Source organism: Affinirhizobium straminoryzae (assembly GCF_007004135.1).
Lineage (GTDB): Bacteria > Pseudomonadota > Alphaproteobacteria > Rhizobiales > Rhizobiaceae > Neorhizobium > Neorhizobium straminoryzae.
Window position 1 is genome coordinate 1 of the sequence record NZ_VJMG01000025.1, and the last position, 41,948, is coordinate 41,948.

39 protein-coding genes are annotated in these 41,948 nt (G+C 63.4%); 26 read left to right on the forward strand and 13 right to left on the reverse strand.

The annotated features are described in order from the left end of the window. Window positions 1–40: 40 nt before the first annotated feature. From gltX to FNA46_RS10680, 4 genes are all read right to left on the reverse strand, one after another. Window positions 41–1,498 carry a glutamate--tRNA ligase gene (gene gltX / locus FNA46_RS10665; protein ID WP_143125183.1) on the reverse strand — a complete coding sequence of 486 codons (1,458 nt, stop codon included), beginning with the start codon at window positions 1,496–1,498 and terminating at the stop codon, window positions 41–43. A gap of 129 nt (window positions 1,499–1,627) precedes the next feature. Then, complete coding sequence (locus tag FNA46_RS10670) at window positions 1,628–3,400, reverse strand: SLC13 family permease (protein WP_143125184.1); 1,773 nt, start codon at window positions 3,398–3,400, stop codon at window positions 1,628–1,630. A 115-nt stretch (window positions 3,401–3,515) separates the two neighbouring features. Beyond that, window positions 3,516–4,283 carry a TerC family protein gene (locus FNA46_RS10675; RefSeq protein ID WP_143125185.1) on the reverse strand — a complete coding sequence of 256 codons (768 nt, stop codon included), beginning with the start codon at window positions 4,281–4,283 and terminating at the stop codon, window positions 3,516–3,518. A gap of 144 nt (window positions 4,284–4,427) precedes the next feature. Continuing rightward, on the reverse strand, window positions 4,428–5,096 hold the full coding sequence (locus FNA46_RS10680) for a TetR/AcrR family transcriptional regulator (RefSeq protein WP_143125186.1): 669 nt from the start codon (window positions 5,094–5,096) through the stop codon (window positions 4,428–4,430). 140 nt (window positions 5,097–5,236) lie between these two features. Between FNA46_RS10680 and FNA46_RS10685 the strand changes: the two genes are divergently transcribed. The 5 genes from FNA46_RS10685 (at window position 5,237) to xylA (ending at window position 12,208) form a co-directional block, all read left to right on the forward strand. Further along, complete coding sequence (locus tag FNA46_RS10685) at window positions 5,237–6,454, forward strand: HlyD family secretion protein (RefSeq protein WP_143125187.1); 1,218 nt, start codon at window positions 5,237–5,239, stop codon at window positions 6,452–6,454. Window positions 6,455–6,514: 60 nt separating this feature from the next. After that, the gene (locus FNA46_RS10690) at window positions 6,515–8,092 is read left to right on the forward strand and encodes a DHA2 family efflux MFS transporter permease subunit (RefSeq protein WP_143125188.1); all 1,578 of its coding nucleotides are present in this window, start codon (window positions 6,515–6,517) and stop codon (window positions 8,090–8,092) included. Window positions 8,093–8,236: 144 nt separating this feature from the next. After that, on the forward strand, window positions 8,237–9,262 hold the full coding sequence (locus FNA46_RS10695; RefSeq protein WP_143125189.1) for a LacI family DNA-binding transcriptional regulator: 1,026 nt from the start codon (window positions 8,237–8,239) through the stop codon (window positions 9,260–9,262). Between the two features lie 28 nt (window positions 9,263–9,290). Beyond that, entirely contained in the window at window positions 9,291–10,739 is a 1,449-nt protein-coding gene (gene xylB / locus FNA46_RS10700; RefSeq protein ID WP_143125190.1) for a xylulokinase, read from the forward strand. A 158-nt stretch (window positions 10,740–10,897) separates the two neighbouring features. After that, a complete protein-coding gene (gene xylA, locus FNA46_RS10705; protein ID WP_143125191.1) occupies window positions 10,898–12,208 on the forward strand; it encodes a xylose isomerase in 1,311 nt (436 codons plus the stop codon). 27 nt (window positions 12,209–12,235) lie between these two features. Here xylA and FNA46_RS10710 read toward each other — a convergent pair whose 3' ends face one another. Beyond that, complete coding sequence (locus tag FNA46_RS10710; RefSeq protein ID WP_143125192.1) at window positions 12,236–13,258, reverse strand: LacI family DNA-binding transcriptional regulator; 1,023 nt, start codon at window positions 13,256–13,258, stop codon at window positions 12,236–12,238. A 182-nt stretch (window positions 13,259–13,440) separates the two neighbouring features. Here FNA46_RS10710 and FNA46_RS10715 point away from each other — a divergent pair, with 182 nt between their 5' ends. The 10 genes from FNA46_RS10715 to FNA46_RS10760 all read left to right on the forward strand — a co-directional run bounded on the left by FNA46_RS10715 (window position 13,441) and on the right by FNA46_RS10760 (window position 25,517). Continuing rightward, the gene (locus FNA46_RS10715; protein WP_143125193.1) at window positions 13,441–14,967 is read left to right on the forward strand and encodes a sugar ABC transporter ATP-binding protein; all 1,527 of its coding nucleotides are present in this window, start codon (window positions 13,441–13,443) and stop codon (window positions 14,965–14,967) included. Between the two features lie 54 nt (window positions 14,968–15,021). Further along, the gene (locus tag FNA46_RS10720) at window positions 15,022–16,032 is read left to right on the forward strand and encodes an ABC transporter permease (RefSeq protein WP_143125194.1); all 1,011 of its coding nucleotides are present in this window, start codon (window positions 15,022–15,024) and stop codon (window positions 16,030–16,032) included. A 72-nt stretch (window positions 16,033–16,104) separates the two neighbouring features. Next, entirely contained in the window at window positions 16,105–17,049 is a 945-nt protein-coding gene (locus tag FNA46_RS10725; RefSeq protein WP_143125195.1) for a substrate-binding domain-containing protein, read from the forward strand. A gap of 185 nt (window positions 17,050–17,234) precedes the next feature. Continuing rightward, on the forward strand, window positions 17,235–18,287 hold the full coding sequence (locus FNA46_RS10730; RefSeq protein WP_143125196.1) for a sugar phosphate isomerase/epimerase family protein: 1,053 nt from the start codon (window positions 17,235–17,237) through the stop codon (window positions 18,285–18,287). A gap of 171 nt (window positions 18,288–18,458) precedes the next feature. Then, window positions 18,459–19,631 (forward strand): Gfo/Idh/MocA family protein, encoded by a 1,173-nt coding sequence (locus FNA46_RS10735; protein WP_143125197.1) that lies wholly within the window; start codon window positions 18,459–18,461, stop codon window positions 19,629–19,631. 282 nt (window positions 19,632–19,913) lie between these two features. Next, on the forward strand, window positions 19,914–21,287 hold the full coding sequence (locus tag FNA46_RS10740) for a GH1 family beta-glucosidase (protein WP_143125198.1): 1,374 nt from the start codon (window positions 19,914–19,916) through the stop codon (window positions 21,285–21,287). Window positions 21,288–21,411: 124 nt separating this feature from the next. Continuing rightward, a complete protein-coding gene (locus FNA46_RS10745) occupies window positions 21,412–22,104 on the forward strand; it encodes an EAL domain-containing protein (protein ID WP_246103008.1) in 693 nt (230 codons plus the stop codon). A 157-nt stretch (window positions 22,105–22,261) separates the two neighbouring features. After that, entirely contained in the window at window positions 22,262–22,894 is a 633-nt protein-coding gene (locus FNA46_RS10750) for an NAD(P)H-dependent oxidoreductase (RefSeq protein WP_143125200.1), read from the forward strand. A 50-nt stretch (window positions 22,895–22,944) separates the two neighbouring features. Beyond that, complete coding sequence (locus FNA46_RS10755) at window positions 22,945–23,193, forward strand: MetQ/NlpA family ABC transporter substrate-binding protein (protein ID WP_342782389.1); 249 nt, start codon at window positions 22,945–22,947, stop codon at window positions 23,191–23,193. 122 nt (window positions 23,194–23,315) lie between these two features. Further along, the gene (locus tag FNA46_RS10760; protein ID WP_143125201.1) at window positions 23,316–25,517 is read left to right on the forward strand and encodes a bifunctional diguanylate cyclase/phosphodiesterase; all 2,202 of its coding nucleotides are present in this window, start codon (window positions 23,316–23,318) and stop codon (window positions 25,515–25,517) included. Window positions 25,518–25,556: 39 nt separating this feature from the next. Here FNA46_RS10760 and trhO read toward each other — a convergent pair whose 3' ends face one another. From trhO to FNA46_RS10785, 5 genes are all read right to left on the reverse strand, one after another. Beyond that, a complete protein-coding gene (trhO, locus tag FNA46_RS10765; protein ID WP_143125202.1) occupies window positions 25,557–26,501 on the reverse strand; it encodes an oxygen-dependent tRNA uridine(34) hydroxylase TrhO in 945 nt (314 codons plus the stop codon). A gap of 171 nt (window positions 26,502–26,672) precedes the next feature. After that, window positions 26,673–28,412, reverse strand: coding sequence for a methyl-accepting chemotaxis protein (locus FNA46_RS10770; RefSeq protein WP_143125203.1), 1,740 nt, complete (start codon window positions 28,410–28,412; stop codon window positions 26,673–26,675). A gap of 58 nt (window positions 28,413–28,470) precedes the next feature. Next, entirely contained in the window at window positions 28,471–29,340 is an 870-nt protein-coding gene (locus FNA46_RS10775) for a hypothetical protein (protein ID WP_143125204.1), read from the reverse strand. Between the two features lie 91 nt (window positions 29,341–29,431). Next, a complete protein-coding gene (locus tag FNA46_RS10780; protein ID WP_143125205.1) occupies window positions 29,432–30,352 on the reverse strand; it encodes a CHAD domain-containing protein in 921 nt (306 codons plus the stop codon). Beyond that, window positions 30,327–30,833, reverse strand: coding sequence for a CYTH domain-containing protein (locus FNA46_RS10785; RefSeq protein ID WP_143125206.1), 507 nt, complete (start codon window positions 30,831–30,833; stop codon window positions 30,327–30,329). The genes FNA46_RS10780 and FNA46_RS10785 overlap by 26 nt, the downstream gene beginning before the upstream one ends. A gap of 169 nt (window positions 30,834–31,002) precedes the next feature. On the opposite strand from FNA46_RS10785, the gene FNA46_RS10790 reads away from it, so the two are divergent. The 4 genes from FNA46_RS10790 to FNA46_RS10805 all read left to right on the forward strand — a co-directional run bounded on the left by FNA46_RS10790 (window position 31,003) and on the right by FNA46_RS10805 (window position 33,387). After that, on the forward strand, window positions 31,003–31,641 hold the full coding sequence (locus FNA46_RS10790) for a 2-dehydro-3-deoxy-phosphogluconate aldolase (protein WP_143125207.1): 639 nt from the start codon (window positions 31,003–31,005) through the stop codon (window positions 31,639–31,641). A 63-nt stretch (window positions 31,642–31,704) separates the two neighbouring features. Beyond that, complete coding sequence (locus FNA46_RS10795) at window positions 31,705–32,406, forward strand: tellurite resistance TerB family protein (RefSeq protein WP_143125208.1); 702 nt, start codon at window positions 31,705–31,707, stop codon at window positions 32,404–32,406. An 82-nt stretch (window positions 32,407–32,488) separates the two neighbouring features. Beyond that, entirely contained in the window at window positions 32,489–33,184 is a 696-nt protein-coding gene (locus tag FNA46_RS10800) for a GNAT family N-acetyltransferase (RefSeq protein WP_143125209.1), read from the forward strand. Continuing rightward, the gene (locus FNA46_RS10805; RefSeq protein ID WP_143125210.1) at window positions 33,181–33,387 is read left to right on the forward strand and encodes an intracellular growth attenuator family protein; all 207 of its coding nucleotides are present in this window, start codon (window positions 33,181–33,183) and stop codon (window positions 33,385–33,387) included. The genes FNA46_RS10800 and FNA46_RS10805 overlap by 4 nt, the downstream gene beginning before the upstream one ends. A gap of 6 nt (window positions 33,388–33,393) precedes the next feature. Here FNA46_RS10805 and FNA46_RS10810 read toward each other — a convergent pair whose 3' ends face one another. From FNA46_RS10810 to FNA46_RS10820, 3 genes are all read right to left on the reverse strand, one after another. Beyond that, a complete protein-coding gene (locus tag FNA46_RS10810) occupies window positions 33,394–34,443 on the reverse strand; it encodes a nickel/cobalt transporter (RefSeq protein WP_143125211.1) in 1,050 nt (349 codons plus the stop codon). Further along, a complete protein-coding gene (locus tag FNA46_RS10815; RefSeq protein ID WP_143125212.1) occupies window positions 34,437–35,078 on the reverse strand; it encodes a DUF1007 family protein in 642 nt (213 codons plus the stop codon). The genes FNA46_RS10810 and FNA46_RS10815 overlap by 7 nt, the downstream gene beginning before the upstream one ends. Window positions 35,079–35,142: 64 nt before the next feature. After that, entirely contained in the window at window positions 35,143–36,048 is a 906-nt protein-coding gene (locus tag FNA46_RS10820) for a LysR family transcriptional regulator (RefSeq protein WP_143125213.1), read from the reverse strand. Between the two features lie 527 nt (window positions 36,049–36,575). Between FNA46_RS10820 and odc2 the strand changes: the two genes are divergently transcribed. The 7 genes from odc2 (at window position 36,576) to FNA46_RS10855 (ending at window position 41,903) form a co-directional block, all read left to right on the forward strand. After that, a complete protein-coding gene (gene odc2 / locus FNA46_RS10825) occupies window positions 36,576–37,709 on the forward strand; it encodes an ornithine/lysine decarboxylase (protein ID WP_143125214.1) in 1,134 nt (377 codons plus the stop codon). A gap of 89 nt (window positions 37,710–37,798) precedes the next feature. Then, window positions 37,799–38,389 (forward strand): GNAT family N-acetyltransferase, encoded by a 591-nt coding sequence (locus tag FNA46_RS10830; RefSeq protein ID WP_143125215.1) that lies wholly within the window; start codon window positions 37,799–37,801, stop codon window positions 38,387–38,389. Between the two features lie 235 nt (window positions 38,390–38,624). Beyond that, window positions 38,625–39,314, forward strand: a complete 690-nt coding sequence (locus FNA46_RS10835; protein ID WP_143125216.1) for an OmpW/AlkL family protein — start codon at window positions 38,625–38,627, stop codon at window positions 39,312–39,314. 203 nt (window positions 39,315–39,517) lie between these two features. After that, a complete protein-coding gene (locus tag FNA46_RS10840) occupies window positions 39,518–40,549 on the forward strand; it encodes a serine hydrolase domain-containing protein (protein WP_143125219.1) in 1,032 nt (343 codons plus the stop codon). Window positions 40,550–40,606: 57 nt separating this feature from the next. Further along, entirely contained in the window at window positions 40,607–40,843 is a 237-nt protein-coding gene (locus FNA46_RS10845) for a ribbon-helix-helix protein, CopG family (RefSeq protein WP_143125217.1), read from the forward strand. A gap of 14 nt (window positions 40,844–40,857) precedes the next feature. Then, window positions 40,858–41,043, forward strand: a complete 186-nt coding sequence (locus FNA46_RS10850) for a type II toxin-antitoxin system RelE/ParE family toxin (protein ID WP_246103016.1) — start codon at window positions 40,858–40,860, stop codon at window positions 41,041–41,043. A gap of 167 nt (window positions 41,044–41,210) precedes the next feature. After that, complete coding sequence (locus tag FNA46_RS10855; protein WP_143125218.1) at window positions 41,211–41,903, forward strand: SDR family oxidoreductase; 693 nt, start codon at window positions 41,211–41,213, stop codon at window positions 41,901–41,903. The last annotated feature ends 45 nt before the right edge of the window (window positions 41,904–41,948 follow it).

Genomic DNA, 41,948 nt, shown 5'->3' on the forward strand with positions numbered 1-41,948 from the left:
AAGTAAAGGCGGATGCTGCCACGCAAGGCAGCATCCGCCTTTACTTCTCTGCACCCACCAGGGATGCCATCACGGTTGCGGCGATCTTCAGGCGCTGGCGCACCACGGAGCGGCCGAGCAGCGCCATCGAGTCAAACAGAGGCAGCGAGCGCTGGCTGCCGGACATGGCGATGAACAGCGGCGGGGTGACGACGCGCAGCTTCTTGCCGAGCTTGTCGGCCACGGCGCGCAGCTCCTGGTCGATGCTTTCCACCGTCCATTCCGGCATTTTTTCGAAATCGGCCTGAACGGTGTTGATGATCTCCAGCGTCTCGGCGGGGGAAGTCTTGAGGCCGCCGAAGGAGGCGGGCGTCAGGCCGACATCGTTGGCAAGCAGGAAGCCTGCGAGGTTCGGCAGTTCGCCGAGCTTGGAGATGCGGCTCTGGGCAAGCTTCAGCCCTTCCGTCAGGCGCTGGTTTTCAGAGGCCCATTCGAAGGTGCGGGCCAGAAAATCGTCCGGCGAGAGTTTTTCGCGCAGCCAGCGGCCGTTCAGCCAGTCGAGCTTCTGGATGTCGAAGATGGCGCCGGCCTTGGACAGGGCCTCGGGGTCGAACTTTTCCGCCAGTTCGTCCATCGACAGCAATTCCTCGCCTTCGGCGATCTGGATGAAGAACAGGCCGAGGAAGTTCATCAGCGCTTCCGGCAGATAGCCGAGCGCCGAGTAATAGGAGATCGAGGTCGGGTTCTTGCGCTTCGACAGCTTCGACTTGTCGGCATTGCGCATCAGCGACAGGTGCATGAACTTCGGTTCCTGCCAGCCGAAATAGCGGTAAAGCAGGATGTGCTTCGGCACCGAGGCCAGCCATTCCTCGCCGCGCGCCACATGGGTGATCTTCATCAGATGGTCGTCGATGACGTTGGCCATGTGATAGGTCGGCATGCCATCGGCCTTGATCAGCACCTGCATGTCGACGGAGGACCACGGAATCGACACGTCGCCATAGACGCCGTCGTTGAACTCGCAGGCGCCCTCGGTCGGGATCTTCATGCGGATGACGGAGGTTTCGCCCGCCTCCATCTTTGCCGTCACTTCCTCGGCGGAGTAACGCAGGCACAGCCCGTCATAGCCGGGGGCCTTGCCGGCCGCGCGCTGCTCCTCGCGCATCTTGTCCAGGCGCTCCGGCGTGCAGAAACAGCGGAAGGCATGGCCCTTGTCCAGCAGGTCCTGCGCGTAGGGCTGGTACATGTCCTTGCGGTCGGACTGGCGGTAGGGGCCGTAGGGGCCGCCGACATCGGGGCCTTCCTTCCATTCGAGACCGCACCAGCGCAGCGCTTCCAGCACCTTGTCCTCGAACTCGCGGGTGGAGCGGGTGGCATCGGTATCCTCGATGCGCAGAATGAACTCGCCGCCGTGTTTCTTCGCGAAGAGATAGTTGAAAAGCGCGATATAGGCGGTGCCGACATGCGGCTCGCCGGTGGGGGAGGGTGCGATACGGACGCGGACGCCGGAAGTGGTCATGAGTGCCTGCTCGAACTTGGAAAAACGCGCCGCAAAACGGGCGCAGACTGCCGTGCTTGGATTGCAGGCCTTAGCGCATATTCTGCGGGAAGCGTCAAGATTTATGCGGCCAAGGCCCCCGCTTGCCGGTCAGTTCACGGGCCAGAACACCATCAGCGTCGGCACGCTCACCACCAGGATGAGGATGGAGAGCGGCAGGCCGAGCCGGGGATAATCGGAGAAGCGATAGCCCCCCGGGCCCATGACCAGCGTGTTGCACTGATGGCCGACGGGCGTCAGGAAATCGGAACCGGCACCGATCGCCACCGCCATCAGGAACGCTTCCGGTCGGAAGTTGAGGGTGGCGGCAAAGCTCGCAGCGATCGGCCCCATCACCAGCACGGTGGCGGCATTGTTGAGGAAGGGCGTCACGGCCATCGCCGCCAGCATGATGAGGCCGAGTGCGCCATAGGGCGGCAGGTTGTGGGCGATCTCGCCGAGCCAGTGGGCGATCAACTCGCTGCCGCCGCTGGTGCGCAGTGAATCCGAAACCGGGATCAGTGCGCCGAGCATGACCAGGATCGGTCCGTCGACGGCCTTGTAGAGATCGTTGAGCGGCACGGCGCCGAAGATCGCCATGCCGAGGGCTGCCGCGAAGAAGGCAACGGCCACCGGCGCATAGCCGAGCGCCGTCGCCAGCATCGCCAGTGCCAGGATGCCGATCGGGATCAGCGCCTGCCGTTGTGTGCCGAGCAGCACTTCCTGCTGGGCAAGAGGCAGGAGCGCCAGATCCTGCAGCACGATCGGCAGCGTCTTGCGCCCGCCCTGCAGCACGATCACGTCGCCCTCCTGCAGCACGAGGTCGCGCAACCGTTCCCGCAGGCGCTCGCCGCGGCGGCTGACCGCCAGGAGGTTGACGCCGCGGGTATAGGAGAGCGCCAGTTCGCCGGCTGAGAGCCCTGCGAGCACCGAATGCCGGGAAATGACCGCTTCGATGGAAATCAGGTCCTGCTGGGCGCGGCTGCCATCCTTCAGCGCCTTGCCGGACAGTTTCAGCTTGCCGCCGGAAATCACCCGGTCAAGAACTGCGGAGCGGCCCTCCAGCACGACGGAATCATCCTCGCGCAGGATAAGATCAGGGAAGGGCGACATCCGTGTCGGCCCGCGCAGCACGGCGGTTGCGACCACCTCGCCATCACCGAGCTTCAGCAGTTCGCCGAGCGGCTTGCCCATCACCGCGGACTGGCCGGTGACGGTGGCTTCCGAGGCGTAGTTGGAGATTTCCACGGCCTCCTCGATGCTGCCCGTCTGCTTGCGCCGTTCGGGCACCAGCCAGTAGAAGAACAGCAGGAAGGTGAGGCCCACCAGTGCCAGCACGCCGCCGACGGGGGTGAAATCGAACATGGAAAACGGCGTACCGGTCATCTCTGCCCTGAGCCTTGAGACGACGATGTTCGGCGAGGTGCCGATCTGCGTCATCAGTCCGCCGAGAAGGGCGGAAAAGGCCATGGGCATCAGGTAGCGCGAGGGCGAGACCCCGGCGCGTCGCGCGAACTGGAAGGCGACCGGCATCATGATCGCCAGCGCCCCGATATTCTTGATGAAGGCCGAGAGAAGCGCCACCGAGATCATCAGCAGCGCAAGCTGCGCCCGCATGGAGGTGAGATGCGGGAACATCCGTTTGATCACGGTATCGACGATGCCGGAGCGGGCGACGCCGGCACTCACCACCAGTGCGCTGCCGACGATGATGACGATGTCGTCGGAAAATCCGGAAAAGGCATGGTCCACGGGAACCACGCCGAGCGCCACGGCCACGACCAGCGCACAGCAGGCAACGACATCATAGCGGAAGCGATCCCATATGAAGACGGCCATCATGCCGGCGATCACGCAGAAGGCGAGGATTTGCTGGGTGGTCATGAGGCTCCGGCAGGGAAGGGTGGCCGGCGTGGCCACCCGAGTACGGATGTTGCGATGCTCCTAATGATCATCGGATCCACCAGGTTCCAGTGGCTGCCGACAAAGGGGCTCGCGCTCAGTGCAGTGTCCTGTCCGTCTGGCCCGCCTGCCGTTTGCGCTGGCGGGCATTGCGCGCCAGCATGTTGAGCAGTTCCACCAGCGCCGAAAAGGCCATGGCGGCATAGACGTAACCCTTGGGCACATGGAAACCCATGCCTTCGGCAATCAGCGTGGTGCCGATCATCAGCAGGAAGGCCAGCGCCAGCATGACGATGGTCGGGTTCTTCTCGATGAAGTTGGCAAGCGGATTGGCGGCCACCAGCATCACGGTCACGGCAGCCAGAACGGCGATCACCATGATCGGCAGATGCGGGGTCATGCCAACCGCGGTGATGATGCTGTCGACGGAGAAGACGAGATCGAGCAGCAGGATCTGGCCGATCGCCGCGGCAAAGGTGGTGGTGGCGGCATGGCCCACCATGTCTTCCTTGTGGTCTTCCGGGTCGACGGTGTGATGAATTTCCTTGGTCGCCTTCCAGACGAGGAAGAGGCCACCGGCGATCAGGATCAGGTCCTTCCAGGAGAAGCCGTGACCAAAGGCCTCGAAGACCGGTTCCGTCAGTTGCACGATCCAGGCCACGGTGCCGAGCAGGCCGAGGCGCATGACCAGCGCCAGGCCGATGCCGATTTTGCGGGCCTTTTCGCGGTTTTCAGGCGGAAGCTTGTTGGTGAGGATGGAAATGAAGATCAGGTTGTCGATGCCGAGCACGACTTCCATGACGACGAGCGTGACGAGTGCCACCCAGGCCGCCGGGTCCTGCACGAGCTGAAGGATATCCTGCATGTTGTCTTGGTCCCCACACGCCGGACGATTTCCGGCATCCGAAAACTAGAACATTGGTCGCAGGAATCAAGCTTGCCCCGTCAAACCCGCAGGCCGCGCCGGGGCCTGGCCGTCCCCTGCCAGCGAGGTCGGCCGGCTTCCGCTTCACGCGCCGTGATTGCCGTATCCCGCTATGAAAATGCGTACGGCGCTTGCGATCTGCTTCTCGATCTCGTCAATCGGCGGCGGTCCTTCCATGTGGCCGAACAGGCGCATCTTCAGGAAGGTGCCGGTGGAAAGCTCGATGAAGTGGCGGGCGGCAAGGCTGACATCGTCCACCACAAGTGCGCCCTTGGCCACCTGGCGGATCAGGAACCGCTCCAGGAAGAAGCGGATGTTCATCGAATCGTCCTGGAAGAAACGCTGGGAGAGCATGCGCATGCGCGGCGCCACGCTGATCATCGTGCGCATTGCCGAAATCGTGCTTTCGCTGGTGATCTTCACGGCAAAAGCCACACCGAAGCGATAGAGGCCTTCCTCCACCGCCTCGCTGCCATCCAGGATGTCGCGCATGGATTCGGCAAGGCGCGTCCGCTCCTGCTCCATGATGGCGGCGAACAGGTCGTCCTTGCTGTCGAAATAGACGTAGATGGTGCCCTTGGAGACGCCCGCCTCGCGCGTGATGTCGTTCATGCTGGCAGCGTCAAAGCCCAGACGCATGAAGACCGCCTTGGCGCCTTCAAGGATCTGCTCCCGCTTGGCCGGGTCGGCGCCGGCGGCAAAACGCCCGGGCGTACAGCCTGCCTCGGCAGGGGGGCAATTCTTCTCCTGCATTCGTGAACCTGTTTGTTAATCTTTTCGAACCGGTCGGTTCGATCACCTCTTGATATGTGGGAAGGATGGGATTATGTCAATCGTCAACTGAACCGATCGGTTCGATCGGACCTGCTTTCCTTACCAGACCGGTGATTGCCATGACATCTCCTTCAAACACAGGCTCCCTGCGCCTCGTTCAGGCCGAAGATGCATCTTCGGACCAGGCAGCGAATGCGGAGCGGGTGGAAGCCCGCACCGAGACGCCAGTGGCGGAGAAGCCGTCGTCTCCGCAGGCGGCCGGCATCGATGCCAAGGGCGGTGGCTCGCAGCCGACGAAGAAAAAGCGCAACCCGGTGCTGCCGGTCATCCTGATCGGTGTGATCGCGGCCGGCGGCTGGTATGGCTACAACTGGTGGACGGACGGTCGCTTTCTCGTGTCGACGGACGATGCCTATGTGACCGGCGACATTTCCGTCATCTCGCCGAAGGTTTCCGGCTATGTGGAAAAGGTGAATGTCGTCGAGAACCAGGCGGTCAAGGCCGGCGATCCGCTGGTGACGCTCGACCAGGGCGATTACCAGATCGCGCTCGATCAGGCGAAGGCCAATCTGGAAAGCGCCCGGCTTGCGGTCACCCGTATCGGTACGCAGATCGCTGGCGGCGAGGCGAGCCTTGCCCAGTCGCAGGCCCAGCTTGGCGCGCTGCAGGCCACGGTTCGGGGGGCGGAGATCACCCAGCGTCGCCAGACTGAGCTGGCTGCCAAGAATGTCGGCACGACCGCCGAACTCGACAATGCCCAGATCGCGCTCGAACAGGCGCAGGCCAACCTGAAAGCAGGCCAGGCGGCGGTTGTCTCGGCCCAGGCCAACATCGATCTCCTCAAGGCCCAGCGCAACGAGGCGATCAACACGGTGCGGCTGCAGGAACTCGCCGTCCAGCAGGCCCAGCGCGATCTGGACTTCACGATCCTGAAGGCGCCCTATGACGGCACCATCGGCAACCTCTCGGTTCACACCGGTGATCTGGTCTCGAACGGCAAGCGGCTGGCCTCTCTCGTGCCTGTCAGCCAGCTGTACATCGAGGCGAATTTCAAGGAAACGCAGATCGGCCATATCGCGCCGGGTTCCAAGGTGCGCATCCATGTGGATGCCTTCGACGACCAGACCGTGATCGGCACGGTCCAGTCGATTGCCCCGGCGTCCGGTGCCGTCTTCTCGCTGCTGCCGCCGGAAAATGCCACAGGCAACTTCACCAAGGTTGTGCAGCGCGTGCCGGTTCGCATCGCGATCCCGAAGGAAGAACTGGAAAAGGGCCATCTGCGTGCCGGTCTCAGCGTGGTGGCCGACGTCGACACCCGCACGGCGCCGAGCAACTAAGGTCCGCGACGGCTGCCGCCCGCGACGGGCGGCGCCCCAGCCTCGCGAAGGAGAAAGACCATGGCTGCCACGACTGCTTCGGCGGGCGCCATACCCGCAGATCCCCCGATGGACAAGCGCAAGCTGATCGCCTTCTTTGCGATGGTGCTCGGCATGTTCATGTCCATCCTCGATATCCAGATCGTCTCGGCTTCGCTGTCGGAAATCCAGGCCGGTCTTTCTGCCGGTTCCGATGAGGTGGCCTGGGTGCAGACCTCCTACCTGATCGCGGAGGTCATCATGATCCCGCTGTCGGGCACCCTGGCCCGCATCCTGTCGACGCGTGTGCTGTTCACCATCTGTGCGGCGGGTTTCACCCTGTCGTCGGCGCTCTGCGCGACCGCGACGAACATCGAGCAGATGATCATCTACCGCGCGCTGCAGGGTTTTATCGGCGGCGGCATGATCCCCTCGGTGTTTGCCGCGGCCTTCACGATTTTCCCGCCGTCCAAGCGATCGGTCGTCTCGCCGATCATCGGCCTGATCGCGACGCTGGCGCCAACCATCGGCCCGACGGTCGGCGGCTATCTCAGCAATGCCTTCTCCTGGCACTGGCTGTTCCTGGTCAACATCGGGCCCGGCATTTTCGTGACCCTGATGGTCTGGACCTTCGTCGATTTCGACAAGCCGCAGCATGCACTGATGAAGCGTTTCGACTGGGCGGGACTTGCCTCCATGGCTGTTTTCCTCGGTTCTCTCGAATACGTGCTGGAAGAGGGCAACAGCAAGGACTGGTTCAGCGACGAGCGCATCGTCATCGGTGCCGTCGCCATGACGATCGGTGCCCTGGTGTTTTTCTGGCGCGCCTTCCGGGTCGATTTCCCCGTGGTCGATCTCAAGGCCTTCACCAATCGCAATTTCGCCTTCGGCTCGCTGTTCTCCTTCATCATGGGCGTCGGCCTCTACGGCCTCACCTATATCTATCCGCTCTATCTGGCCCGCATTCGCGGCTATGATGCGCTGATGATCGGCGAGACGATGTTCGTGTCCGGTCTGGCGATGTTCTTCACAGCGCCTGTGGCGGGCTTCCTGTCGAACAAGCTCGATCCCCGTGTGATGATGGCCATCGGTTTCTTCGGCTTCGCACTCGGCACCTATCTGGTGACGGGCATGACCGCGGACTGGGATTTCTACGAACTCTTCGTGCCGCAGATCCTGCGTGGCTGCTCGCTGATGCTGTGCATGGTGCCGATCAATAATGTGGCGCTCGGCACCCTGCCGCCGCAGCGAATCCAGAACGCGTCCGGCCTTTACAACCTGACCCGTAACCTCGGCGGCGCCGTTGGCCTTGCAATCATCAACACCATGCTGACGCAGCGTGCCGACGAGCATTATGCGCGGCTGTCGGAACATGTGAACTACGGCAATCCGGCAGCGCTCGACTGGCTGAACAACGTCGCGGCGAACTACAATTCCTATGGTATCGACGGGACAAGTGCCGCGCTGAGCAAGCTCTCCGGCATGGTCAACCAGCAGGCGACGATCATGTCCTTCATCGATGTCTTCATGGCGCTGACCGTGCTGTTCTCCTCGCTGATTCTGCTCGTCATGCTGATTTCCAAGCCACGCGCCGCAGCTCCGGCCGGAGGTGGCCACTAACCCCTTCTCGCATCCCCCGCCAATCCACCGCCGAGAAGGGTTTGGGCCGTCGCGCAAGCGGCGGCCCATTTTTATTTCCGGCGTGTCGCGAATTTCTGATTTACGTACCTCAGAACTCGCGCTATGTCTCCCGGCGGAGGAGACATGAAGCCCACGGTCCATGATATTGCCGCGCATGCAGGCGTCAGCCTTGCAACCGTCGACCGGGTGTTGAACGGGCGCGCCGGCGTGCGCCCCGCGACCCGTGAGAAGGTGGAGGCGGCGATCGAAGCGCTTGGTTTCGTCCGCGACGTGGCGGCCGCCAATCTCGCCAAGGGGCGTGTCTACAGTTTCGTCTTCATCCTGCCGGCCAACGATAATTCCTTCATGCAGGCGCTGCGGGCCGAGGTTCAGGCGGCAGCGGAGCGGGGGCGTCGCGAGCGAATGTCGCTTGTCATGCGCGACGTTCCGGCCTTCGATATCGCCGCCCTTGTCGCGGCCCTCGATGATGCAGGCCGCGACCGGCCGGACGGTGTCGCCTTTGTGGCCATCGACGCACCGGAGGTGCGAGCGGCGGCAGATCGCCTGGTCGAGCAGGGGATTGCGGTGGTGACGCTTGTCTCCGATCTCAGCGGCTCGCGGCGGGTCCATTTTGCCGGCATTGACAACATCGCTGCCGGCCGCACGGCGGGCACGCTGCTCGGTCGCTTTCTCGGTGGTCGCCCGGGGCCGGTGCTGCCGCTGGCCGGATCGCTGATGGTCCGTGACCACCGGGAGCGTCTGGAGGGCTTTGGTTCGGTGATGGCGGAGCGTTTTGCAGCACGTGCCATCCTGCCCGTGCTGGAAGGGCGTGATGATCCTGTAGAGACGGGACGGCTGGTGCAGGAGGCGCTGCTCGCGCATCCGGATCTCGCTGGCATCTACAGCGCCGGCGCCGGCAATCGTGGCCTCATTCGCGCCCTTCAGGCCGGTGGCAGCGGTGTGCGTCCCGTTGTCATTGTGCACGAACTGACCGGCGCGACGCGGGATGCGCTCGCGCAGGATCTGATCGACGGGGTTCTGAACCAGGATGCGGGCCATGAGGTGCGTAGCGCCATCCGCGTCTTGAAGGCCGAGACGGACCGCTCCGCCGTGGTGGCGGCGCAGGAACGCATTCGGATCGACATCTTCTTGAAGGACAATCTGCCCTGAACCACAGGGTCGTAAAGGAGGAAACCTGATGTATCTCGGTCTCGATCTCGGCACGTCCGGCGTCAAAGCCATGCTGATCGACGGCGACCAGCACGTCATCGGCTCGGCCACCGGCAGTCTCGATGTCTCGCGTCCGCATCCCGGCTGGTCCGAGCAGGATCCCGCCCACTGGATCGCGGCGACGGAGGAGGCGGTCGCGGCGCTGAAGGCGGCGCATCCCGCAGCACTCGCCGCCGTGCGCGGCATCGGCCTTTCCGGCCACATGCATGGCGCCACCCTCATCGACGCGGACGACAAGGTTCTGCGTCCCTGTATCCTGTGGAACGACACACGTTCCTTCGCGGAAGCTGCAAGTCTCGATGCCGATCCCCGCTTCCGGGCGCTGACCGGCAATATCGTTTTCCCCGGCTTCACCGCGCCGAAACTCGTCTGGGTGAAGAACAACGAGCCTGACATCTTTGCCCGGGTTGCCAAGGTGCTGCTGCCCAAGGATTATCTCCGGCTCTGGCTGTCCGGCGAGCATATCTCGGAAATGTCGGATTCGGCTGGCACCAGCTGGCTCGACACCGGCAAGCGTGCCTGGTCGTCCGAACTTCTTGCCGCGACCGACCTTCAGGAAGGCCAGATGCCGCGTCTGGTGGAAGGCACCGAGCAGGCCGGCACGCTACGGGCGGAACTGGCGGCAGCCTGGGGCATGCAGCCGGGCGTCGTGATTGCCGGCGGCGCCGGCGACAATGCGGCCTCCGCCTGCGGCATGGGCACGGTGGCGGAAGGCCAGGCCTTCGTATCGCTCGGTACGTCGGGCGTGCTGTTTGCCGCCAACGGCTCCTATCTGCCGAAGCCGGAAAGCGCGGTCCATGCCTTCTGCCACGCGCTGCCCGACACCTGGCACCAGATGGGTGTGATCCTGTCCGCCACCGATGCGCTGAACTGGCATGCGCGGGTGACGGGCCGTTCGGCTGGCGACCTTGCCGCCGAAGTGGGCGATCACCTGAAAGCGCCGACCGGCGTCACCTTCCTGCCTTATCTTTCAGGCGAGCGCACGCCGCACAATGATGCAAAGATCCGTGGCGCCTTCATCGGGCTCGGTCATGAAACCGGCCGGGCGGAGCTGACGCAGGCGGTGATGGAAGGCGTGACCTTTGCGATCCGCGACAGTCTGGAGGCGCTGAAATCGGCCGGCACCAGCATCGGCCGCGTTACCGCCATCGGCGGCGGCTCGCGCTCGCGCTACTGGCTGGCCTCGATTGCGACCGCGCTCGGTCTTCCCGTCGACATTCCGGCCGATGGCGATTTCGGCGCAGCCTTCGGCGCCGCCCGTCTCGGCCTGATCGCGGCGACCGGCGCCGATCCGCTTGCCGTCTGCACCGCGCCGAAGACGGCGGAGACGGTGGAGCCGGTCTTGGCGCTGACCTCGGCATACGACGAGGCCTATCACCGCTACCGGGCGCTCTATCCGGCGATCCGGGGGATTTGAGGGAGGCAGCCCCCTCATCCGCCTGCCGGCACCTTCTCCCCGAGGGGAGAAGGGACAAGCGGCACGCGCCGGCCTTCCCCTCTCCCCTCGGGGAGAGGGCAGGGTGAGGGGGCATCATCCGCACACTGTTCGAAGACATCAACCAAGGAGGACAACCCATGTCGACCGGCTTTTTCGGCAATATCCAGAAGATCAAGTACGAAGGCGAAGGCAGCACCAATCCGCTCGCCTTCCGCCATTACAACCCGGACGAAGTGGTGCTCGGCAAGCGGATGGAAGACCATCTACGCTTTGCGATTGCCTACTGGCACACCTTCGTCTGGCCGGGCACCGATCCGTTCGGCGGAAACACCTTCGAGCGTCCGTGGTTCAAGGACACGATGGAAGCTGCCAAGCTGAAGGCCGACGTGGCCTTCGAATTCTTCCAGCTGCTCGGCACGCCCTATTACTGCTTCCATGATGCCGACGTGCGCCCGGAAGGCGCGACCTTCGCGGAAAACACGAAGAACCTCAACGAGATCGTCGATTACTTCGCCGAAAAGCAGGCGGCCACCGGTGTCAAGCTCCTGTGGGGCACGGCGAACATGTTCTCGCATCGCCGCTACATGTCGGGTGCCGCGACCAATCCTGATCCGGATGTGTTTGCCTTTGCCGCGGCGACTGTGAAGACCTGCATCGATGCGACGCAGCGTCTGGGCGGCGAGAACTACGTGCTGTGGGGCGGCCGCGAAGGCTACGAGACCCTGCTCAACACCGATCTCAAGAAGGAACTGGACCAGATGGGCCGCTTCCTGAACCTTGTCGTCGAATACAAGCACAAGATCGGTTTCAAGGGGGCGATCCTGATCGAGCCGAAGCCGCAGGAACCCTCGAAGCACCAGTATGACTATGATGTCGCGACCGTCTACGGCTTCCTGAAGAACTACGGCCTCGAGAAGGAAGTGAAGGTCAATATCGAGCAGGGCCATGCGATCCTGGCCGGCCATTCCTTCGAGCACGAACTGGCGCTTGCCAACGCGCTTGGCATCTTCGGCTCGATCGACATGAACCGCAACGACTACCAGTCCGGCTGGGATACCGACCAGTTCCCGAACAACGTGCCGGAAATGGCGCTCGCCTATTATCAGGTTCTCGCCGGCGGCGGCTTCACCACAGGTGGCACCAATTTCGATGCCAAGCTGCGCCGCCAGTCGCTTGATCCGGAAGACCTGCTGATCGGCCATATCGGCGGCATGGATTGCTGCGCACGCGGCCTGAAGGCTGCGGCGAAGATGATCGAGGACAAGGCGCTGTCCGGCCCGCTGTCTGCCCGCTATGCCGGCTGGGACAAGGCCGAGAACCAGGCCATGCTGCGCGGCGAGGAAAGCCTCGATGCGATTGCCGCCCGCGTCGAAGCCCAGAATATCAACCCGCAGCCGAAGTCCGGCAAGCAGGAACTGCTGGAAAACGTGGTCAACCGCTACGTGTAATGAAAGGCCGGTCGGGGTGGGCCTGCCTCACCTCGACCGCATCGCCGAGGTGACCGAACCGCGAACGATCAGATCCGGCATGATGAGGATTTCCTGCGTGCCCTCGCCGGGTTCCGTCAGTTGTTTCAGGAGAAGCGCCATGGCCTGCCGGCCGATCGCCGAGCGCGGCTGGCGCACCGTCGTCAGCGGCGGGTGGAGATAGGTGGCCTGCGCCACATCATCGAAGCCGATCACGGAAAAGTCGCGGGGCAGATCGTAGCCGCGCGCTGCAAGTCCGTTGATCACGCCGATCGCGGTCGCGTCGTTGACGCACATGAAGGCGCTCGGCAGCGTATCGCGCATGAACAACTGCTCGACGGCAAGCCGGCCGCTTTCGACGGAGCCTTCGCCCTCGATCACGATCCGCCGGTCCGGAGCGATCCGGGCGGCATCGAGCGCCAGATCATAGCCCTTGCGGCGGCGCACATGACCGAGTTTCGTACGGGAATCGCCGATGAAGGCGATGGAACGGTGCCCGGAGGCGAGCAGATATTCCGCCGCCTTGCGCGCACCTGCCGTATCATCCACACCGACATAGGAGACGCGCGCGCCAAAAACCGGCTCGAACACCGCGACGGTCGGCGGCAGCCGCTGGCTCAGTTCCTGGTGGCCAAACGGCTCGTGGCCGGTAAACAGCACGAGGCCTGCCGCCTGGTTAGAGTTGAGAAACTTCAGATAGTCGAGCCCCCGCTCGGGATCGTTCTGGGTATGGCCGATCAGCACGCCATAGCCATGGGCGCGCGCCTCGTTCTCGATGCCGATCAGGATCGGGGAAAAATTGGGGTCGCCGATGTCAGGCGCCAGAACCAGGATCATGTTGGAGCGGCCCATGCGCAGCGAGCGGGCCATGGCATTGGTGGTGTAGCCGGTAATGGCGATCGCCTGGTTCACGCGCTGTCGCGTCGATTTCGCCACCTTGTCCGGCGTGTGGATGGCGCGGCTGACGGTCGCGATCGAAACCTCCGCCAGGCGGGCAACGTCTTCGATCGTGGCGGGCGTTGCTGTGGACAAGGGTCGCAATCCGGTTTCGGCATCTCTGCGAATGGCTTGAAGCGATCCGGCCCGCGTCGCAACAGGCAAGTGCGGGACGGGCCGCATAATCCCCAATGATCGCACCATGTAAACCTTTACATCGGTCATGTAAAGGTTTACATACTGCTGCCATGCGGTTGAGGAGCCGCTGGGAGGAATGCATGACGACCACTGGGGAGGGGGCGCAGACGCCGGTGCTTTCGGCGGAGCGCGTGTCGAAGAGCTTTGGCGAGGTCCAGGTTCTGTTCAGCGTCGATTTCGACGTGATGCCCGGCGAGGTGCATGCGCTGGTCGGCGAAAACGGCGCCGGCAAGTCGACGCTGGTCAAGATTCTGTCCGGCTTCGAAAGCCCGAGTTCCGGGCGGCTGCTGCTGGATGGCGAACCTGTCTCGCTGCCGGCCAATGGCGATGCGGAAGCCCTCGGCATTATCCTCATTCACCAGGAATTCAATCTTGCCGAACATCTGACGGTTGCCGAAAGCCTTTTTCTCGGCCGTGAGGTCACCCGCTTCGGCATTCTGGACCGCCGTTTCATGCGGGCGGAAACCCGCCGCATCCTCGACATGCTGGGTTCGCATGTGGACGAGAATGCGCTGATCAGCACGCTTGCGGTCGCCGACAAGCAGATGGTGGAAATCGCCAAGGCGATCAGCCGCGACGCGCGGGTGATCTTCATGGACGAGCCGACCGCCGTTCTCTCGCGTGAAGAGACGGACATCCTGTTCGATCAGGTGCGCAAGCTGCGCGCCGCCGGCACCAGCTTCGTCTTCGTGACCCACAAGCTGAACGAGGTGATGGAGCTCAGCGACCGCGTGACCGTGCTGCGCGACGGGCAGTGGATCAAGACGGCGCCGACGCGGCTGCTCGACAGCGATTCCATCGCGCAGCTGATGGTCGGACGCGAACTCTCCAGCCTCTATCCCGCCAAGCACGAACCGGACGTGGATGAGGATGTCGTGCTGTCCGTGCGCGCACTTTCCACCGCCTATGTGAAGGATGTGAGCTTCGAGTTGCGCAAGGGCGAGGTGCTGGGCTTTTCCGGTCTCATCGGCTCCGGCCGCACGGAGATCATGGAGGCGATCACCGGCCTGCGGCCGCGTCTTGCCGGCGAGGTGGTGGTGTATGGTGAGCCACTTGCCGCAGAGGGTTTCCGCGAGGCGGTGCGCCGCGGCCTCGCCTACATGACCAAGGACCGCAAGGGGCGCGGCCTTTTGCTCGACGAGGGCATGACGGCCAACCTGACGCTGCAGTCGCTGGAGCGGCATGTGCGCTACGGCTATCTCGATCCGGCAAGCGAGCGCGAGGCGATGGCGCGCGCCAAGCGCCGCTTCGATATCCGCGTGCGCGATGACCGGGTGCGGGTGGGGCGCATGTCCGGCGGCAACCAGCAGAAGCTGATGCTGGCCAAGGTGATGGAGACGGGCCCGAAGATCATCATCATCGACGAGCCGACGCGCGGCATCGATGTCGGCACCAAGCAGCAGATCTATCATTTCATCGCGGCGCTTGCGCGCGACGGCTGCTCTGTCATCGTCGTCTCCTCGGAAATGCCGGAAGTGATCGGCCTGTGCACCCGCGTGGCGGTGATGCGCGAGGGCCATCTCGTCGGCATGCTGGAAGGCGACGACATCAACGAACAGACCATCATGCGCTATGCGGCCGGCCTGAAGAGGCAGGCCGCCGGCTGAGGCCGCGGCAAGGGCAGGGAAGGCGGCAGGGGCCGCGGGAGGACAGATTTGGCCATGAGCATCAATTCGGGCAGTGAAGGGGCCACCATCCGCCGGCGCAGCTGGCGCGATGTGGATCTGCGCGCGGTTGCACCCTTTGCGGCGCTGGCGCTGCTGATTGTGATCGGCGCGCTGGTCAATCCCAATTTCATCAGCATCACCAATCTCGCCAATGTGGCGACCCGCTCGGCCTTCATCGCGATCATTGCCGTCGGTGCCACCTTCGTCATTTCGTCCGGCGATCTCGATCTGTCCGTCGGCTCGATGGTCGCCTTCGTCGCCAGCCTGATGATCCTGTTTATGAATTCGGGCGTGATCGCCGATCCGGGCCTGATGCTGGCCGCCGCCATGGTTCTGACGGTGGTGATCGGCTCGCTCTGCGGCCTTGCGAACGGCCTGATCACCACGGTCGGGCGCATCGAACCCTTCATCGCGACGCTCGGCACCATGGGCATCTATCGCGGCCTGACGACCTGGCTTTCGCAGGGCGGCGCCATCACGCTGCGCTCCTCCGAACTGCAGGGGCTCTATCGCCCGGCCTATTTCGGCTCGGTGTTCGGCCTGCCGGTGCCGATCCTCGTCATCCTGATCGTCACCGCGATCGCCGCCTTCATCCTCTACCGCACCCGCTATGGCCGGCATGTCACGGCGGTTGGCTCCAGCCGCGACGTGGCGCGCTATTCGGGCATCGCCGTCAACCGCGTGCGCACCATCGCCTTCATCATCCAGGGGCTCTGCGTGGCGATTGCCGTGCTGCTCTACGTGCCGCGTCTCGGCTCCACCTCCGCCACCACCGGCATTCTGTGGGAGTTGCAGGCGATCACCGCCGTGGTGGTTGGCGGCACGGCGCTGAAAGGCGGCGCGGGGCGTGTGTGGGGCACCATCTGCGGCGCCTTCATCCTCGAACTGGTCGGCAACATCATGCTGCTCTCCAACTTCATCAGCGAATATCTGATCGGCGCGATCCAGGGCTCGATCATCATCATCGCCATGCTCGTGCAGCGCTCGCTCACGCGCAAGGCCTGATCGGGGTTCGGGCGTGTCATGGGGGCGCCCGGTTCCGTCTGCCTCAAGTCCCCGTCTTCTGGGAGGAAGAACATGCACAAGACAATTCTCGGCCTGGCGCTTGCCGTCGCGGCCATCGCCGGCGCGGCGCAGGCGGCTGATACGAAGACCATCGGCGTCTCCATTCCGGCGGCCGATCACGGCTGGACGGCGGGCGTCGTCTACCATGCCAACCGCGTGGCGCAGCTTCTGATGAAGGAGCATCCGGGCCTCAAGGTCATCGTCAAGACCTCGCCGGATCCGGCAACCCAGGCGAACGCGCTGCAGGATCTGGAGATTCAGGGCATTGATGCGCTTGTCATCCTGCCGACCGATCCGGACCCGCTGGTCAACGCCATCAAGGAGGTGAAGGGCAAGGGCAAGTTCGTCTCGATCGTCGATCGTGCCCCGTCCTCGAACGACACGTCCGTGCGCGATCTCTACGTTGCCGGCAACAATCCGGCGCTGGGTCAGGTGGCCGGCGAATACATCAGGAAGAACTCGCCGGAAGCGCAGGTCGTCGTCATCCGCGGTCTGCCGATCCCGATCGACCAGCAGCGTCAGGACGGGTTCGACAAGGCGATTGCCGGCTCCAAGGTGAAGGTCCTCGACCGCCAGTTCGGCAACTGGAATCGCGACGATGCCTTCAAGGTGATGCAGGATTTCCTCACCAAGTATCCGAAGATCGACGTGGTCTGGTGCCAGGATGACGACATGGCAGTTGGCGTGCTGCAGGCCATCGAACAGGCCAAGCGCACCGATATCAAGTATGTCATCGGCGGCGCCGGCTCCAAGGACATGATCAAGAAGGTCATGGATGGCGACAAGATGATCCCGGTCGACGTGCTCTATCCGCCGTCGATGGTGGGCACCGCCATGGAACTGACGGCGGCTGCGATCTACGACCAGATCCCGGTCCACGGCACCTACACGCTGGATGCGACGCTGGTGACCAAGGACAATGCGAAGAACTACTACTTCCCGGATTCGCCCTTCTGATCCGACGCTCTATCTCGACGACGACGCCTCGCCCGGATCCTGCCGGGCGGGGCGTCCCGATGCCGCCTTGCGTCTGCTCCTGGCTGCGGATGGCGAAATGACACAGCAATGTGCAGTTGTTTCCCGACACAAAGTCGGGTAGCCCTGACTGCAACGTTACAGGAATTCTCAGGGAGGAGACATTCATGAAGACGATCAAGGGTCCCGCCATCTTTCTCGGCCAGTTCGCGGGCGATGCCGCGCCGTTCAATTCCTGGGATGGCATTACCAAGTGGGCGGCGGACAAGGGCTATGTCGGCGTGCAGGTGCCGACCTGGGCCGGACAGCTGTTCGATCTGAAGAAGGCGTCCGAATCCAAGGATTACTGCGAGGAGTTCGCCGGCGTCGCGCGTGAAAACGGTGTGGCGGTGACAGAGCTTTCCACCCATCTGCAGGGCCAGCTGGTGGCCGTGCATCCGGCCTATGACGAAGCCTTTGACGGTTTTGCGGCACCGGAAGTACGCGGCAATCCCAAGGCGCGTCAGGCCTGGGCGGTGGAGCAGGTGAAGATGGCGCTGAAAGCCTCGCGCCATCTCGGCATCAAGGCGCATGCCACTTTTTCCGGCGCACTCGCCTGGCCCTATATCTATCCCTGGCCGCAGCGCCCGGCGGGCCTTGTCGAAACCGCCTTCGATGAGCTGGCAAAACGCTGGCAGCCGATCCTCGATTTCGCAGAGGAGCAGGGCGTGGATGTATGCTACGAGATCCATCCGGGCGAGGACCTGCATGACGGCGTGACCTTCGAGATGTTCCTGGAACGGGTGAAGAACCACCCGCGCGCCAACATGCTCTACGACCCTTCCCACTACGTACTGCAGTGCCTCGACTATCTCGATAACATCGACATCTACAAGGACCGCATCAAGATGTTCCACGTCAAGGATGCGGAGTTCAACCCGACCGGACGCCAGGGCGTCTATGGCGGCTATCAGGGCTGGGTCAACCGCGCCGGCCGCTTCCGTTCTCTGGGCGACGGCCAGGTGGATTTCGGCGCCGTCTTTTCGAAGCTCACGGCCAATGATTTCGACGGCTGGGCTGTGGTCGAATGGGAATGCGCGCTGAAGAATTCCGAGGATGGCGCGGCCGAAGGCGCCGAATTCGTCAAGGCGCACATCATCCGGGTGACGGAAAAGGCTTTTGACGATTTCGCCGCCGGCGGCACGGACGAGGCAGCCAACCGGCGGATGCTGGGATTGTAACGACGACAAAGACCCCGCCCCCAACCCCTCCCCACAAGGGGGAGGGGCTTAACCCGGCCGCTGCCAGTGCGATTGGCGGAGACGGTGCCGCCTGATCTCTCCCCCCTTGTGGGGGAGATGGCGGCAGCCAGAGGGGGAATTTGCGCACATATATCGAGGAGGAGATATTTCATGACCATTGAAGCCAGCAAATCCGAACAGCGTGCGCCCAAAATCCGTCTCGGCATGGTGGGCGGCGGGCAGGGCGCCTTTATCGGGGCTGTGCATCGCATGGCGGCCCGGCTGGACGACCATTACGATCTGGTGGCGGGCGCCCTGTCATCCACGCCGGAAAAGGCGCTCGCATCGGCACGGGATCTGGGGCTCGATCCCTCCCGCTCCTACGGCTCCTTCGCGGAGATGGCGGAAAAGGAAGCGGCACGTCCTGATGGCATCGAGGCCGTCTCCATCGTCACGCCGAACCATGTGCATTTTGCCGCCGCCAAGGCGTTTCTGGAACGCGGCATCCATGTCATCTGCGACAAGCCGCTGACGTCCAACCTGGAGGATGCCAGGGCGCTGAAGGCCGTGGCGGACAGGGCGGACGCGCTGTTCATCCTCACCCACAATTACACCGGCTATCCGATGGTCCGTCACGCCCGCGAACTGGTGCGGGCGGGCGAGCTGGGCGAGATCCGGCTGGTGCAGATGGAATATCCGCAGGACTGGCTGGCCGAGCCGGTGGAGCAGACCGGAGCCAAGCAGGCGGTCTGGCGTACGGACCCCGCGCAATCCGGTGCCGGCGGCTCGACGGGCGACATCGGCACGCATGCCTATAATCTCGGCTCGTTCATCTCGGGTCTTGAACTGGATGAACTGGCCGCCGACGTCCACACCTTCGTGGAAGGCCGCCGGCTGGATGACAATGCGCATGTGATGCTGCGGTTTAAAGGCGGTGCGAAGGGTCTGCTCTGGTGCAGCCAGGTGGCGACCGGCAACGAGAATGGCCTGAAGGTGCGCATCTACGGCACCAAGGCCGGCATCGAGTGGACGCAGGCCGATCCGAACTATCTGTGGTTTACGCTGCTCGGTGAGCCGAAGCAGCTGATCACCCGCGCTGGCGCCGGGGCAGGGGCGGCCGCAGCCCGCGTCACCCGCATTCCGAGCGGCCATCCGGAAGGCTATCTCGAAGCCTTCGCGACGATCTATTCGGAAGCCGCCGCCGCCATCATCGCTGCCCGCTCCGGCGCATCCGTCGATCCTGCCGTCACCTATCCGACGGTCGATGACGGAGTGAAAGGTGTCGCCTTCGTCAGCGCCATCATTGAAAGCGGCAAGGCGAATGGTGCCTGGGTGAAGGTGTAACCGCATCCGGCGGCGTATCGTTTGCAGGCCATCGTATCAGGTTCCGACTTTGGACTGTTGACATTCTTCCCTCTCCCCGAATGCGGGTAGAGGCTCAAAGAGCGGGCCGAAGCGAGGCCCGTTCACATCGTCCCGACCTCCGAAAAATGTTCCCTTCCTGCAACGTTGCAGGTTTTATGGCGGCTCTGTCTTTCCGCTTATCTGCGATTGTTCTAAATCCTGCGTTGAATTTTTTAAGTGGGCGGCGCCTGGCGTCGCAGCGCATGATCGAAGGGACGCCAGATGATCGACCCCAAAACCCTTGCCGACCGCTTTCCGGGCGATTTCCTGTTCGGTGTCGCGACTGCCGCGTTCCAGATCGAGGGCGCTTCCAAGGCCGATGGGCGCAAGCCCTCGATCTGGGATGCCTTTTCCAACATGCCGGGCCGCGTCTTCGGGCGGCACAATGGCGATGTCGCCTGCGATCACTACAACCGGCTGGATGAGGATCTCGATCTCATCAAGGAGATGGGCGTCGAAGGCTATCGCTTCTCCATCGCCTGGCCGCGCATCATTCCGGAAGGGGTGGGTCGTATCAACGAGCCGGGGCTCGATTTCTACGACCGTCTGGTCGATGGCTGCAAGGCACGTGGCATCAAGACCTTTGCCACCCTCTACCATTGGGATCTGCCGCTTTCGCTGATGGGCGATGGCGGCTGGACGGCACGGTCCACCGCCCATGCCTTCCAGCGCTATGCCAAGGTGGTGATGGAGCGGCTGGGCGATCGGCTGGATGCGGTTGCCACCTTCAACGAGCCCTGGTGCTCGGTCTGGCTTAGCCACCTTTACGGCGTGCATGCGCCGGGCGAGCGCAACATGGAGGCCGCCCTGCATGCCATGCATTACACCAACCTGGCGCATGGTCTGGCCGTCGAGGCGATCCGCGATGCGGCGCCCACGGTGCCGGTCGGCCTGGTGCTGAATGCGCATGCCGTCATTCCCGGTTCCGACAGTGTCGCCGACCGGGCCGCGGCCGAGCGCGCCTTCGATTTCCATAACGGCGCCTTCTTCGAGCCTGTCTTCAGGGGCCAGTATCCGGAAAGCCTGCTTGCGGCGCTCGGCGACCGGATGCCGGTGGTGGAAGAGGGCGATCTGGCTGTGATCAGCCAGAAGCTCGACTGGTGGGGCCTCAATTACTACACGCCGATGCGCGTCTGCGACGATCCGGCCGAGGAGGCCGAGTTTCCGGCAACGCTGCCCGCGCCCTTCGTCAATCCGGAAAAGACCGATATCGGCTGGGAAATCTATCCTGCCGCCATGGGCGATCTGGTCGCCGATCTCTATCGTCGCTTCGACCTGCCGGACATGTACATCACCGAAAACGGCGCCTGCTACAACATGGACGTGGTGGATGGCGCCGTCGATGACCAGCCGCGCCTCGATTACTATGCGCAACACCTGTCCGTTTCAGCCGATCTGGTGCGCGACGGCTATCCGCTCAAGGGCTATTTCGCCTGGAGCCTTATGGACAATTTCGAATGGGCGGAAGGCTATCGCATGCGCTTCGGCCTCGTGCATGTGGATTATGACACCCAGGTGCGCACCATCAAGAAGAGCGGCCTCTGGTATCGCGCGCTGGCGGGGCAGTTTCCGAGGGGCAACCATAAACCCACGTAAAGGCGGCAGCGACGGTATGGAATGTTAGCAATCCTGCGATAGGTCTGTTGCGAAGGCGAAAGGAGCGAGCGCAATGGTTTGTGCAGGGTGTCGGGACGGCCAGGCATTTGATATTCCCTTTTCGATGGCCTTCCAGCCGATTGTCGATGTGAATGCCCGGCGGGTCTTCGCGCAGGAAGCGCTGGTGCGCGGCCCGAGGGGCGAGGGGGCCGGCAGCATTCTCTCGCAGGTCACCGATGCCAACCGCTATGCCTTCGATCAGCAATGCCGCGTGCGCGCCATCGAGATGGCGGCGCGGCTGTTTGCCCCGGGCAGCGCGGAAAGCCTCTCCATCAACTTCATGCCGAATGCCGTCTACGAGCCGCGCGCCTGCATTCGCCTTACCCTGGAGACGGCGGAAAAGGTCGGTTTTCCCGCCGATCGCATCATCTTCGAATTCACCGAAAGCGAACGCATCGATACCGATCATCTGCTGAACATCCTCGGCACCTATCGCGCCATCGGCTTTCGCACTGCCATCGACGATTTCGGGGCCGGCCATGCGGGGCTCAACCTTCTTGCCCGCTTCCAGCCGGATATCGTCAAGCTCGACATGGATCTGATCCGCGAGATCGACCGGGAACCCGCCAAGCGGGTGGTGGTGCGCCACACGCTGGCCATGCTTGATGATTTCGGCATCAAGGCAGTCTGCGAGGGTGTCGAAACCGCGGGCGAACTGGCGGTGCTGCGGGATCTCGGCGTGACGCTGGTCCAGGGCTATGCGCTTGCCCGACCGGCCTTTGAAGCCTTGGCCGTCCCGGTCCTTGCGGACCGTTAACCGCGGTTGCCATTTCCGAGGCCGGCCGGTGGTTACTTTTCCGTGCCCTCTTGTACGGGATCTCAGGCTCTTTATCTAGACGCGGCCAACCGGGTTCCAGCGTCCTGATCCTCCCTTCGGACGCGCCCTCCACGACTAGTCTGAAAGTGAAGAGATCATGCTTCTCGAAAAGCTCAACTGGCGTTACGCCACCAAGAAGATGGATCCGTCCAAGACCGTGTCCGAAGACAAGGTCGAACGCATCGTCGAGGCCGCGCGTCTGGCGCCCACCTCCAGCGGCCTGCAGCCGTTCGAAGTCATCGTCGTCACCAACAAGGACGTGCTGGCGAAGATCCGCGAGGTTGCCTGGAACCAGGCGCAGATCACCGACGGCTCGCACCTGCTCGTCTTCGCCGCCTGGGACAACTACACGGCCGAGCGCATCAACACGATGTTCGACCTCGTCAACCAGGAGCGCAACTTCACCAATGAAGGCTGGGAAAACTACCGCCAGATGCTGCTCAACACCTATCCGGCCCGCGATGCCCAGGTGAATTACGAGCATGCCGCCCGCCAGGCTTACATCGGCTTTGGCATGTCCATTGCCCAGGCGGCCTTCGAAGGCGTCGATGCGACCCCGATGGAAGGTTTCGATCCGGCCAAGGTGGACGAGATCCTCGGCCTTCGCGAGCGCGGCCTGCGCTCCGTCACGCTGCTGCCGCTCGGCTATCGCCAGCCGGATGGTGACTGGCTGGTCAACCTGAAGAAGGTCCGCCGCCCGACCGAAGACTTCGTGACCACCGTCAAGTGATGGTCTGAGGTGCTGCGCGGCAGCCGGCCCTGGATGACGTCGGTGCCTCGGTGATCAACGCCAACTATGCGCTGGAAGCGGGCCTTGATCCCTCCAGGGATCCGATGGCCCGCGAAGGCGAGAAGGCGTGCTATATCGATGTCATCGCCGTTCGCGCCGCCGACAAGGAGGCGCCCTGGGTCACCCTGGGTCAAGACGCTCGTGGAAGCCTGTCACAGCGCGTCTGTGAAGGATTTCGTTGCCACCAAGTTCAAGGGCGCCGTTATCGCCGCGTGGTAAAATGCGTTTCTCGACTGTAAAGTCTGGCTCTTCTCCTGCGGGAGAGGAGCCTTTTTCTTTTACATGCTCGGATTTTTTCTGCGTTCTTAATCAAAAGTAAACAGTTGACCGGCAGTGTGCGGACTCTTGCCAGGGCTGACACATGCGGTTCGTGCCGACCAACTTGAAACATTCCGCTGCAAAGGTCGATCGCCGTTCAGCGGTCCGCTCCATGCTGCTGATCTTCGCAGCCGTGGTGATCGCGGTCACCGGCATGGTCTTCACCGCGCTGGACCGGGTGGGGCAATATGCCAATCACCTCGACGAGGAGCGCTCGCGCGAGGCCGTCAGCGGTGCGGTTCGCACCTTCGAGGACCAGCTGGCCGCAACCCTGCATGATTATGCCGCCTGGGACGATGCCGCCGAACGCCTCTACCGCCAGAAGGATATCGACTGGGTCGTTCGCAACTTCGGCAACATGACGCGCAAGAGCGAACTTTTCGACGTTGCCATCATCATGGATCCGTCGGGCCGGATCATCACCGCGCATGCGGAGGGAGAGCCGATTTCCTCCGGCGTCGAAGGATACGTCACCCAGGATGTCTGGTACCTTCTGAACCGGATCCGCAATGGCGAAGCCGATTTCTATCCGGAACTGTCCGGCTTCACCCAGACCGGCAGCGGTACGGCCGCCTTTGGGGTGGCGCTGGTGCGGATGCGCTCCGAGGAGCGGATCGTCGCGGGTGATGAGCGGCGCTATGTGCTGCTGATGCGGCATCTGAAGGAGAGCACGCTGCAGCGTCTCTCCAGCGCCTATGTTCTGCCGGGCCTTCGGCTCGAGGCGCCGGAGGAGGGCAAGACCCATCGCCTGGAGATCACCTCTCCCACCGGACGCGGTGTTGCGGAACTCGCCTGGATGCCGCGCCAGCCGGGAGATATCAGCTTGGCCCAGGTGCGCCCGCTCGTCTGGTGTGCGGTCGCCATGGTCGCCATCTATTTCCTGTTGCTCTTTGTCAGCGGCAGCCAGGCGCTGGCGCGCCTTGCCGCGGATGAGGCCGCTGCTATCCGTTTGTCGCTCACCGACCGGCTGAGCGGGCTCATCAACCGCGCCGGCCTGTTCCTCCGGCTGTCCGACATGGTGGAAACCGCACGGCAAAGCGGGGAAGATGTAGCGCTTCTCTATCTTGACCTTGATGGCTTCAAGGAGGTCAATGATGCCTATGGCCATGCGACGGGCGACCAGTTGATCCGCAGTGTATCGGCCGGTCTTTCGGTGCTGGTGGGCAAGGAAGCCGCCCTTGCACGTCTTGGCGGCGATGAATTTGCCATCGGTTTCATCGGGCGCGAGGCGGCCGACAGCGCCAACATTCTGGCCCGGCGCATTCAGGTGTTCCTTGGAGAACCCCTGTCGATCGGTGAGCGCGTCGCCATTATCGGTTGTAGCATCGGCATTGCCTTTTCCGAACGGGGCGCAGCCTCCGGCGAGGAAATTCTGCGCCGGGCGGACATGGCCATGTACCGCGCCAAGGAAGAAGGGCGCGGACGCTGCTGTGTCTACGATCCTGCCATGGATGCCGAGCGCGAGGAGCGCAACCAGCTGGAAATCGATCTGCGCCGTGCCATCGAGCAGAACGAGATCATGGTTGCCTTCCAGCCGGTGGTCGATGCGCAGCACCTGAAACTGCGGGGTGTGGAGGCGCTGGCGCGCTGGACCCGGGCGGGCCATGGGCCCGTGAGGCCGGACATTTTCATTCCCGTGGCGGAGCGCAGCGGACTGATCGACCAGCTCGGCCTGTGCGTGCTGCGCACCGCCTGCGAGGCGCTCGTTCGTTGGCCGCATCTGACGCTGTCGGTCAATATCTCGCCCGGCCAGTTCCGCGACCCCTCCTTTGTCGGGCGTGTGGCCGACCTGTTGCGGGACACGGGCACCGAGCCTTCGCGTGTCACGCTCGAGATGACGGAAACCTATTTCATCCAGAACCCCGCCCGTGCCCGGGAAACGCTCGACCGGCTGAAGGCAATCGGGGTGAAGATTGCGCTGGATGATTTCGGAGCGGGCTTTTCGAGCGTCGGCTATCTGCGCCAGTTCGGCTTCGACCGCATGAAGATCGATCGTTCGCTGGTGTCTGCCGCTGACGCGGGCGGTCGGGCGGTCGACATGCTGCAGGCGACCGTCGCACTTGCCCGTTCGCTCGACATCCCCGTGACCGCCGAAGGGATCGAATCCGCCGATCAGGCCACGGCTCTCAGGATCGCCGGATGCGACCAGTTGCAGGGCTACCTGTTCGGCAAGCCCATGCCGGCCTGCGAGATCGACATCCTGAACGGCGAAGAGCCGCTGGCGCGGCTTTCCAGCATGGCCTGAGGCTCAGTACCGCTTCCAGTGGCATGCCGGGGAGCGGGGTCAGCTTCCGAGGTGTGTTTCGCCGCGCTTGCGGGCAAGTTCGATCTGCCGCTGACGCTGGCGGTAACGTTCGCGGTCTTCCTCGCTTCGCTTGTCGAAGCAGTGCGGGCAGGACACGCCTTCCTCGAACTCAGGTGAGGCGCGATCTTCCACCGTCAGAGGCTCGCGGCAGGCATGGCAGAGCTTGTGATCGCCTTCCTTCAGACCATGGGTGACGGAGACGCGCTCATCGAACACGAAGCAGGCGCCTTCCCAGAGGCTTTCCTCCTGCGGCACCTCTTCCAGATATTTCAGAATGCCGCCTTTCAGGTGATAGACCTCGTCAAAACCCTGCTCCTTCATGAAGGCGGTTGCCTTCTCGCAGCGGATGCCGCCGGTGCAGTACATGGCGATCTTCGGCTTGTTGTGCAGGCCGCTGTTGTTCTTCACCCAGTCCGGAAACTCGCGGAAGGTCTTGGTCTTGGGATCGACGGCGCCCTTGAAGATGCCGATCGCCGTCTCGTAATCGTTGCGCGTGTCGATGACGATGGTATCCGGATCGGTAATCAGCGCGTTCCAGTCCTTCGGATCGACATAGGTGCCGACGATGCGGTTCGGATCGATATCCTCGACGCCCATCGTGACGATTTCCTTCTTCAGGCGCACCTTCATGCGCAGGAAGGGCATCCTGGAGGCTCGGCTTTCCTTGTGCTCCAGATGCGTGAATTCCGGCTGCGCGCGCAGAAAGGCGAGCACTTTGGCAATGCTCTCATCGGGCCCGGCAATCGTGCCGTTGATGCCTTCTCGGGCCAGTAGCAGGGTGCCCTTCACGCCGTTTTCCTCGCATAGCGCCTGCAGCGGCGCGCGCACGGACTGGTAGCGGTCGAACCGGGCAAAATGATAGAGCGCGGCCACGAGGAAGGAGCCGGATGCGGGGCCGGCGGCGTTTTCGGATCTGTCGGTCATGCCCCGCGAAATACTGCCTCCGCCGGCCGGACGCAACGGATTTCGGCGCTTTCACCGCACTTTGACCTTTGTCAAGTCCGGCAGCATCCCTGCGGATTGGCTGCACCCGCCAAGGAAAGGCCCCTCCGCTCGCAAGCGGAAGGGCCGATGTCGAATGGCAGCGGACTTGTGTCAGGCGGCACGGGCGGTGCGATAGGAGGTCGCCTGACCATCGAGGGTGAACTGCACCATCAGGTCGCGCAGGCGGGCGGCTTCGGCGGCAAGCGCTGCCGAGGCGGCACTCGTCTCTTCCACCATGGCGGCGTTCTTCTGCGTGCTCTGGTCCATGTGGTTGACGGCGGTGTTGATCTCGGAAAGGCCGGTCGACTGTTCGCGGGCCGCCGTCGCAATCGAGGTGATGTGCTGGTTGATCGCGACGATCAGCTGGCCGATGCCGGTCAGCGCCGTGCCGGTGTTGGAGACGAGCTCAACGCCCGCTTCCACCTCGTTGGTCGAGTTCTGGATCAGCGCCTTGATCTCGCGCGCCGCATTGGCGGAGCGCTGGGCCAGTTCGCGCACTTCCTGTGCGACGACGGCAAAGCCCTTGCCGGCATCGCCGGCGCGCGCCGCTTCCACGCCGGCGTTCAGCGCCAGAAGATTGGTCTGGAAGGCAATGTCATCGATCACGCCGATGATGTTGGAGATCTGCGAGGCGCTGCTTTCAATCCGGCTCATCGCTTCGACGGCCTCGGCCACAACCTGCCCGGATTTCACGGCGCTGTCATTGGCCTGGGTCGCGACGCGGCGTGCTTCTTCCGTCAGGCGCAGCGAGGCGGTCACATTGGTAGTGATCTGATCGAGGGCGGCTGCGGTTTCCTCCAGCGATGCGGCTTGCTGTTCGGTGCGACGCGACAGGTCGTTGGTGTTTTCCGCGATGTCACGGGTGCCGCCGTCGATGTTCATGGCGGCATCCACCACCACCGTCAGCGTCTGGCGCAGCTGGCGCACGGCAGCATTGAAGTTGTCGCGCAGTTCCTCGTATTCGGCGGCAAACCGGTCGTTGATCTGTACCGTGAGGTCGCCGAGTGACAGCGCCTTCAGACCCGCGGCGAGTGCACCATTCGCCTGCATCATCGCTTCGACGCGCACCCGGTCGGCATCCTGCTTGGCGCGGCGTTCCGCTTCCAGAAGGTCGCGATTGGCATCGGCATCCTTCTGCAGGCTTGCCGCTTGCGCCACGCTGTCCTTGAAATACTGCACCGCGCGCGACATCTCGCCGATCTCGTCCTCGCGGTCCTGATTGGGAACCGGCGTGTCAAGCGCGCCGGACGAGAGGCGGTTCATCACGCCGGACAGCGACACCAGCGGCTGGGTGATCGACCGCATCAGGAAGAACAGCGCGAGCGCCGAGGCGAGAAGCGTCAGGCCCGCGATCGCGCCAAGCCCGGTCAGCGACTGCCAGGTGTTGCGCAGGATCGACTGCGTATCGAAGACCAGCACCATGGTGCCGATGTTCATCTCCTTGCCCTCTTCGGTGTGCATCAGCGGCACCACGGAGAAGCGCAGGTTGCTGCCGTCATCCTTCACCTTCCCGGCCGCACCCGCCATTGTGCCGGCGGTCACGGCGGACGCTTCGCCGGAGGTGTAGAAGGGCTTGCCGGTGCCATCGAGGACGATTGCGGCGCGGAAATCCGGATCGGCGCCGGCCGGATCGAAGGTATCGCGCGCCAGCCCCTTGTCGAACTGCCACATGGCGGTGGAGGCGCCGGACGTGGTCATGGACGTGGTGAGGCTCACCTTGTGGTCGAACATCTCCTGGGTCGACTGGGCCTGCGACCAGCCGGAATAGAGGCTGAGGGCAACGGAACCGGCCAGGATGAGGGCAAGCGACGGCAGCATCACCTGCATGCGAATGGATTTGCTCTTGAACATGATCAAAGTCCTGAAATCGGGAAAGGGGCTGTCGTGAGCGGAAAGGAGCGGCCGCGGCTCATTTCTGCGGATCGAACCAGTAACGGGCGTCCATCGCGAGGATGTCCTCCGGCAGGTTCGGGTTCGGGATCTTGAGGATGGTGCGCGTCTTCAGGTCCCCCTTGTCGAAGGCGAGCCGAATGTCCGGATTGGCCTGAAAAACCTTGTCGAAGGAGCCGTCCTTCCACGCCTGCTCCAGGCCGCGCATCAGGTCGTCGCGCAGGTCCGGGCGGGACTTGGACACATAGAAGATCGAGGCGGAGGGATATTGCAGCACCAGCGTCTTTTCGACTGCCAGCCCCGGCACGTCGGCCACCTGCTTGGCCTGTTCGTTCAGCGCCTCGTTGACCCCGCGGGCGAAATAGTCGCCCCGACGACCCATCGTCATGCGGTAGAGGTTTTTCTGAGGGCCGGTGCGCACGGTGAGGCCCGATTTGCGCATCACGTCCACATCCGCCCAGCCGGTGCCCTGCAGCGCGATGAAGGCCTTCAGGTTTTCCAGCGTCTTGACGCGGCTGAATTCGCCCTGCCGTGCGCCGTCGATCAGAAACAGGCGGTAGCCGCCGAGGCCGCGATCGATGGGAAAGGGCACGGAGAGAAGCTTGGCGGAGACGGCCTTGGCCGCATTGACCCAGGCTATGTCGATCTGCGCGCCATTGGCGATCGCATCCACCATGCCGGCATTGGAGCTGTAGCCGGTCGGCGAGGGTTTGAGCACGTAGGGCTTGCCGGATTTCTCGATGGCGAGCTGAAGGACCTGGTAACCCAGGGTCTTTTCCTTGCCGCCAGCCGAATTGTAGTAGATGTCCAGCGTGTCGGCGGCTTGAGCGCTGTTGACAAGGCAGCTGGCGGCCAGCGCGATTGCGCAAAGAAGGCTGTGCTTCAACACTGGTACTCTCCCCTGAAACGATGGGGCAAAGCTCACCCAGCCTGCTTAACATTGGTTGAAGGACAGAGTGTCAGATTCTGTGTGAGGCCTCTTAGCTGCCCAGCTGTCGGGCAGCCTTGCGCCACAGCAGGCGCACGATGTCCGCCTCGCGCTCGGCGTCGTCCGCAAACACGCTCTCCGAAAGCGCGAGCGCTTCCGCACGCACCGCCTGCTGCCGGGTGATGATCGCGCCGATCAGCAGGGCGAGCGTATTGCTGTCGCCGAACAGGTCGGGTCTTTCATTGACCGCCTGCGTCAGCACGCTCAGGTCATGTTCGTGCCCGAGTTCGTCCACCAGCCGCTTGGTCTCGCGCCGGCGCGCCTGCAGCGCGGTCGGCCAGAGGTCTTCCAAAAGCGTCAGATGCATCCACGCAACCTGTCCGCATTTGCGCAGGTCGTGAAAAGCTTCCGCAGCCGGTTCCTCGCGGCAGACGTCAAGCGCCCGTCGTGCCTTGATGCCCTGCTTGCGCCATGCTCTGGCGACGCGCTTTGCAGCGCGTGCATTGCCCTCTGGCAGATCGAGCGTGTCAAGCGCTGCGATGGCGGCATTGCAGGTGGTGATGGCCGCCTCGATCCGGGCCGGCAAATCCATTTCGGAGGCGGCGATGCGGTCGCGCCGCTCAACGAGAGCCCGCGAGGCAAATCCGAGGGCAGCAAATTCTTCCGCCGAAACGGCAAGGCCTGCAAGATAATCCACTGTCTCCACCAGCGCTGTGGCATCGCGCACCGCCGAAAGGCTGCGGGCCATGTCGCGGATTCGCGCATTTTCTGCCTGCCGGAAGGATTTTGCATCGGGTTCGATCAGCCGATAAAGGGCCCGCAGCCGCTTGAAGCGTTTGCGGGCAGCGTGCACCGCCGCATGCGGACCATCCGGCTGTTCTTCCAGCACGTTGATCGCCTTCAGCAGTTGCTCCCCCGCCACCCGTCGAAACTCATCGAGAAAGGGCTCAGACGGTCTGATGCGAAAGGCCATGCATCTGCTCCACGCTGATGGTCTCGGTCGCCATGACCATGTTGGAGAAGCGCCGGTCGCCCGTCACCTCCCGACCGATCCAGACGGGAAGCGGCGGGCTTTGATCCGGACTCTCAAGCTCCACCTCGGCCAGGATCAGTCCCTTATAGGCGCCGCTAAACTCGTCCACCTCCCAGGTGAAACCAGCATGGGGAATGAAATGGCGGGTCTTCTCGATCACGATGCCGATGGCCGAGACGATCAGTTCCTCGGCATCGCCAACCGAGATCTCGTATTCGTACTCGTCGCGCGCCAGAAGGTGGCGGCCAACCTTGATGGTGAGTCTGGCCTTGGCGACGCCCGGCCCTTCCATCAGCCGGACACGGACGCTGCGATCCTCGCCGATCGCCACGTAGCCCTGCCGGAAGCGCAGGCGTGAGGTTGCCATGCGTCGCCAGTCCTCCGATCTCACCAGAAACTTGCGCTCGATTTCCTTGGCCATCCGCATCCCGCATGCGTGTTGTGGACTGTAAACTATGTCAAAGGCTTACAAAGGACCAGAGGCCATCATGCGATGTCGGCTGGTTTTCACTCGACACTCATTCCCGTGCGCGTTATGTCAGCCAAGGAGTTTTCAATCGGTTCAATCCGTTCTGAGCGGGAGTTTGATGATGAGTGCCAAGACCGAGACCCTGCTGTCCATCCTGAAGCTGCAACCGGTCGTGCCGGTGCTGATCGTCGAGGACGTGGCCTCTGCCGTGCCGCTGGCGCGCGCGCTGGTGGCGGGCGGTCTGAAGGCGATCGAGATCACGCTGCGCACGCCGGCCGCCCTCGATGCCGTCAAGGCGGTTGCCGCCGAGGTGGAAGGCGCCCATGTCGGTGCCGGCACCATTCTCAACGCCCGCGACTTTGAAGCCGCTGTCAAGGCGGGGTCCACCTTCATCGTCAGCCCGGGCGTCGCGCCGGGCGTTCTCGCTGCCGCCAGGGATTCCGCTGTTCCGCTTCTGCCGGGTGCCGCCACCGCCAGCGAAGTGATGACGCTGCGCGAAGCAGGCTATGACGTGCTGAAGTTCTTCCCGGCCGAGCAGGCCGGCGGTGCGGCCTATCTCAAGGCGCTCTCCTCGCCGCTCGCCGGCACCGTCTTCTGCCCGACGGGCGGCATTTCGCTGAAGAATGCGAACGACTATCTCTCGCTGCCGAACGTCGTCTGCGTGGGCGGGTCCTGGGTGGCCCCGAAGGAACTGGTGGCCGCCGGCGACTGGGCCGGCATCACGAAACTGGCATCGGAAGCCGCAGCGCTGAAGGCCTGACCGGCTTTGTAATTCGCCTTGGCCTCCCTATCTGTCTCCCTGACCACAACAGGGAGACAGTGCATGTTCGACGCCAAGAAGCTTCTTGACCAGTTCCTGGGATCGCAGATCCCCGGCCTGTCCGGAGGATCGGTCAAGGATCGCGCCGGGCAGATGGGTGATCTGGCCCGCAACAATCCTCTGAAGACGGGTGCGCTCGCCGCCGCCATCCTCGGCACCAAGACTGGCCGCAAGCTGGCGGGCAATGTGGCCACACTCGGCGGCATCGCCGCCATTGCCGGCCTCGGCTATCTCGCCTACCGGAACTACCAGTCGGGTGCGAAGCCGCAGGGCCTGCCGCAGGATCCGGCCTCGCTGCAGCCGCCGGCCGAGTCGCCCTTCCATCCGCAATCGGCCACTCTCAGCAATGATTTCGCCCTGACGTTGCTGCGCGCCATGATTGCGGCTGCCAAGGCCGATGGCCATATCGACGCCTTCGAGCGGCAGGCCATCATGCAGAAGGTGCATGCGGTGGACCTCGGCGCCGAGGCGGAAGCCTTTTTGGCGCGCGAGCTTGCCGATCCGGTCGATCTCGACGCGCTGGTGGCGGCCGGCCGCACGGAAGAGCAGCGGGTGGAGATCTACACGGCTTCGCGGCTTGCCATCGATCCCGATACGCGGGCCGAGCGCGGCTATCTGGACATGCTGGCCGGTCGGTTGCGGCTTCCCGATGCGCTGGTCGACCATATCGAGGCGACCGTATCGTCCGCAAAGATTTCCCTCTGAGAGAATCGGCGGCGGTGCGACAAGGCGACGATTGCCTTTGCCCGCCGCCTCTCGTAATCCTCGTCACAAAGAGGGGGAAACCATGCGTGATCTTGCAAGCTTCAAGGCCTGCCCGCCGCCGCAACCGGTGCGGCTGGAAGGGCAGTATGTCATTCTCGAGCCCTATGAACGGGCGGTCCACATCCAGACGCTGTGGGAGGCGCTGGGGGGCGAAGACGGGATCAACGACCTCATTCATTATTTCCCCAATCCGCTCTACACCGCGCCCGATCAGTTTGCCGACTGGCTGGAGGGCATGAACCGCGATGGCCGCCTCGTCACGCTCGTCTTTCGCGACAAGGAGGATGGCGAAGTGGTGGGCATGGCAAGCTACATGCGGCCGGACCCGGCCAACGGTGTTGTCGAAGTGGGCTCGGTTGCCCATGGTCTCGGCATGAAGCGTTCGCCGCTCTCCACCGAAGCGCATTACCTGATGGCGCGCCATGTGTTCGAAACCCTCGGCTATCGCCGCTACGAATGGAAGTGCCATAACGAGAACGCGCCGAGCAAGGTCGCGGCGCGGCGGCTCGGCTTTACTTTCGAAGGCGTGTTCCGGCAGCACATGATCTCCAAGGGTGCCAACCGGGATACCGCCTGGTTCTCGATGATCGATGGCGAATGGCCGCTGATCGCCAAATCCTTCGAGGCCTGGCTGTCACCGGAGAATTTCGACGATCACGGTCACCAGAAGCGCCGGCTGGAAGAGATTCGCGCCGCACTTGTCAGCGAGGCGGCATGAGCGAGCCATCCGGGCGTTCACCGGCCATTGCCGCCGCCATCATCATGTTCGGCTTCATGCTGCTGTTCTTCGTGATGCCGCGAATCATGATCTGGCTGGGCGAATTTTCGCCTTGGCTTGCGGGTGCCTTCGGCCTCGTGGCGGTGCTGTCCTTTTTCCTGGTGTTCTGGCTGCGTGCCCGCCACCAGCGCGGCAGGCAATGAGCACCTTTACCAGAGGGTCTGCAGATTGCCGCTCTGGAGGGAGGCGCCGAGAAGCACCAGCCCGACCACGATGATGAACAGCGCGCCGAGGATTTCGATCGCGGTCGAGATGTGTCGGGCAAGGCGGGTCCGCGGGCCTGACAGCCTGACGGCGAGATCCTTGGCCGTGACCGCGATGATGGCAAGGATCGACACGGTGATCGCGGTACCGAGCGACATGGCGAGCACGGACAGCCCGCCGGCCAGATAGAGCCCGTTCAGAATGGCAAAGCTCATCACCAGAATGGCGCCGGAGCAGGGGCGAAGCCCGACCGCAATGATGGCAGACCATGCCTCCCGTACGCTGAAATCCTTGGCCTTCAGCGTCGTGGGGTCGGGAATGTGCAGCTCTCCGCAGTCGGCGCAGTAGCTGCCGGGCGACAGGTCGTTGTGGTCGTGTCCGACCTCGACGGCCTCGAAGCGCAGGCCCGTCGAGGCGGACCCGCTGGTCGCCCCGGCAAAGATCGGCAGCGAGGAGAAGCGCGGCCGGATTTCGTAGAGCTTGCGCCCGAGAAGCCAGACACCGAACAGCGCCACCAGCGCGAAGCTGGCGATTTCCATCGCCCAGGTGGCCTTCGTCATGGTGATGCCGGTGCCGCGCAGGATGAAGAAGGCGGCTGCCACCAGCAGGATGGCCACCAGCCCCTGCACCAGCGCCGAAAGCAGCGAAATCACGATTCCGCGCTTCAGCGCCGTCTCGTTGGCGATCATGTAGGACGAGATCACCGCCTTGCCGTGGCCGGGGCCTGCGGCATGGAACACGCCATAGGCAAAGGAGAGGCCGACCAGTCCCTTGATCGCCGAGGGGTCTTCGCGCATCGCCCGCAGGGAGGCGGTGAGCGCGCGATAGAAGGATTGCTGGTAGACGTTCACCCAGGCAAGCAGCGGGCCGAAAAGACCGCTGGTATCGAAGGAGGGTTCGGCGGCACCGACGCCGAGCGGCGATTGTGCATGCGCGGCAAAGGCCGTGCCGAGCAGCGCGAGAAGAATAAGAAGGGGTGCCTGGCGTCTCAGCATGTCACTTCAAGCTTCGTGGCGAACAGCTTGGTCATGTCGGTTCCCGTCGGGTCGTTGAAGAAGGCCGCCGTCAGCGAATCCTTGTTCTCGGCAATCACCTGATCCGCATCCGGTCGGACGACCCTGTGCTTGCAGGCGGCAAAGCCCTTGCCTTCCGGCACCAGATCCGTGTCCTTCGGGAAATCGATCGCCGTATAGAGCGAGGGATCATAGACGCCGAAGGTGAGCTTGCCTTTCAGGCGCAGCGGCTTCTCCGGCTTCACCGCGAAGAAGGCCAGCACCTGCTGGTCCTGATAGGTAACGTGGATGACATCGGGCTTGGCGATCGGGATCGTCTTGCCGTCCTGGGTGATGCTCGTGAAGTAATGGAAGTCGGCAAGCGAGGTACGCATGGTCTCGCCGAGTTCCGCCAGTTCGTGTTCATCGAGCTTCAGGTCACCGTTCTTGTCGAAGTCCAGGAGCACGCTGGAGGAGAACATCTCGTCAAATCGCCAGACATGGCGCAATTCGAGCAGGTTGCCCTGATCATCGGACAGCACCTCGAGCCGCGCATCGACGAAAATGTGCGGGTGGGCCAGGGCTGGCAGTGGCGCAAGGCCCAGAAGGGCTGTCAGCAGCCATGTTTTGAAGCGCATCGGCGAATCCTGATCCCGTTTGGTTCGGTCTGGCGTGCAAATGGGACGGAAATTCGACCTTGCGTCAATCCGACTGAAGTGGTGTGCGCCGGAACCAGCCGGACAGGAAGTCCACGAAGACGCGCACCTTGGCCGGCAGATAGCGGCGGTGCGGATAGACCGCATAGATGCCGCGGTCCTTCAGGATGTAGTCATCAAACAGTGTGACGAGTTCGCCGGAGCGAATATAGGGCAGGGCGATGAAATCCGGTACCATGGCGACGCCGAGTCCGGCCCGTGCCGCCTTCAGCGTCGCATGTGGCGTGTTGACTTCCAGCGGGCCGCTGACCGCCACGCTCATCATGCCGCCACCCGGCTCCTGGAAGCGGATATTGTTGTGCGAGCGCAGATTGGTGTCGATGATGACGGGCTTTCCGGAGAGATCCTGCGGATGGGAGAGCGGCCCGTAGCGGGCAACGTAATCCGGGGTGGCGCAGGCATAGACCCTGAAATCGCAGAGCTTGCGGGCAATCATGGCCGAATCTTCGAGCTTGGTGATGCGGATCGCCAGATCAAAACCTTCCTCGATGAGATCGACGAATCGGTCTTCGGCCACAATGTCCAGCGAGACATCCGGATGCGCTTTTGCAAAATCGATCAGCGACTGGCCGACATCGGCATCGATGAAGGTGCGCGGTACGGATACGCGGAGCTTGCCCTTCAGGTCCGCATTGTTCTCTCGGACGAGATCGGCCAGGTTGTCGATCTCCTTGAGGATATCGGAGGCGGTGCGGAAATAGGTATGGCCGGCTTCCGTCAGCGAAAACTGCCGCGTGGTGCGGTTGAGAAGCAGCGCCCCGAGATCATCCTCCAGCTCGCGGACATACTTGGAAAGCAGCGCCTTGGAGCGGCCGGTGCGGCGTGCGGCGGCCGAAAAACCCTCCGCTTCGACCACGTCGATGAAGGCACGCATGCGCGTCAGAGTATCCATGTCGGGCCCCTTTTCCAGTTGCCCGTCCTAGGTGGAACGGGGCGGCGTCTTCTGCAATGCAAAATTTGCGTTCAGCCAAAAAAACCGCTTGATTATGAAGGGCGATGATCTTATTTCCCGGCTTGCCCAAAGTCGCACGTGCCTGTGGGTGTCCGCCGACCCTCGATTAGGTGAGGTCATCGGTAAGGTACCTGGAACTAACCCCTCCAGTCGCTATTCCGGCCAACCGGGAAATGCGAGGACATCTTGAAGCAACGACGGTGCGGGCCTTTCTGGTCTCTGCAGGCTTTCCATCAGCTTGCAATACTGAAGAGGCACACCATCATTGCCGGAAGTGCGGTTGGGATAATCCCCTCCAATCCATGGCAGACAAAGCCGGTTCAATGCTCCTGGCAGGGCGTTGAGCCAAACCCTTGCGCTATCAGGCGCGAACGATGCTCCGGGATTTCCACCGGCCGGGCCTCGCTCACCTGTCTGCGCGTCTTTGTCCTTCGGCTTGCCGGAGAAGCTCCATAGGGATTAGACCAATGACCACCGCTCGTATCCGCGATTTCCTCCGCACCCGACGCCCGGAAGGCCCGTGCCTTGTCGTGGACCTCGATGTCGTGCGCAACAATTACACCGCCTTCCGTCACGCTCTGCCGGACAGCGCGATCTACTATGCGGTGAAGGCCAATCCCGAGCCGGAAATCCTGAAGCTTCTGGCGTCGCTCGGCTCCAACTTCGACTGCGCCTCCGTGGCCGAAATCCAGATGGCGCTGGCTGCCGGCGCAACGGCTGAGCGCATCTCCTTTGGCAACACCATCAAGAAGGAGCGCGACATTGCGCGTGCCTTCGAGCTGGGCGTCGGTCTCTTCGCCGTTGACAGCCACGAGGAAGTCGAGAAGGTTGCCCGCGCAGCCCCCGGCGCCCGCGTATTCTGCCGCGTTCTGACCGATGGCGAAGGCGCCGAATGGCCGCTGTCGCGCAAGTTCGGCTGCGTGCCGCAGATGGCCGTCGACGTTCTCGTTTACGCCCATCAGCTGGGCCTTGAAAGCTATGGCGTGTCCTTCCACGTCGGCTCGCAGATGACCAAGGTCGATGCCTGGGATTCCGCTCTGGCCGATGCCAAGCGCGTCTTCGCACAGCTCGCCAAGCAGGGCATCTTCCTGCAGATGGTGAACATGGGCGGTGGCTTCCCGACCCGTTACCTGCGCGACATCCCGTCGGCGGAAGAATATGGCAAGGCCATTTTCGCCTCGCTGCGCAAGCACTTCGGCAACAACCTGCCGAAGACGATCATCGAGCCGGGTCGCGGCATGGTCGGCAATGCCGGCGTCATCAAGGCGGAAGTCGTGCTGGTGTCGAAGAAGTCGGACAATGACGAGCATCGCTGGGTGTTCCTCGACATCGGCAAGTTCGGCGGTCTGGCCGAAACCATGGACGAGGCCATCCGCTACCCGATCCGCACCGAGCGCGACGGCGACGACATGGAGCCCTGCGTGATCGCCGGCCCGACCTGCGATTCGGCCGATGTGCTTTATGAGAAGAACATGTACCCGCTGCCGATCACGCTGACGGTGGGCGACGAGGTTCTGATCGAAGGCACCGGCGCCTATACGACGACCTATTCGGCCGTCGCCTTCAACGGTTTCGACCCGCTGAAGGCCTACGTCATCTGACGTTCAGCCGGCTCCGGTCTTTTCACCGGAGCCGCACCTCGCCCTTTTTTCTCGTGCCGCTTGAACGGTTTTGAGCTTCGGAGGCCAAGATGGCCGCTGTTCTTGACGCTGTGCGCGCTCTGTTTGCGCAAAATACCTTCACCATCACCGAGGAAACCCCGGCCGATGTCGTTGCCCGCGAGGCGCTGCTCGATCGCGCCATGGGCGCCGATCGCCGCAAGAAGTCGTCGGAAAAGATCCGTCGCGGCCGCGTGCCGGCCGAAGGCCTGGCGCTTGTCGCGCGCGATTCGCATGGCCATGTGATCGGCACGGTGCGCCTGTGGAATGTCGAAGCCGGCGTGTCCGCCTCCGGCTGCCCGGTCGATGCGCTGCTGCTCGGCCCGCTCGCCGTCGATTCGGCGCATGAAGGCAAGGGCATCGGCGGTGCGCTGATGCGGGCGGCGATTGCCGAGGCGCAGGCCCGCGGCCACGGCGCGATCCTGCTGGTGGGCGACGCACCCTATTACGAACGCTTCGGTTTCTTCGCCGACAAGACGCAGCATCTGATGATGCCGGGTCCGTTTGCGCGCGATCGCTTCCTGGCGCTTGAACTCGTACCCGGCTGGCTTTCCGGTGCCGCCGGCATGCTTGTCGCAAGCGGCCGCAAGCTTTCGCGCCCGGTGCTGCGCCGCGCCGCCTGAGCCCCTCCCTTCGACGTCTCCAGTCGCGACCCTTCTCCGCATCCACGCGGGGGAGGGTTTTTCATGTGAGCATTGTCTGAATTGTGACATTTGTGCATGGGACGTCGCCAATTGCGATGCGGACCGGGCATCGAGCTGATCAACGTCAACCGGATTTGATCGAGATCAACGGAAAGGCGGATGCCGGTTGCTACCCCTTGATCATCCAATGCAGATGATCTTCAAGGAGAGTGACATGATCAAGAACGGACCCGTTTTCGCCGCCCTGATGGGTGCAGCATCGGTCCTTCTTTCGGGTGCTGCCCACGCCGCCGACGTGACGACTGCCGCCCCGCAGGCCCCGGTTGCCCAGGATGTGGTATCCGCCAAGAGCCCGTGGCAGGTGCGCTTGCGCGCCCTCGGCGTCGTGCCGAACGACAAGGGTTCCGTCAACGGCGTGGCCGGCTCAGACCTCAACTATTCGAATTCCATCACGCCGGAACTCGACATCTCTTACTTCTTCACGGACAACATCGCCGCCGAACTGATCCTCGGCACGACCAGTTCGAAGATTTCCGGTGGCGGTTCGCTGGCCGGCACGCCGGTCGGGAAGACCTGGCTTCTGCCGCCGACGCTGACGCTGCAATATCACTTCACCGATTTCGGCGCGTTCAAGCCTTATGTCGGCGCCGGCATCAACTACACCTTCTTCTACAACGAATCGGAAAAGCCGGGCTTCAGCAACCTGAAGGTCGACAACCACATCGGTGCGGCCCTGCAGGTCGGCTTCGACTATATGATCGACCAGCACTGGGGTGTGAACTTCGACGTCAAGAAGCTGTTCCTGGAAACCAACTGGAGCGCCGATACGGCTGGCGGTTCACTGTCCGGCAAGGCCAAGCTCGATCCGTGGCTGATCGGCGCCGGTGTGACCTACCGCTTCTGATCGACGCTACAGCGATACCTCTTCGAAGGATCGTCCGGATGGGGGCATCCGGCACCGTGGCAGGTTTCTTCGGATGAGGGCAACAGACGGGGACCAGTGCTTCGACCGCGCTGGTCCCCGTTTGCATGGACGGTGTTCTCACATGGTCGTGAGGGCGCTGTCGCCTGTCTCGCAGCTTCGGTGTGCCGCTCTATCTGAGGGCCATGCTGACACGCCGCCATCTCCTTCTCGCCGCGCCCGCCCTGGCAGTGGTACGCCCTGGCTTTGCGGAGGACCCGCCTGCCGCCGATGCGCCCGTCGCGCCGGCTCCGGAGACCGACACGCTTCAGGCCATTCTGACGCGGGCGGAGGGGTTGGCTGCGTTGAAGGCCATCGTCATCTCGCGGGATGGCGAACGTCTTGCCGAACGCGGCTACCACGGCCATTCGCCGCGCGATTCCACCAACATAAAATCTGCGTCGAAATCCATCGTCTCCGCCCTGGTCGGCATCGCGATCGCGCGCGGTCTGCTGGAGGGTGTCGATCAGCCGATTGCGCCGCTGCTGAGGGGGGAACTGCCGGAAAATCCCGATCCGCGCCTGTCGCGGGTCACCATCGGCCACCTCCTGTCGATGCAATCGGGCCTTGCTCCAAGCTATGCCCGGCTGGCGGCCAGCCGCAACTGGGTGCGCTTCACGCTCTCCGAACCCTTCACGGAAGATCCGGGCGGCCCCATGGTCTATGCGACCGCCTCCACGCATCTCCTCTCGGCGATCCTGATGCGGGTCGGCGCCGCCTCGACGGAGAGGCTTGCGGAGGACTGGTTCGCGCCGGTTGAGGGCTTCCGCATCGGTTCCTGGTCGCGCGATCCGCAGCGCATCCCGATCGGTGGCAACCAGATGGCCATGAGCACGCGCTCGCTGCATGCCTTCGGCGAACTTTATCGTCGTGGTGGCCGCACGGCAGACGGCGTGCAGGTGGTGCCGGAGCACTGGGTACAAACCTCCTGGGAACCCCGCACCTTCTCCCGCCATTCCGGCGACGGCTATGGCTACGGCTGGTTTCTCAGGGAGATCGGCGGCGCGCCGGTGCGCTTTGCCTGGGGCTATGGCGGCCAGATGCTCTACATCGTCCCGTCGCTGGCGCTGACGGTCGCCATGACATCGCAGGAAGCCTCACCCTCCGCCGCCAACGGCTACCGCGACCAGCTGCACGCCCTTCTCTCCGATATCATCGCGACGACGCGCCGGGCGTGAGCCCCATGCCGGACGATGCCTCTTCCCGCGCGGAAATGGGCATGGCATAGTCTACGCATGGATCCGACCTTTGAACTCTCGCCGGATGTGAAGCTGCGGGTCGAGCGTATTGCCGCTCGATCCGGGCGGTCCGTCTCTGCCGTTATCGAGGATGCCCTTCAGAACGGGCATTCGCTGGATTGGCAGGAGCGGTTCGTGGAGCAGGTTTCCCGCGGGATTGCCGCGGCCGAGGACGGCGCATTTGCGACGCCTGCCGAGATTGACAGGTTGAGAGGCAAATACCGGTCCTCATGAGGCGGTGTCACTGAATGCTTGTCTCATGGACGCTGCCGGCTCTGCGTGATCTCGAAGCGGTCGGTGACTTTGTTGCCGAACACAATCCGGCGGCGGCACACGAACTCGTTGGAGATATTCTGGACAGGACGCAGCGCCTTCTCTCCGACAATCCCGAGGCTGGGCGTCGGGACGCGTTGCCCGAACCCGCGAACTGGTGATCAGCAAGACCTCCTCATCGTCGTCTATCGTGTGATGCATACGGTTGAAGTTCTGGCCGTCGTGCATGGCGCACGGGCGTGGCCGGAACGATTCGATTGACTTTTGACGGTGTCGTATGCTCGCCGTCGCTCTGGAAATGGCGGGCGGAGCACCTATCTCCCCTCCCATGAAGCACGCGATTGTTACAGGGGGTGCCGGCCTGATCGGCACAGGGATCTGCCGGCGTCTGCTCGATGCCGGCTGGAGGGTGGCATCCTTCGACATGAAGGATGGCGCACAGGATCTGCAGGAGGCGGGCCTGCGGTCTGTCTTCTGCGATGTCGGGGACGAGGCCTCCGTCGCCGGCGCCTTTGCCGAACTCGGCTGGCAACACCTCGACCTTCTCGTCAACAATGCCGGCATTGCCGGGCCGGTGAACGGGCCGATCCAGGATCTGTCGCTCGCCGACTGGCGGCGGGTGACCGACAGTCACTTGACGGCTGCCTTCCTGATGACCCGTTCGGCGGTGCCGCTGATGGGCGAGGGGGCCAGCATCGTCAACATGGCCTCCACCCGCGCCTTCATGTCCGAACCGCAGACGGAAGCCTATGCCGCGTCCAAGGGCGGTCTCGTGGCGCTCACCCATGCGCTTTCGGTCAGTCTGGGTCCCGACATCCGGGTAAATGCGATCGCGCCCGGCTGGATTTCGGGTGATGCCGAGCTTCGGGCCGAAGACCATGCGCAGCACCCCGCCGGCCGCGTCGGGAGGCCGGAGGATGTGGCCGATGCGGTGATCTATCTGGCCGGCGCCGGCTTCATGACCGGGCAGGTGCTGGTTCTGGACGGCGGCATGACGAGGAAGATGATCTACGCGGCGTAAGGGCGCCTTGCGCGGGCGGCTTTTGCCCCCTCTGGCTGCCGCCAT

Bases quoted from the DNA above. Each gene is read 5' to 3' on its own strand.
- FNA46_RS10770 (WP_143125203.1), bottom strand. From the start codon at position 28,412: ATGTTCAAGAGCAAATCCATTCGCATGCAGGTGATGCTGCCGTCGCTT.
- FNA46_RS10810 (WP_143125211.1), bottom strand. From the start codon at position 34,443: ATGCTGAGACGCCAGGCACCCCTTCTTATTCTTCTCGCGCTGCTCGGC.
- trhO (WP_143125202.1), bottom strand. From the start codon at position 26,501: ATGACCGACAGATCCGAAAACGCCGCCGGCCCCGCATCCGGCTCCTTC.
- FNA46_RS10730 (WP_143125196.1), top strand. From the start codon at position 17,235: ATGAAGACGATCAAGGGTCCCGCCATCTTTCTCGGCCAGTTCGCGGGC.
- xylB (WP_143125190.1), top strand. From the start codon at position 9,291: ATGTATCTCGGTCTCGATCTCGGCACGTCCGGCGTCAAAGCCATGCTG.
- FNA46_RS10840 (WP_143125219.1), top strand. From the start codon at position 39,518: ATGCTGACACGCCGCCATCTCCTTCTCGCCGCGCCCGCCCTGGCAGTG.
- FNA46_RS10720 (WP_143125194.1), top strand. From the start codon at position 15,022: ATGAGCATCAATTCGGGCAGTGAAGGGGCCACCATCCGCCGGCGCAGC.
- FNA46_RS10855 (WP_143125218.1), top strand. From the start codon at position 41,211: ATGAAGCACGCGATTGTTACAGGGGGTGCCGGCCTGATCGGCACAGGG.
- FNA46_RS10760 (WP_143125201.1), top strand. From the start codon at position 23,316: ATGCGGTTCGTGCCGACCAACTTGAAACATTCCGCTGCAAAGGTCGAT.
- FNA46_RS10715 (WP_143125193.1), top strand. From the start codon at position 13,441: ATGACGACCACTGGGGAGGGGGCGCAGACGCCGGTGCTTTCGGCGGAG.
- FNA46_RS10670 (WP_143125184.1), bottom strand. From the start codon at position 3,400: ATGACCACCCAGCAAATCCTCGCCTTCTGCGTGATCGCCGGCATGATG.
- FNA46_RS10780 (WP_143125205.1), bottom strand. From the start codon at position 30,352: ATGGCCTTTCGCATCAGACCGTCTGAGCCCTTTCTCGATGAGTTTCGA.
- FNA46_RS10675 (WP_143125185.1), bottom strand. From the start codon at position 4,283: ATGCAGGATATCCTTCAGCTCGTGCAGGACCCGGCGGCCTGGGTGGCA.
- odc2 (WP_143125214.1), top strand. From the start codon at position 36,576: ATGACCACCGCTCGTATCCGCGATTTCCTCCGCACCCGACGCCCGGAA.
- FNA46_RS10785 (WP_143125206.1), bottom strand. From the start codon at position 30,833: ATGGCCAAGGAAATCGAGCGCAAGTTTCTGGTGAGATCGGAGGACTGG.
- FNA46_RS10735 (WP_143125197.1), top strand. From the start codon at position 18,459: ATGACCATTGAAGCCAGCAAATCCGAACAGCGTGCGCCCAAAATCCGT.
- FNA46_RS10800 (WP_143125209.1), top strand. From the start codon at position 32,489: ATGCGTGATCTTGCAAGCTTCAAGGCCTGCCCGCCGCCGCAACCGGTG.
- FNA46_RS10750 (WP_143125200.1), top strand. From the start codon at position 22,262: ATGCTTCTCGAAAAGCTCAACTGGCGTTACGCCACCAAGAAGATGGAT.
- FNA46_RS10815 (WP_143125212.1), bottom strand. From the start codon at position 35,078: ATGCGCTTCAAAACATGGCTGCTGACAGCCCTTCTGGGCCTTGCGCCA.
- FNA46_RS10790 (WP_143125207.1), top strand. From the start codon at position 31,003: ATGAGTGCCAAGACCGAGACCCTGCTGTCCATCCTGAAGCTGCAACCG.
- gltX (WP_143125183.1), bottom strand. From the start codon at position 1,498: ATGACCACTTCCGGCGTCCGCGTCCGTATCGCACCCTCCCCCACCGGC.
- FNA46_RS10805 (WP_143125210.1), top strand. From the start codon at position 33,181: ATGAGCGAGCCATCCGGGCGTTCACCGGCCATTGCCGCCGCCATCATC.
- xylA (WP_143125191.1), top strand. From the start codon at position 10,898: ATGTCGACCGGCTTTTTCGGCAATATCCAGAAGATCAAGTACGAAGGC.
- FNA46_RS10740 (WP_143125198.1), top strand. From the start codon at position 19,914: ATGATCGACCCCAAAACCCTTGCCGACCGCTTTCCGGGCGATTTCCTG.
- FNA46_RS10725 (WP_143125195.1), top strand. From the start codon at position 16,105: ATGCACAAGACAATTCTCGGCCTGGCGCTTGCCGTCGCGGCCATCGCC.
- FNA46_RS10745 (WP_246103008.1), top strand. From the start codon at position 21,412: ATGGCCTTCCAGCCGATTGTCGATGTGAATGCCCGGCGGGTCTTCGCG.
- FNA46_RS10830 (WP_143125215.1), top strand. From the start codon at position 37,799: ATGGCCGCTGTTCTTGACGCTGTGCGCGCTCTGTTTGCGCAAAATACC.
- FNA46_RS10820 (WP_143125213.1), bottom strand. From the start codon at position 36,048: ATGGATACTCTGACGCGCATGCGTGCCTTCATCGACGTGGTCGAAGCG.
- FNA46_RS10685 (WP_143125187.1), top strand. From the start codon at position 5,237: ATGACATCTCCTTCAAACACAGGCTCCCTGCGCCTCGTTCAGGCCGAA.
- FNA46_RS10845 (WP_143125217.1), top strand. From the start codon at position 40,607: ATGGATCCGACCTTTGAACTCTCGCCGGATGTGAAGCTGCGGGTCGAG.
- FNA46_RS10850 (WP_246103016.1), top strand. From the start codon at position 40,858: ATGCTTGTCTCATGGACGCTGCCGGCTCTGCGTGATCTCGAAGCGGTC.
- FNA46_RS10695 (WP_143125189.1), top strand. From the start codon at position 8,237: ATGAAGCCCACGGTCCATGATATTGCCGCGCATGCAGGCGTCAGCCTT.
- FNA46_RS10835 (WP_143125216.1), top strand. From the start codon at position 38,625: ATGATCAAGAACGGACCCGTTTTCGCCGCCCTGATGGGTGCAGCATCG.
- FNA46_RS10795 (WP_143125208.1), top strand. From the start codon at position 31,705: ATGTTCGACGCCAAGAAGCTTCTTGACCAGTTCCTGGGATCGCAGATC.
- FNA46_RS10680 (WP_143125186.1), bottom strand. From the start codon at position 5,096: ATGCAGGAGAAGAATTGCCCCCCTGCCGAGGCAGGCTGTACGCCCGGG.
- FNA46_RS10690 (WP_143125188.1), top strand. From the start codon at position 6,515: ATGGCTGCCACGACTGCTTCGGCGGGCGCCATACCCGCAGATCCCCCG.